Below are 55835 nucleotides of genomic sequence, written 5' to 3' on the forward strand. Positions count from 1 at the left end.
GGTGGACCGCCGCTACTGGAAGCTGGGGGTGCCCTTTGTGACGGAAGTGACGCAGGACAATCCCGCGATGGCTTTTGCGCGCCCCGTGATTGCGCAGGACACCGGGGGCGCGATCCGCGGCGTGATCCGCTTTGACTACTTCTGGGGCTTCGGGGATATTGCGGGCGCTCAGGCCGGGCGGCAAAAGAGCCGGGCGCATGCCTGGGTGCTCGTGCCCCGCGGCATGAAGCCTTCTGACATTATGACGGCCCGTTAAGGCGGAATAACCCGAAGGAAATGAGGGTTATGGCTCTTTATAATCTGCGCACCTGAAATTTTTCGGCCTGCCGGCATTGAAGTCCGCGGGCTCCGTGGAGACAAAACACTATGTCTGAAAACGCAACCCAGACCCAGGCGCAGACGGCCCCCGCAGCCCCCGAAGCGGCGCCTGATCCCATCAAGTTCACCGACGCCTGCGTCGCCAAGGTAAAGGAACTCCTCGCTGAAGACGGCAACGCCGGCATGATGCTGCGCGTCTTTGTGCAGGGCGGCGGCTGCCAGGGCTTTCAGTACGGTTTTCAGTTTGAGGAAAAGCCCGGTGAAGACGACACCGAGATCGTGCGTGACGGTGTGACGTTCCTCGTTGATTCCCTGTCTTTCCAGTACCTCGTGGGCGCTGAAATCGACTACAAGGACGACCTTGAAGGTTCTCAGTTTGTGATCCGCAATCCCAATGCCGTGACGACCTGCTCCTGCGGCTCGTCTTTCTCGGCCTAAAGAGCCTTTTTCGGGCGGGTTTTGTCCCGGCCCAGTGCAAACCCGTGCGGCTTTCCTGCGTCGGCGCAAGAAAGCAACACGGGTTTTTCTTTTTCGGATCGGCTCTGTAATAAAAAGTTTCAATCCGTGTAGAATGGTTCGCGTTGGATGTTTACCTTAGGTCTTATCCCGACATTTTCTGTGTCGACTTAGGGTAAACAACAGGCCGGGACCCGCGTGGATAAGCTTCCGTACGATTTTCGGCCGGCAGAAACAGGTGTTTCCCTCGCTTGTTTCTGACGCAAAAAATGAAAACACTATCGGAGGAACTATGACCTTAACCGCTTGGATTGCCATAGCAGTCATTCTGGTGACGGTTTGGGCGCTCATTAAGCGCTTTGAAACGCGACTTACGCTGATGGCCGCCGGCCTGTTTCTGTGCGTGATCAGCCTTGACCCGATGATGGGTCTGAATCAGTTCGCAAAGTCCATGACGAATAATTCCCTCGTGATGGCAATCTGCGGCTCGATGGGCTTTGCGTTTACCGCCAGTTACGCTCAGTGCGACCGCTCGCTCGTGCATTACCTCTCCGCCCCCGTGCGTGGCCTCGGTATCTTCCTGATTCCGGTCTGCACTGTGATCACGTTCTTCGTGAACATTGCCATTCCCTCGGCCGCAGGCTGTGCCGCTGCCGTCGGTTCCACGCTCATCCCCGTGATGTTGCGCGCCGGCATTAAACCGGCTGCTGCCGCTGCCGCTGTTTTGGCCGGTACCATCGGCTCCTACCTCTCGCCCGGTACGTCGCACAACCCGTACGTGGCGAAGATGGCCAACATGGACGTGATGGACTTCATCGGTTTCCATTCCTACTATTCTCTGATGTGCGGTGTGATCGTCGCCGTGGGTGTCCTGATTGTCTGCCTCGTGCTGCGTGACAACAAGGGCGACACCAACGCTCAGGTTGACGAATCCAAACTTCAGAAGGGCGACTTCAAACCGAACCCCCTCAAGGCTCTCGTCATGCTTGTTCCGATCACGATCCTCGTTGTCGGCAACATGTGGGTTCCCGCCATCAAGATGGGTGTGGCACAGGCTATGTTGATCGGCGCGATCGCCGCGCTTGTGGTTTCCCTGACCAATCCGCAGCAGTTCTCCAAGGAATTCTTCAACGGTATGGGTAAGGGCTACGCCGACGTGATGGGCATCATCATCGCGGCAGGCGTGTTTGCCGCCGGTCTGCGAGCTTCCGGTCTTATCGACGTGTGCGTTGACGCTCTGAAGCATTCCAACGAATTCGCCCGCTGGGGCGGCGCTCTCGGTCCGTGGATCATGGGCGTTCTCACCGGTTCCGGCGACGCTGCAACGCTTGCCTTTAACGAAGCCGTGACCCCGCATGCGCCTGAATTCGGTATGAGCATTCACGGTCTGGGCGCCCTGGCGTTCCTGACCGGTGCTCTCGGCCGCACGATGTCTCCGCTTGCCGGTGTGACGATTCTGGTTTCCGGTATCGCCATGGTAAGCCCCGTTGAAGTCATCAAACGTACGGCGATCCCCTGCACGATTGCAGTGCTCGCGTGCGCCATCCTGATGGTCTAAACGCAAAAGACATAACCGGGCCTTCACGGGCCCGGCATCAAAAAGCCGGACGCTCTCTTTGCGGGACGTCCGGTTTTTTAGTGCCTGCAAAAAAGCCCGAAGGCTTTTTGAAACCTTCGGGCTTAAGTCCTTAACGGATCTGTGTCTTAATGAAGCCGCATACCGGGCTTGGCGCCGGGGAAGGGCTCAATGAGGTAGACGCCGCTCTTTTTGTCAGAAGCGTCGCTTGCTGCAAGCACCATGCCTTCGCTCACGCCGAAACGCATCTTGCGGGGTGCGAGGTTGGCAATCATCACAACAAGCTTACCCACGAGGTCTTCTGGCTTATAAAAGGCCTTAATGCCGGAAAAGACCTGGCGCAGACGTCCTTCGCCCACGTCAAGTTTCAGACACAAAAGTTTGTCGCTGCCTTCAACCGTCGTGCATTCGACAACCTTGGCAACACGCAGATCGGTCTTCACAAAGTCATCAATCGAGCAGGTAGCGGCAATGGCTTCACCGCCCGGGAGCACGGCTTCGGCCTTTTCTTCAACTTTGGCTTCCCCCGGAACGAGGGCATCGAGGTGCTTTTTCATGTCAACGCGGCCCATGAGGTGCTCAAACTTCGAGATGGGATGCGCGGATGTGAGCGGCGTATCGACTGAGGCCCAGGTGAGTTCCCCGCAGTTAAGGAACTTCTCCACGCGCTCAGCGGTCGCGGGAAGAATGGGCTTGAGGTAGAGCGTGAGCAGCCGGAAGGCTTCCAGGGCAATGGAGGCGGTGCGCTGCAGGGCCGGGGCTTGGGCGGGATCCTTGGCCTGTTCCCAGGGCTTTTCGCTGTCCACAAATTCGTTGACGCGGTCGGCAAGTTCCATCACGCGGCGCACCGCAGCGGCGTATTCGCGGTTTTCAAAGTCTTCGCGGATTTCAGGGGCGGCGGCGCGGATTTTGACAAGCAAGTCGTCTGCCATCGCGGCGTCGGAGACTTTGCCTTCAAAGCGCGAGAAGATAAAGCCAGCGGCGCGGCTTGCGATATTGACGTACTTGCCGATCAGCTCGGAATTAACGCGCGTTGCAAAGTCAGCCTTCGTAAAGTCCACGTCTTCGACGCGGCTTGTGAGTTTGGCGGCGAGGTAGTAGCGCAGCCACTCGGCGTTCATGCCGAGACGAATGTATTCAAGGGGACTGATCCCCGTACCGCGGGACTTACTCATCTTGCGGCCGTCCACGGTCACAAAGCCGTGCACGTTGATGTGGTCCGGCACACGGTAGGGTTTGCCGGCAAAGTGCAGCATCGCCGGCCAAAAGAGCGTGTGAAAGTAAATGATGTCCTTGCCGATGAAGTGAATCTGTTCGGTCGCAGGGTTCTCAAGTTCCTGCGTGAAGTCAAGGCCGGCTTTCTTGCAGTAGGCCTTAAAGCTTGCAAGATACCCCACCGGAGCGTCAAGCCAGACGTAGAAGTACTTGCCCGGAGCGTCCGGAATTTCAATGCCGAAGTAAGGCGCGTCGCGGGAAATATCCCAGTCGGCAAGGCCTGATTCGGTACCGAGCCACTCTTCGTCCTTGGCAAGAACCTCAGCCTGCACACGGGGCTTGCCGTCAGCGCCGTTGCCGGTTGTCCACTCGCGCAGGAATTCAACGGCACGGGGGTCGGAGAGCTTAAAGAAGTAGTGCGTGGAGGACTTGATCACAGGGGTGGTGCCGGAAAGCGCACTTTTCGGATCCACAAGGTCCGTGGGCGAATAAACCGATCCGCAGACTTCGCAGCTGTCACCGTACTGGTCCTTGGCGCCGCACTTCGGACACGTGCCCTTGATGTAGCGGTCGGCGAGGAACATCCCTTTTTCGGTGTCGTAGAACTGTTCGATGTCCTTGGTGTAGATAAGGCCGGCGGCCTTGAGTCTGCGGTATATGTCCTGGCTTAATTCCGTGTTTTCGGGGCTGTCGGTACAGTGCCAGTGATCAAACTTAATGAAGAAGTTGTCGAGGTACTCTTTGCGGCCCGCGGCAATTTCCGCAACGAACTGCTGCGGCGTCACGCCTTTTTTCTGCGCGGCGATCATGATCGGAGCGCCGTGGGCGTCGTCCGCCCCCACAAAGTGCACCGTATTGCCGCACATTCGCTCATGACGCACCCAGATGTCGGCCTGGATGTACTCCATGATGTGGCCGATGTGGAAAGGGCCGTTTGCGTAGGGCAGAGCGGTCGTCACAAAAAGATGGCGTTTCTTGTCAGTCATGATCACTTAAGCTAATGAGACGAAAGTACGGCTGGTAGCTCTCCGCTGTATAAGCGGGGGCAGGCGTAAGCCGTTAAACTATGCATTTTAATGCCGCAGGCGCCGTAGCGTCTGCTCCTATTGTTTTCTCTGAAGCCGTGCCTTGGGGCGCGGTTTCTTCTGATCTGGTTTTTGGTATGCATCCCGACGAACTCCGTAAGATTCTTGAGGCGGTCGCCGACCCCGTGTGCGGCCGGCCCTTTTCTGAACTTAAGGCCGTAAAGGCTGTGGAAGAAAAAGACGGCCTTCTCTGTGTGACCGTCAATCCGGGCTACCCCGTGAAGTCAACGGCCGCCAAGATTGAAAAGCTCGTGAAGGACAATTTGGCCGCCGCAGGCGTTGCCGAAGACAAAATCCGCGTCACGGTGACCGGCAACATCATCGCGCACCGCGTGCAGCGCACGTTAAAGACGCTCGCCAACGTCAAAAACATCATTGCCGTGAGTTCCGGCAAGGGCGGTGTGGGTAAGTCCACGGTTGCCGCAAACCTCGCCCTTGCGCTTAAAGCCGAAGGCGCTAAGGTCGGCATGCTGGACGCCGACATTTACGGGCCCTCCCAGCCCACGATGCTTGCCGCAAGCGGGCAACCTGAAAGCCTTGACGGCGTCAATATGGAACCCATTGTGAGTTACGGTATTGAAATCAATTCCGTGGGCTTCATGATCGATCCGGGCGAACCCATGATCTGGCGCGGCCCCTTGGTTGCCCAGGCGCTCACGCAACTTTTGAACCAGACGGCCTGGCATGACCTCGATTACCTTGTGATTGACATGCCCCCGGGAACCGGTGACATTCAGCTGACGCTCTCCCAGTCGGTTCCTGTGACCGGTGCCGTCGTCGTTACGACGCCTCAGGACATTGCGCTTCTTGACGCCAAAAAGGGCCTGCGCATGTTTGAGAAGGTCAACGTCCCGGTGTTGGGGATTGTTGAAAACATGGCGCTTTACGTCTGCCCGGAATGCGGCCACATGGAACACATCTTCGGTAAGGGCGGCGCCGAACGCATGAGTAAGCAGTACAACGTGCCGGTTTTAGGGCAGCTGCCGCTTGAAGCCGATATCCGAGAGGACGCTGACCGCGGTATGCCCACGGTGGTCGCCAAGCCCGACAGTAAGACCGCGGAAATTTACCGCGAGATTGCGCTCAAGGCCGCTGCCTATGTGGCGCTGGCGGCCCGCGACACGAGCCGCATCATGCCGGGCGTGAAGGTCGTAAACGACTAAGCGTTTCTGTCGGTTAAGAAAAAGGCGGGCCTTGCGGTCCGCTTTTTTTCGCAAAAAACGGACGGAAAAATCTCTTTTAGATTCCCAGGACTCTGGCAGTCAGTTGCGGGCGGAGTATGGTTTAAAAAACCGACAAACTTTTCGAAAAGCGCTTTTTGTCGGTTGTATCCGACAAATTTTCAAAAATCGGAAGTTTGTCGGATAGAAAAGAGCTTACTTTTCAGCCGCCGCAAGCATTTCAGCTGCGGCACTGCGGGTGGCCTCGGTGATGACGGTGCCGCCTGCCATACGGGCGATCTCGTCGACGCGCTCTGCGGGCGTGAGGTCGGTAAGGTGCGAGACGGTCTCCCCGTGCTCGGTTTTCTTCATCACCTTCCACTGATTGTTGCCGCAGGCAGCGACCTGCGGCAGATGCGTGACGCAGAGCACCTGCCTTGAGGTTCCGAGGCGTCTTAAAAGGCGTCCCACCACTTCGGCAACGGCCCCGCCGATACCGCTGTCGACTTCGTCAAAAATCAGGGTCGGCACGGGCGTAATCTGTGCGGTAATGACGGCAATCGCAAGCGAGATGCGGGCAAGTTCGCCACCCGAAGCGACCTTGGTGAGCGCGCGGGGCGTGGCGCCCGCGTGGCCGCTTACCAAAAACTCACAGCGCTCAACGCCCCCGGCCCAGGGTTCGCACGCAGGCAGCGTGACCTCAAGTCGGCCGCCCGCCATCGAAAGCGTCTGCATTTCCGCGGTGACCGCCTTGGAAAGTTTGGCGGCGCCGGCTTTTCTCAGAGCCGTCAATTCCGCGGCTTTGGCGAGAAATACCTTTTTGTCGGCGGCTTCCTTAAGCCGCAGGCCGTCCAGGTCCGCGCTTTCTTCGATTTCCGAGAGCCTTTTTTTGGTTTCTTCCCAGAGCGTAAAGAGTTCGTCGGGTGCCCGGTGAAATTTTCGGGAGATCCGCCAGTAGGCGTTAAGCCGTTCGTCCACTTCTTCAAAGCGGCCTTCGTCTAAGTCACAGTGATCCAGATGCCGGCCGATATCGCGCGAGCAGTCATCAATGATGGTGCAGGCCTGCTGAATGCTTTCGGCATATTCAGCATAGGTTTCATCGTACTTTGAAGCACTCACAAGCTCATTGTGGGCGCGTGTCAGAAGGTTGGAGGCGCTGTCCGAGCCGTCCGTGAGGTTTTCAAGCGCACCCCGGACATTGGTGAGAATGTCGGCGGCGTTGGAGAGCATCGAGTGTTCGTCGCTTACCTTATCCCACTCGCCTTCCCGGGGATTGAGTTCTGCAAGGATCTCATTCATCCAGGACAGTTTTTCGCTTTCGGCCTGTAGCCGCTCGCGGTCTTCGGTGGCTTGTTTGAGTAGGAGCGCCGTCTTCTGCCAGGCGTCCCACGCGGCCTTGACGGCCAGAAGCTGCGGTTTGACGTTGGAAAAGCCGTCCACGAGCTGCAGCTGATGCGAGGGCTTTAAAAGCGACTGATGGGCGTGCTGCCCGTGAATGTCCACGAGCCGCTCGCCCAGTTCCTTCATCTGCGCCACAGTGACCGGCGTGCCGTTGATCCAGCAGCGCGAGCGGCCCTTGACGTCCACCGTGCGGCGCAGGAGCAGTACGCCGTCTTCGCTTGTGAGTTCTGCGGCTTCAAGCCAGGCGGAGGCTCGGGGCGTTGCGCTGAATTCCGCGGTCACTTCCGTGCGCTCAGCTCCTTCACGGATCACGCCCGTGTCGCTTCGCGCCCCGAGAACGAGTTCCAGGGCATCAATGAGAATCGATTTGCCCGCGCCCGTTTCACCGGTCAGGCAGGTAAGGCCCGCCTTGGCTTCAATCGTGAGCGTGCGGACGATCACAAAGTCTTTCAGTGACAGGAGTGTGAGCATGGTGTGTGTCTCGTCGGGCGGCGTTACGGCAGAAACGGATCGGCTTTGGGAGTGTCATCGTTCTCGGCGTCAGGCTCCCGGCCGGTGATTTCCTTCACGTGAATCGGTTTTTCCGCCTGCGGCAGGTAGTTCCATTTGAGTTTGCGGCGCAGAAGGTCAAAGTGGTTGTAGCCGATGGGATGCAGCATCGTGAAGGTGTTCGGAGACACCGACACGCGCACGATGTCGCCCACGGCGACGTCAAAGAGCACCTGGGCATCGAAACTGGCGACCGCACTGCGGGTTTCGTTGATTTCGATATCCACGACGGAGGTGGAGGAAAGCACCACGGGGCGGTTGGAAAGCGTATGCGGGGCAATCGGCACGAGAAGCATGGAAAGCACATGCGGGTGCATGATGGGGCCGCCCGCGGCCATCGCGTAGGCGGTGCTGCCCGTGGAAGAACTCACCAAAACGCCGTCGGCGCGCTGCACGGCCATCTGCTGGCCGTCAACGTAAACCGTGTATTCGACCATGCCGAGGGCTCGGCCGTGGCTGATGCCGATGTCGTTGACGGCAACGCTTGAAAAGATTTCTTCGCCGCCACGGAAAATGCGTCCGAAAAGAAGGTGCCGCCGGTCGGTCTGACAGTGGCCTGCGAGCATCATCGGAAGAATCCGGGGCATGTCCTCAAGCACAATGTCCGTGATAAAGCCGAGGCGCCCGGCATTAATCCCGATGATGGGAATGTCGTGGGGCCAGAGGCGCCGTGCCGCGCTTAACATCGTGCCGTCGCCGCCCAAAACCACGGCAACGTCAGCGCGTGAGGCGAGCTCCTCGTCAGAGAGTACCGGCCAGGGCGCCTCGCCCTCAGCAAAGTACGACCCCGTCTGCTTATCCAGAAGCGGCTCCAGGCCCGATTTCAAAATGAGCTTGATCAACGCTTCAATATAGGGCCTCATGGGCCCTGCGGGCTTGGAGAAAACGGCGGCGCGTGAAAAGTGAGGCATAGAGGAAAATTCCAGTGGCCAAAACCCAAAAAGACGCGAAACAACACAAATGGGCTGTTTCGCGTCCGTCGGATGATGCCGGTGTCAGAGTCCCGGATTAATCATCGAGATCCGGCGTTTCAACGCCCAGCACCTTATGCAGTTTCGGGCTTGTGGTCGTGTACTGCAGGAAAACCTTCTTTTCCGGGAAGACGTAGTGCGAGGCGCCGAAGGCGGCCAAAGCACACTCATGAAAGCCCGAAAGAATGAGCTTTTTCTTGCCGGGATAGGTGTTGATGTCACCCACGGCGAAAATGCCCGGAATTGAGCTTTCAAACTTCTCGGTGTCAACGACGATCTGCTTGCGCTCAAGCTGAAGTCCCCAGTCGGCAATCGGGCCGATCTTGGGCTGAAGACCGAAAAAGACCAGGAGGTGGTCAAGCGGCATGCGGCGCGTGACGCCGTCGGCGCCGGTGACGCGGATTTCAGTCATGCGGCCGTCTTTTTCTTCAAAACCGGTGACCTGGCCCACTTCAAACTGCATTTCCCAGTTTTCGCAGAGTTCCTTCATCTTGGCAACGGACGCAGTCTGTGCGCGGAACCCGTCGCGGCGGTGAATGAGAACGACGCTCTCGGCCTTGCCCACGAGGTTGAGGGTCCAGTCAAGGGCAGAGTCGCCCCCGCCGCAGATCACGATATTTTTGCCCTTAAAGAGTTCGGGGTCGCGCACACGGTAGTGAAGCTGCGTGCCTTCAAACTTTTCAATGCCGGGAACGCGCAAGGGCCGGGCCTGGAAGGAACCCACGCCCGCGGCGATAATGACGACCTTGCAGAGGAACCGTGTCCCCTTGTCGGTTTCAACGTCAAAACGCCCGTCTTCGCGTTTTTTAACGACCGTCACTTCTTCGCCGAGGTGAAACTGAGCGCCGAAGGGGTGAATCTGCTTTAAGAGGTTTTCGGTGAGTTCGTACGAGGAATACACCGGCACCGCGGGGATGTCGTAAATGGGCTTGGTGGGGTAGAGCTCCATGCACTGGCCGCCGACATTTTTCAGCGAGTCGACAACGTGGGCCTTGATTTCAAGAAGTCCCAGCTCAAAGACCTGGAAAAGCCCGACGGGACCGGCGCCCACAATAACGGCATCGGTTTCAATCACATCGTCGGTGTGCGGTGCAATGGTCAGATAATCTTCAATTGCCATGGTAACGGTAGGCCTGAAAAGGCCTTTCTGATCGAATTGAGTAAAGCCCGAAGGCGGGCGCGGGATCCTGCTTGTTCAAACACGCCGCAACGCCCGCTCGGAGTCGCAAAACTCCGTCGGGTGACAATCAAGGGCATTTTCGCATATTTCAGGGCGCGTGAAATCATCCGTTCGTGGGCTTTTTTGCACGCAAAATAAGGCGCACGGCTTACTTCTGCCGGTCTTTTTCTTCATCGAGCACAATACGGCGCTGCTCACGTAATTTCGCGTCGATTTCGCTCATCGTGTAGAAGTCGCCGTCGTTGGCCTGCTGCGCCTTGTCAAACTGATAGACCGCGGCGCGGGCGTTACCCATGAGGGCGTACATGTCCCCGGTGGCGGCAAACGCAAGAGAGCGCTGCCCTGTGGCCTCATAGCTTCTGGCAAGCATCGCAAAGTAATCCGGGTCTTCGTGCGAAAGTGCCGTCTGGTTTCGGAGAAACTTCAGCACTTCCGTGTTTTTGCCGGCCTGCCAAAGAAGTTCGGCATAACTTTGCGCGGCCATCGCTGAGTCCGGATAGCGCTCGTAGGTCTTTCGGGAGAGCTTTAAGGCGGCATCTTTTTCGGATGCGGTTTTTGCAAGCGCATAGCTCATCTCGGCAAGGTTTTTGTCAAGAATAATGCTGTCGTCCCTCACACTTTGCGCGGCAAGCCGGGCTTCCGAGAGGGCCTCGGCTTTCTTATTCATGCGCGAAAGGGCGATACTCAACCCGTAGTGCGCCGCCGCGAGTTCCTTCCCCTTAGCCTTTGCCAGGGCGTCCCGGAAGTAGCGGCTTACCTTGAGCCACCCGTCGTAGCCCGTTTCCTGCAGCACGCGGCAGCGCGCCTGAATGAGGTAAAAGTCAAGACTGCTCGGGTAAACCGCACGCTTGATTCCCTTGGAGCGGTTTTCCATGTCGCTTAAGCGTTCATTGGTAAGCGGATGGGTGGACAAAAAGGCCGTGGCGTCGTTTTCGTAGTAGCGGTTGCTTTTTTGCAGCCGGGCAAAGAAGTTTTCCATGCCGTGGGGGTCAAATCCGGCGTTGACGAGCGTCTGAAAGCCGATTCGGTCGGCTTCGCGTTCGGCGTCCCGGGAAAATTTAAGCTGATTCTGAATCAGAGCCCCTTGTGTTCCGAGGGCAATCGCCATGGCGGCGTCACCCCCGGAGGAGCCGCCCGCCTTGGCGGCCAAAAGCGCGAGAAGAATTGAACCGAGGGTAATCGCAAGCGAGTCTTTTCCGCCCGCAATCATGCGGGCAATGTGGCGCTGCGTGACGTGCCCGACTTCGTGCCCGATGACGCCCGCGAGTTCACTCTCGTTTTTGGCGGCGACGATGAGCCCCGTGTGCACCGCAACAAAGCCCCCGGGCATGGCAAAGGCGTTGAGGCTTGCGTCACGCAGCGGGAAAAAGACGAAACTGAAGGGTTGCGAGCGGCCGGCCGCAACAAGCCGCCAGCCGAGGCGGTTTAAGTAGTCCGCAATTTCTTCGTCGGGAAGATACGTTTTGTCGGCGCGCACCTGGCGCATGAGGGTTTCACCCAAGGCTCGTTCGTCCGCAAGCGACAGATCGGCCCCTGCCACCGTGCCGAGGCTCGGGAGGTTTAAGTCGGGTAGAGGCTGCCCGGCGGCAAAGGCGCCTGCCGCGGGCGTGAGCGCCAAAGAGGCGCAGACAGCGGCGATGACGGAGTGTTTGAAAAAAGCGGTTTTCACAATGCGGCCGGTATGAGTTGGTAATACTGCAGAAGACGGGCCTTTCCATAAAGTCCGCTGACAGTGTTCCCGCTATCATAGCGGCCCGATGCAGGCCCTTTTCAGGCAGGCAACAAATTTGTACGAACTCTTTTCGTGTGGTTACAGAAATGGCAGAACTGACGCATTTTGATGCCGCGGGCAACGCGCATATGGTGGATGTGGGTGCAAAGGCCGAAACAAAGCGCCTTGCGCGCGCCGTGGGAAAAATCCGCATGAAGCCCGAGACCTTTGCGCTCGTTGCTTCCGGTACTGCAAAAAAAGGTGACGTGATCGGCGTGGCGCGGATTGCCGCGATCATGGCAAGTAAAAAGACCTCAGAACTCATCCCCTTGTGCCATCCGATTGCGCTTACGCACGTCACGGTTGACTTTGAGCTTTGCCCCGAAACAAGTGAAGTCCTCTGCTCCGCCGTCTGCGAAACCAAGGGGCAGACGGGCGTTGAGATGGAAGCGCTCACGGCGGTGGAAGTGGGACTTCTCACGGTCTACGATATGTTGAAAGCCGTGGACCGCTTTATGGAAATCGGCGGCATTCACCTCGAAGAAAAGGCGGGCGGCAAGTCCGGCCACTGGGTGGCTGCCGACACCAAGGCAACGTTTGAGGACTGAGCGCGTCATGCCGGAAGTGAGAGAAGGCAGCGCATTTGCCGCTGCCTTTAAGGATTCTATCCCCGTTTTTATGGGGTACGTGCCCTTGGGGATCGTTTTCGGTTTTCTTTTTGTGCAGGCGGGCGGCAGCTGGGAGATGGCGGCCTTGGCAAGCCTCATCGTTTACGGCGGTGCCTCGCAGTACATGATGATTCCGATGCTTGTGGCCTCAATGCCCGTGGCGGCGATTGCCCTTGCGACACTCGTCATCAACCTGCGGCACGTCTTTTACGGGATTTCGCTTCTCACGAAAATCCCGCAGCACGGCTGGAAGCGCTGGTACATCGTTTTTGCTCTCACGGACGAAACCTTTTCGCTTTTGACGATTCTGCCGGAAGGTACGCACGCGGCTCGGGTGGTGTGGCTCGCGTTTTTAAACCATATGTGGTGGCTTTTGGGCACTGTGATCGGTGCCGCAATCGGCGCTCAGGCCCAGACTGACCTCGTCGGCATTGACTTCGTGCTCACCGCGCTTTTTGCAATGCTTGCTGCCGAGCAGTGGCGGGCGCGCGTTTCGGCCTGGCCCCTTGTGGCGGCGCTCGTTTCCTTTGCTTTGGCGCGCTGGCTCTGGCCTGACTATGCGCTTGCCGTTTCCATGGCCTTTTGCGTGGTAGCGGGCTTTGTCTGGGCCGTCAAGCGCCGCAAAGACGCCTGTGTGAGAGGTGATGCCGCGGGAGGCGCACAATGAACGATACGCTTTACGTCATCACGGTGTTTCTCGCGATGGGCGCCGTGACTTTTGCCGAAAGAGCGCTTCCCTTCGTCGCAAGCCACTGGCTTAAAAACCAGGCCTGGGTAAGAGATGTCGGCAGTTTCCTGCCGCTGGCCGTCATGGTGCTTTTGGTTTTAAGTTCCGGTGCCGGCTTTGCCGCGGGACACACGGGGCTGCCGTGGCAGGAAACCGTGAGTGTGCTTCTCACGGTTTTTGTGCAGTGGTTTTTCAGAAATTCGCTTGTGAGTATCTTCGCCGGAACGGCGCTTTACGTGGTGCTGCGCAATAATCTGCTTGCGGGAATTTTCTGAGTACGGAGTCTGCGATGCTAAACAACCCGCGCTTGAAAGCGCGGGGTTTGCTGACACGGTGCAGGCTTTCCCGTAACAACCAAGGTTTTTGAGGCCTTGTCTGCCCGGGCGTTCCCTGCGCCACAGGAACATTTAAAACGCAACCGCTCTACGGGTACGGGCTTCATCAGCTCGATCCGTCGGTTCCGGCGAAGGACTGCTTCGTCTTGCCGATTCGTTGGTTTGTACTGTTGCTGAAAGATGAGCTTCTTTCTGCCAGGCATCCGGGGCTTCAGCCTTTATCACCAGATCCAGAACCTCGAGCGTCCACGTCTTAGCCTTCCAACGCAACCCTGTTTTGTTTGATTTTCCCTCAACGCTGTGCAAGCCGCAGCCGGTCTGCGGCGTTAAAGATTCCCGGTTCTGAAGCGGGTTGGCGTCAAAGGACGAAACTCAAGGCATTTTTGCCGGGAAAACCGCTGTTTTGCTGTTTTGAAGCCGCGCCTTTTCCATTAAAATGAAAAAATTACGCCGCGCAAAAGGCGCTGCAGTCCTTTTGCCGGAAACAACACGCAATCATGACCATGACCGATACGGAAAAGAAAACCGAAGGTGCCGAAGGCGCCGTGAAAACGACCAATTTCCTGCGCAACATCATCGAGGCCGATCTTGCCGAGGGCAACAATCTGCCGCGTTTCTGGTGCGGACATCCCGCGCCCTACACGGAGCAACAGGAAAAGGGGGCGCCTGACGTTGCAAAAATCCGCACGCGTTTCCCGCCGGAACCCAACGGCTACCTCCACATCGGTCACGCCAAGAGTATCTGCCTGAACTTTGGGCTGGCGCGTGACTACGGCGGCTACTGCCACATGCGCTTTGACGACACCAATCCGGTGAAGGAAGACCAGGAGTACGTTGACGCGATCAAGGAAAGCGTCAACTGGCTCGGCTTTGACTGGAAGCACGGCAAAGAGGTCGATCTCTACTACGCATCCAACTACTTTGACTGGATGTATGAGTTTGCCGAGCACCTCATTAAGACCGGCTACGCCTACGTTGACGAACAAAGCGCCGACGAGATGCGCGAAAACCGCGGCACGCTCACCGAGCCCGGCAAGAATTCACCCTTCCGTGACAGAACGCCCGAGGAAAACCTCAGAATCTTCCGCGAAATGCGCGACGGCAAGCACGCCGAAGGCTCCATGGTTCTGAGAGCCAAGATTGATATGGCTTCGCCCAACATCAATCTGCGCGATCCCGCGATCTACCGTATCCGCTTTGCCGAACACCAGGCAACCGGCAACAAGTGGTGCATCTACCCGATGTACACCTTTGCGCATCCGATTGAAGATACGCTTGAAAACATCACGCACTCGATCTGCACGCTCGAATTTGAAGACCAGCGCGCCTTCTATGACTGGGCGCTGGAGCGTGTGGTGCCGGCACTGCGCGCACCGCAGTTTGCTGAAGCAAAGAAAATTTTGGCTGACATGGAAGCCGGGCGCGACGAGCGGGCGCTTGCCTTTGCGCGCGCTGCCTTTAATGCCCGCGAAAAGCTCGGGCAGAGTGCACCGGAAGCCGCTATGGCCGAACTCTTTGACCACTGGAGCGCGACGGGCGGCCCGGAGACTCTTACAAGCACCGAAGGAAAGACCTTCTTTGCGCTTTTGACGCAGCACGCGGAAAACTTCACGCCGCTCTTACAAGCCGCGCTCTCGGTGGTCCGGAAGAACTTCTTCCTTTTGTCGCATCAGTACGAATTTAACCGCCTCAACCTCACCTATGTCGTTTTGAGCAAACGTAAGCTCATCCGCATGGTCACCGAAAAGCTCGTGGACGGTTGGGATGATCCCCGCATGCCCACGATCGTCGGCCTGCGCCGCCGCGGCTATACGCCGCAGGCACTGCAGAACTTTGCGGAAAAGTGCGGTGTGAGCCGTGCCGCGGGCGGCTGGATTGATTACAGCGTGCTTGAGCAGAGCCTCAGAGAAGATCTTGAAGCCACGGCCGTGCGCCGCATCGGTGTGGTAAATCCCCTCAAACTTGTGATCGACAACTATCCGGACGATCTCACCGAGGAACTTGAAGCCCCGAACCATCCGCAAAAGCCCGAGATGGGAAGCCGCAAGCTCACGATGAGCAAGACCCTCTGGATTGAGGCCGATGACTTTGCGGAAGTGCCGCCGAAGGGCTACCGGCGTCTGACGATTCCCGCGGACGGTACGCCCGCCAAGCCCGTGCGCCTGCGCTACGGCTATGTGATCGTGCCCGTGTCCTTTGAAAAGGATGAAAACGGCAAGGTCACCTGCGTGCATGCCAACTATCTCCCGGAAACGAAGACCGGGACAGCGGGCGCCGATTCGGTGAAGACGAAGGCTGCCATTCACTGGCTTGACGCCAAGACCGCGCGTGCCGCTGAAATCCGGCTCTATGACCGGCTCTTTACCGAAGCTCATCCCGATTCCGCGGACGACTTCACGACCGTCATGAACCGCGACAGCAAGCGTACCGTCACGGGCTATGTGGAACCGGCGGTTGCAGAGGCTGCCAAGGACGAGCGCTTCCAGTTTGAACGTACGGGGTACTTTGTCACTGACCGCGTCGATCACACGAGCGACCATCCGGTGTTAAACCTTGCCGTCGGCCTGCGTGACAGCTGGGGCAAGGCCGCGAAGTAAGGTAATGTTGAATTAAACAGTAAAAGGCCGACGGCGGGAAGAATCCTCTCCGGACGGCCTTTTCGTTTTTGGTAAAGTTCGAAAAATGAAGAAGGTTTTCTTATCAGCTCTTACAACGGCTGCCGCAGCGGCCTTTCTTTCGGTCGGTACGGCTTACGCTGCCGGCAACACCACGATTGACTCCTTTAACGAAGCCAAGAAAACGCTGGAGCGAAAGGTCTACATGGATCACCGTGTGACTTTCTACTGCCGTGCGGTCTTTGACTCGCGCAAAAACATTACGCTGCCGGACGGTTTTACGACGCCCAAACACGAAAAGCGGGCGCGGCGCATTGAGTGGGAGCACGTCGTGCCGGCGGAAAACTTCGGGCGCTTTTTTAAAGAGTGGCGTGAGGGCGATGCCAAGTGCGTGGATAACCGTGGCAGGAACTTTAAGGGCCGCAAGTGCGCGGAAAAGGTGAACGAAGAGTACCGCTACATGCAAAGCGACATGTATAACCTTTATCCGGCAATCGGCGCTGTCAATGCGCTGCGCAGCAACTATAACTACGCGATGCTGCCCGCAGCCAAGGTGACGTTCGGCACGTGTCCAATGAAGATCGAAGACCGCCGCGCTGAGCCCCCGGAATACACCCGCGGCACGATCGGCCGCACGATGCTTTATATGGCGGACAGTTACCCCAAGATGCGGCTTTCAGATCAGCAGCGAAAGCTCGCCGAAGCCTGGGCCAAACAGTATGCGCCTGACGCTTGGGAGTGCACCCGCGCCAAGCGCATTGCGCGGCTTCAGGGTAATGAAAACAAGTTTGTTGCGGAAGCCTGCCGTAAAGCAGGGCTCTACTGATCTCTGTTGTTTCGTCTGTGAGCAGGGCGGCGTGCCCGACGCTGCCTGCTCACAATCATCCCCTGCGGCCATCGCAAGACTGTGGCTGACGCCGTCAACCTGCAGCACGGAGACGAGGTCATACCAAGGGGCGTCCGATAAGCCGTCTTTACCGACAAAGAAACTGAAATTCTTACCGTGCGCATCGGTGTTGCCGATGACGGTGTTAAAAAGCAGGCAGTCCAGAAGGGACGCAGCCGTCCGTGCCCGAAGTGCGGGATCAGCAAACCGCACGAGAGAAAAAAGCCGCACAAGACTCACGCCGGTACGGATGGCGGCAACATCGCGGCTGTCTCCGAATGGCCGCTCGTACTTGTAGGCAGAGGTAAGGCCCAAAGCCTGACAGGCGTCAATGACGTGCCGGCGCCACACGCGTTTCTTGCCGGCACGCAACTCCGTTTTTCTGTCAAAGCGAAAACCTTCTAGAACACGGTGCGGTGTTCTCCCATGCGGAAAAGCCGGGCTTGAGCAACAGGATGGCCGAGTGCACGGGCGAGCTCCAGTGACAGAAATTCGTTGATGGCGAGAAACGGAGAGCCCTTCGGCTCAAACTTCAGAATCCGGTCGGAGGCAATTGTTGAGCCTTCCGCAAGCACATAGCGGCCGTCAGTCATCAGGAGGTTGAGTTTGGGCTGGGCGCCGGCAACCGTCACGCGTGGCCGGTTGTCCCAGAGATCCATGGGATGCGTGTCAGGTGCTTCGATGCGGCTTGTAATTTCAACGGCCGTGACCGGGCGGATTGCCTCCCTGACTTCGCCAGAGGTATCGGCCGTGAGCCTCATGGCACCTGGAAGATCGTAGCCCAACTTAAGCGCCAGGCCGATTTTGTTGCCTGCCGAGATCTGTGTTGCCAAAACCAGGTTTTCAAAGGCCCGGCTTTCAGGCAGCATGTTTTCAAAAAAGGCAGTGACGGCGCGGGAGTCGGCGGGCCCGGGGAGAGGAAGCGCCGGGCTTAAGGCAAAGCCCGAGGCTTTCCAGTCATCCGTGTAGGTAAGGACCGGATCTTCGGGCGTGAGTTGTACACGGGCGGCGAGCCGGTTGCCCACCCAAATGCCGGCGGACTCAGAACCAGACAATCTCATCCGCCTTTTCCGGCTCCGGAGCAGTGATATTGAGCGTGCAGCCCAGAAGTCCGCAAACGGCAAGCACTGTGGACACCCGCACATCGCGGCCTTTTTCCAGCGCAATGAGTGTCTTTTTGGTAATGCCGGTCATGTCGGAAACCGCATCGAGCGTGAGTTTCAAGGCTCTGCGCCTTTTGTGTACCGCTTCGCCCAAAGTAGCGGCCGCCGTGTCGTCGGTAAAAAGCACGGGGGTTGTGCTTTTTTTGTTGGCTGTCAGTGAATTGAGCACTGAAAACGATAAATAGTGTAGTAAAGGATACTTTTATCGTGTCCAAAACAAAAAGTGTAGAAAAAGATACTTTCTGTTTTCCGGTCTGATTCGGACGGCTTCAGAGATCCGGGATGCAGGCAAAGACTGCAGCGGTGCCGTTTTTCTTTGTATGCAGCCGTTACCCGGCTACATGGCCTATGCAACGCGCTTTTATAATCTTTCCGCTTTTTCGGGCACGCCTTGGTGTGCTCTCAGTACTGACTATGACACTCTCAGGAAGAATTTCCCATGTTTGAATACAGCAAAACTGCCGCCGTCACCGACGCCGAAGTCTGGAAGTACATCGAAGACGAAATGCAGCGTCAGGAACAGCACATCGAAATGATTGCAAGCGAAAACTATGCTTCGCCTGCCGTGATGTCTGCCCAGGGCAGTCAGCTCACCAACAAGTACGCCGAAGGCTATCCCGGCAAGCGTTACTACGGCGGCTGCCAGTTCGTCGACGAAGTCGAGCGCATTGCCATTGCCCGCGCAAAGAAACTCTTCTGCGAACCCGCGGGCGTTGAGATGGCCGTAAACGTGCAGCCTCATTCGGGCGCTCAGGCCAATGCCGCGGTCTTTATGGCGGTTCTCAATGAGGGCGACACCTTCATGGGCATGAGTCTTGCCGACGGCGGCCACCTCTCTCACGGCATGCACCTTAATTTCTCCGGCAAGTTCTTCCACTGCGTGCCCTACGGCCTCGGAGAAGACGAAAAGATCGACTACGATGAAGTCGAGCGCCTTGCCAAGGAAGCCAAGCCCAAGCTCGTCGTGGCCGGGGCTTCGGCTTATTCCCTCAAGATTGATTTCAAGCGCTTTGCCGAGATTGCGCATAGCGTCGGCGCCCTTTTGATGGTTGATATGGCGCACTACGCCGGGCTTATCGCCGCAGGCGTCTACCCGAGCCCCTTCGGCTACGCCGACATTGTGACGACCACGACGCACAAGAGCTTGAGAGGTCCGCGCGGCGGCATCATTTTCTGCCGTCCGGAACTTGAAAAGAAGATCAATTCCGCGGTGTTCCCGGGCATGCAGGGCGGTCCCCTGATGCACGTGATTGCCGCCAAGGCTGTGGCGCTCGGTGAAGCGCTTACACCGGAATTTAAGGCCTACGGCGAGCAGGTTGCCAAAAACGCGAAGGTCCTGGCGGAAGAACTCACCAAGCGCGGTCTGCGGATCGTTTCCGGCGGTACCGAAAGCCACGTGATGCTCGTGGACCTCAGAGCCAAGCACTTAACCGGCAAGGCCGCTGAAGCGCTTCTCGGAGAAGCCCACATCACGGTGAACAAAAACGCCATCCATAACGATCCGGAAAAGCCCTTTGTCACCTCGGGCCTGCGCCTCGGGACCCCTGCGATGACCACGCGCGGCTTTAAGGAAGAAGAAACGCGCGAAACCGCGAACCTCATTGCGGATCTTTTGGACGCCCCCGAAGATCCCGCGGTGCTCGCCCGCGTGCGTGAAGCCGTGGACCGGCTCACCGCGAAGTTCCCGGTCTATCGCATGTAATCAGTCTGTCAGCGGGCTTATAAGCCCGCCTGACATGGACCGTCCGAAGCATCCGCTTGCAAAATCGGTGCGCTTCGGGCGGTTTTTTTGCGGTTTACGGTCTCATCCCGCATACAATTAAAGGATGCACACCCAAAAGACACCATATCCAGTGGTTGCCTGCGGCGTGCTTCGGCACAGATTGCGCCGTTTGTTTTGGGAGAGAAGGCATGCGCTGCCCCTACTGTAAGGCCAAGGATTCGGCTGTTATTGATTCACGTGCGAGTGAGGACGGATTCTCGATCCGCCGCCGACGGCAGTGCGAATCCTGCGGTAAACGCTTTACAACCTTTGAGCGTGCTGAGCTGAACCTCCCGACGGTCGTTAAGCGTGACGGCGGGCGCTGCGAGTTTGACCGCGAAAAACTCAAGGGCTCGATGCGCCTTGCGTTAAGAAAGCGTCCGGTAACGATGGAGGCGATTGAAGCCTCGATTGACGCGATTGAACTGGCGCTCATGACCATGGGCGAAAAGGAAGTTCCGAGCGCCAAAATAGGCGAACTCGTTTTAAAAGAGCTCAAAAAGCTCGACAGCGTTGCTTACATCCGCTTTGCAAGCGTTTACTTTAATGTCGACAAACCCGAGGGTTTCCGCAATCTGATGCGCGACCTCGAAGCCACGCAGCACAACAAATGACGGACGTTAAAGACATTAAGGCTGATCCGGCCGATGAATTCTGGATGCGGCAGGCGCTTGAAACCGCGAAAAACGCCGAACTCATTGCGCCTCCGAATCCGGCGGTGGGCTGTGTGATTGTGAAAGACGGCGTTGAGCTCGGAAGGGGCTCAACGCAGGCGCCGGGCTCAGCGCACGCTGAAATCAGTGCGATTAACGACGTATACGCCAAGGGCATGACGCCTGAAGGTGCCACGTTTTATGTGACGCTTGAACCCTGCTCGCACTACGGAAGAACCCCTCCCTGCGCACTGCGCCTGATTAAGGAAAAGGCGGCGCGCGTGGTGGTGGGAACCACTGATCCCAATCCCCTCGTGGCCGGCCGCGGCATCGCGATGCTCAAAGACGCTGGTATTGCCGTCACAACGGGCGTTTGTGAAACCGAAGCGATTGAATCCAACATCGGCTTTATCACCCGCATGAAGCGGGGCACCCCCTGGGTACGGATGAAGCTTGCGGCCAGTCTTGACGGGCGCACGGCGCTTGAAAACGGGATGAGCCGGTGGATTACGTCAGAAGATTCCCGCGAAGACGGGCGGCTCATGCGCGCGCACTCTCAGGGGATTTTGACGGGTGTGGGAACCGTACGGGCGGACAATCCCCAAATGAACGTGCGGCTGCCCGGCAACTGGAAGGATCCGCCGAAATTCGTGTGCGACGCCCGGGGCTCGATACCCTCGGAAAGCCGGATTCTGGAAGGCGCCCCCTGCACGGTCTTTGTCGCCGAAAGCGCGTCAGAAGAAGCCGTGGAGCGGATCACGGCCGCGGGCGCTCAGACCGTGCGCGTTGCCGAAACCGAGCTCGGTAAGCTCGATTTGGGTGAAGTGCTTCACGAAATCGGGAAAAGAGAAGTCAATGTGCTTCATGTGGAAGCCGGAGCGAGGCTTTCGGGGTCGCTGATGACCGCGGGCCTTGTGGACGAAATTGTTCTTTATGTGGCGCCCTGCTTTATGGGCAGCGGCAAGGTTCTCGCGAGCCTTCCTCACTTTGAGCGCATGCAGGATATCTACCGCTGGCGGTATCACGCCGTGGCAACGGCCGGCAGTGACCTTAAAATCGTGCTTCGCCCGCAGTCGTAAGACTGCTGGTGCGTAACGAAAACAGATTTTCAGACATCAGAAAGGAGTTTCTTGAATGTTTACCGGGATTATTCAGGCTGTGGGTAAGGTGCGCGAACCGGAAAAGCTCGGTGACGGCGTGCGCCTCACGATTAAGACTCCTGCGGAATTTCACCTCGAAGAGGTGCATGTCGGGGACTCGATTGCCGTTAACGGCGCCTGCATGACCGTGACCGGCATTGAAGGCGACTCCTTTACGATTGACGTAAGTGCCGAGAGCCTCTCCAAGACCGTTGGCCTTAACACCTTCGGGTTTGTGAACCTTGAAAAAGCCATGCGGCTCGGTGACCGTGTGGACGGCCATCTGGTGAGCGGACACGTCGACGGCGTCGGTCAGGTCGAAGTGATGGAACCCAAGGCCGAGAGCTGGCACCTGGTGATTCTTGCGCCCAAAAAGCTCTCTCCGTACCTTGCCTACAAGGGCTCTGTGACGGTTAACGGTGTGTCGCTCACGATTAACTCCGTGGAAGACACGCCGGTGGGCGCCCGTATTTCCATCAATCTCATCCCGCACACCGTGGAAGTGACGACCTTAAAGAGTCTGAAACCTCAGGACGGCGTGAATCTTGAGATCGACACGATTGCCCGTTACGTTGAGCGCATGATCAGCTTGCGCGACAACACGGACGATCTTTTCTAAACGAGAATTTTGCAGCGGAGGCCTTCATGACGCTCTTATTTTCACCGCTCACACTGGGAAAACTGAAGCTTGTGAACCGCCTCTGTGTGCCGCCGATGTGCCAGTACCGCGCCAAAGACGGGGTGCTTCAGGCCTGGCACCGGGTGCATTATGGAAAATTGGCGGGGTCGGGTGCCGGGCTCGTCGTTGTGGAAGCAACGGCCGTGACGCCTGAGGGCCGCATCACGCCTGCGTGTCTCGGGCTCTGGAACGATGAGCAGACCGAGGCCTTTAAGGCGCTCACCTCGGAATGCCGCGCCGTAAGCCCCGAGACCAAACTCATGATTCAGCTCTCGCACTCGGGCCGCAAGGGAAGCCGTACGGTTCCCTGGGAAGAAAGCCGCTTTCTGACGCTTCAAGAGGGCGGCTTTGCGATTGAAGCGCCGTCCGCCGTCACGTGCGGAGAACCCGAAAGCCTGCCGCGGGAAATGACAGAAGATGATATTCACCGCGTGATTGAAGCCTTCGCGGCGGCCGCAAAGCGCGCTCAGGCTGCAGGTTTTGACGGTATTCAGATTCACGCGGCGCACGGCTACCTCATTCATGAATTTTTATCGCCGGTGACAAACCGCAGAACGGACGGCTGGGGCGGAAGCCTCGAAAACCGGATGCGCTTTGGGCTTGCCGTCATTAAGGCCGTGCGTGAAGCCGTGCCCGATATGGCGCTCGCGGTGCGCGTTTCCGCCACCGATTGGATCGAGGGCGGCTGGACGGTGGAAGATACCGTGGCGTTTCTCAAGGCCGCAAAGGCGCTTGGGTGCGACGCGGCGGATGTGAGTGCCGGAGGGCTTGATAAGGCGCAGCAGATGCCGGAACTCAAACCCGGCTATCAGGTCGAATACGCTCGCGTTGTGAAAAAAGAAACGGGGCTGGTGACCTTTGCCGTGGGACTTATTAAGGAGCCCCTGCAGGCTGAAGCCATCCTTGCCGCGGGGGACGCCGACGGGATCTGCGTCGGCCGCGAGATGCTCAGAAACCCCAACTGGGGGTGGACCGCCGCACAGGCCTTGCACGCCATGGTGGCCTTTCCACCGCCTTACCTTCGGGCCTTCTGATTTGTCTGAGGTTTCTTAGTATTTCGGTCAAGGCGCAGTGCCCGTGGCACGGGTAAGATTCCGCCTCATCTGAATGTATGAATTAAACCGCGGCCTTGGTCCGCGGAAAAGTCTGATGGTACGACATTTTTCCTGCGCAGCCGCGCTCTGTCTCGGGGCCCTGTTTTTTCAGACGGCAGCCGCCGCTGACGCGCTTTCCTTTGACGAAGCCCGTGCGCTTTTTCACGAACGCTCCGATATCTTCCGCGCAGACGCCGCAGAAGTGGAGCGCGCCCGGTTAACGGCCGAAAGCGCCAAATGGCTCTCCGGTCCCAAGATCGACATGATGGCCATGCATATGGAAGGCCGCAAAGAGCTCGACCTTGATATTGACGTGCCAGCGAGCCTTCAGGCGATGGGGCCGATGCTGGGTGCTGCTTTGGGCGTTGGTCCCATTTCCATCCCTTCAACGATTAACGTCGGCCAGGAGCTTGACTTGGGTGGGCCGCGCGCAACCATTCAGGCGTATTGGCCGCTTTATACGGGCGGGCGGATTTCCGCCAAGCAAAACGCGCTTGAGCAAAAAGTCCGGGAAGCCGATGCCGCCAAGAGTGAACGCTTTGAGATGAAGGACGCGGAACTTGCGGGCCGCTACTGGGGCGTGCAGCTTGCGCGTTCCGTGGAAAAGCTCCGAAGCGACATGCTCGCCGATGAAGAGGCGCAGCTCTTGCGTGCCGAGCGCTTTGAAAAGAAAGGGATGATTTCCAAAATTGAGCGCATGAGCGTGGAAGTTTCGCGCGATACGGCCCGCCGGGAACTGGCCTCAGCGCAGACGGGCGCGAGGGTCGCGGAAGCTGAACTCATGAGTGCACTCAGAGAAAAAACGCTCCCGGAACTGTCAACGCCCCTTTTCGTTCTCACCGGGAACTTGGGCGTACTGTCCGAATGGCAGAAAAAGGCGCGGCTTAACGCGCCGCTTCTCAGAAAAATCGATGCGCAGCGAAATCAGGCCGAAGAAGGAGTGAAGGCCGCGGAAGGGAATTTTCATCCCCAAGTCTTTGCCTTCGGCATGAAAAACTTGGTGAAACACTACCTCACGCCGGTGGAGCCGGACTGGATGGCCGGAATCGGCGTGAAGTTCACGCTTTTCAGTAACAGCGACCGCATGTCCGACATTGCGGCGGCAAGGCAGCTCGTCACCAAAGCTGAAGCCGCGCGCGCTGAGGCCGATAATGCCCTGATGACCGCGGTTGAAGTGGCGTTTCTGCAGACCACGCAGGCCCGTGAGGAATATGACCTCACGGCCTCGACCGTGGCGCTCGCCGCGGAAAACCTGAAATTGCGGCAGATAAGTTTTAACGAAGGGCTTTCCACGGCCCTGGACGTACGGGAAGCCCGCACGCAGTTAATCGGCGCGCAGATCGCGCAGCGTGCCGCTGCCTTTAAGTTTGTCGTTGCCTGGGTGCGGCTTCATGCCGCCAGCGGCGTGATGCCGGAATTCATGCAGACGCTCACGCGTGCGGACCTTGTGCCTGTTAAGTAAACGGATTAAAAACAAAAATGCAGTCAGCCAATCAGAAATTTTCCAAGATTCCGGCCGTTATCGGGGGCGCTGTTCTTTTGGGCGCGGCCGCCTTTATCGGCTGGGGAATCTGGCAGGCGATGGCGCCGGTGGCGGTGCCTCTTCAGGGGATGATTGATGCCCGTACGGTTTCAGTGGCCGCAAAGGTCCCGGGGCGCCTTGCCAAGGTCCTTGTCAAAGAAGGAGACACGGTGACGGCGGGGATGCCCGTTGCGGAACTGGCGTTACCTGAAATCAATGCCCGTGTGGCGCAGGCCAAAGCCGTGGAGGCTGCGGCGCTTGCGAAGTCTGACCTTGCACAGGAGGGCGCGCGCACGCAGCAGATTGAAGCGGCGAAGGCTGACCTTCAGCGGGCGGCCGCAGCGGCGGCTCTTGCCAAAAACACCTTTGCCCGTATTGATGCGCTTTACAAGGAAGGCCTTGTGAGCGAACAGAAGTGGGATGAAGTCAGGACCCAGCTTTCGGGGGCCGATAAGGTCAGGAAAGCCGCGTTTGAAAAATTGTCTGCCTTAAAGGAAGGCGCCCGCACGCAGGAAAAGGCGGCCGCAAAGGCGCTTGCGGCGCAGGCTGCCGGGGGTGTGGCTGAAGCTGAGTCTTTGGCCGGTGAAGCTACGGTGCACGCCGTGACCGCGGGCGAAGTCACGCGCATCGTGATGCATGAAGGCGAAGTGGTTCCTGCGGGTTTTCCGTTGGTGCTTGTCACGGACCTCACCGACAGCTGGGCTGTTTTTAACGTCCGTGAAGATGAACTCCCCGGCATTGAAAAGGGAACGGTTTTAAACGCTTACCTGCCGGCCCTTAAAAAGACCGTCGCCTTTAAGGTCTACTGGATCAATCCCAGAGGCGAATACGCCGTGTGGCGCGCGACGCGACAGTCTTCCGGCTACGATATCCGCACTTTTGAAGTGCGGGCCCGCCCGGTTGAGCCCGTCGCAAACCTGAGGCCCGGCATGACGGTTGTGATTGAACGCAAGTAACCCGGGGGCACGATGCTCTGTTGGTTTAACCGTGTTGCGCGTGTGGCAGCCGCTGAAGTGCGGCAGGTTCTCGCGCACCGAGTGGAGTGGCTCACGGCCGTCGTTGTGCCGCTCATCTGGCTTGCGGTGTTAACGCTTGCGTTCGGGCCGGGGCTGATGACGCAGTTGCCCGTGGGGCTCGTTGACGCCGATAAGTCGGCTGCCTCGCGCGAAGTCGTTGAGGCCCTGTCCGCCATTCCCTCGGTGCAGTTCAAGTCCTTTGAGTCCACACTGGAAGCCGATAGGGCGCTGCGCGGCGCCAAAATCTACGCAGCGCTTACCATCCCTCCTGACTTTGAGCGGGAACGCCGCCGCGGGGTGGGTGCCCCTGTGGTGCTTGAAATCAACAAGACCTATTACGCGATCGGCACGATTCTGGAACTTGACGTCAAAACAGCGCTTGCCGCACAGAAGGTCGCCAATTTGGCCGTGCGCATGACGCAAAAAGGCGGAAACTTCACGGAAAACGCCAAAAATCTGCGCGTGACGATGCCCGAAGTCTATTTTCTCGGGAACACCGGTTTTAACTTCGTAGCCTACCTGCTCCCCACACTCATTCCGGGCGTGATGGCATTGGCTGCCCTTTTGGCGTTTGTCAGTACGCTCGTGCGTGAGTGGCGCACGGGGCGCGTGAGAGGACTTCTGAAAACCGCCGGGGGATCGGTGACCGCGGCGGTTGCGGGGAAACTTGCGCCGTGGCTTGCCTTCTGGCTTTTGATGTCCTGCATCTGGGTCGCGGGCTTTGCGGGCTGGGGCGGCTGGGGAACGGCCGGCCCCGTGATTCTCTGGTTTACGGCCGCGTGGCTTCTCATCCTTTCGATGGCCGCGCTTGCTGTTCTTGCGGTTGCCGTGTCGCCCACCTGGGTGATTGCGCTTTCCTGCTCGATCTGCCTCATTGCCCCGACCTTTCCCTTTACCGGGTTTTCGTTTCCGCTCGACTCAATGACGGCGGGCGCGCGCGTCTTCGGGATGCTTTTGCCTCTCACGCACTTTCTGGAAGCGCAGGGCCAGATTTGGGTGCTGGGGTCTCCGCTGGACGCCATAGCGAAAAAGGAACTATTAATGTGCCTTTTCCCTGCGGTCTTTTTCACCGCGGGCCTTTTGATTCTTTCGGTGCGGATGAAGTCCTGGAAGGCCAACGAACTCGCCGCACGTGATGTGCCGGCAGTAACGGCAAAGTACCGGGAGGAACTCACGGGGTTTTGGCGCACCTTTGCGCTTACCTTAAAAAAGATATTCATTTCCCGCGACACCATTGCGGTTTTCGGTGCGGCCGTTGCCTTTTACCTTCTCTTTTACGGCTGGCCCTACAGCACGCAGCAGATTGAAAACGTGCCGGTGGGGGTGGTGGACTTGGACAGAAGCCCGGCTTCAAGGTCGCTCATTTCTGAGCTTGACGCGGCAAGCACCTCCAAAATTGTGTTTGTGGTGCACGATGAAGCCGAAGGGCTTGACGCCTTTAAGCGCATGAAGGCCGATACCCTCATCACGATTCCGCACAATTACGCCGAGGAACTTGCGCGCGGCAGAAACGTCACCGTAAACGTTTTGGGTAACGGCGCGTACCCCGTTAAAACCCGTGCCGTGCAGGCAACGATTGCCCGCATTGTCGGGGACACGGAAGAGCGCATGAATCATGCCTCCTGGATGACGGCGGGGGTTTCTCCGGAACTTCTTGCGGCGGCGTCCCGCCAGGCACCCGACATCATTGTGAAGTACCGCTTCAACGAGATTTCCGGTTACGGCAACTACACCGTGCCGATGGTGGGGCCGCTCATTATTCAGGCGGTGCTGTTTTTCGGCGTGGGGCTGTCTTTCGGAGGGTGGCTCAATGAAAAGCCGCGCCAGCGCTTTATCCGTGATGCGGTCAGAAACCCTTTTTACGGGGCCGTGGCGGTGTTTCTTGCGTTTTGGTCGGTGGCGCTCGGGTGGTTTTTGTACATGCAGGGCTTTGACTTCTCGTTCGGGGAGTACGGGGCCATGCAAAATCCGTTTGCGGTGTTTTTGGTCGCCTTTTGCTTTACGGCGGCCGTGACCGCCTTTGCCATGGCAACGGCCACGCTGACCGGAAACGGGTGGACGGCGCCCGCGGTGGTCATCATGTCGGCGCCGGTGTTCTTTATTTCGGGGGCCGTGTGGCCCCTGGAAAACCTCAACCCCCTCGTGCAGGGCTTTGCGCAGCTTATTCCCACGACGCCCGGGATTGTGGCTTCTGCCGCTGCCGCGCAGGACGGTGCGGCGACGGCGGATATTCTGCCCGCGTGCCTGCAACTGGTGCTTCTGACGGCGCTTTACCTCACATTTCTCTTTTGGCGGCTGTTTGCGGTGCGCCGCAATGCTTTGTAAATACAGTAATTTTTCAATGTACTCAATGCGCACGGGTAATTTACTCAGTCGGCTGAGTAAATTTACTCAATCGACTGAGTAAACGGCAGAAAGGATGTTTGAACGCGAAGAGTTGCTGTTTTAAGAAGCCGTCTGGCTGAGCCGCGCCGCCGCATCCAGATCGTTTCCGGTCCGCACGGTGTCGGTAAGACAACAGCCGTGCAGCAGGCAACCGAGGGACTTCAGGTGCCCGTGCTCTTTGCGTCTTGTCCGCAGGACGCGCGACGAACTTGCAGGCCCAGAAGTCGACAAACGCATTGCGCACCCAGGCGCTGTCGGTCACCTTGTAGAAAAGGCGCGCAAGACTCATGTCGACGCCCTCGAGCGGCACAAGCGCGATGACAGCGAAAAGAAGCAGCGCAAGCCACACGCAAAACTGAAGAAAGTCAGCAGGGCGCGCAATGCGGGGTAAAGAAAAAGAGAAGGCTTTCATGGTGAGTGAAAGTCTTCTCTTTGGTGCGTCAAAAACGCGTCAAAGTCGCGTCAAAGTCGCGTTAAAGCCGCGTGAAATGCCGTAACAGAAGCAAAATCCGGAAAAACGCCCGAAGGCATTTTCCGGATTGTGAGAAAGGCTTAAATCAGTCCTTGTTCTTGCGGTTTCTGAAGAAGTTCGCTTTTTCGATGTCGTTGGTGCGCACCGTAAAGAGATCGTTCATGAGGCGTTCCACGAGCTCTTCGGTTTCGGCAAAAATCAGCAAGCTGAAGTTCTGCAGAAGATCATCGGCAGCCTTCTTGTCCGTGGCGGCAAGTTCCGTGTAAGCCGCTTCAAAAACCTGCATACGTGCGGCAATCTGGGTTTCATGATCGGCAAAGGCCTTTTTGACGATCGGCGCAAGCTTCGGGTAGTCCGTCATCGCAAGCGTCTGAAGCTTGCGGAACTTCCAGTAAAGCGACACCGAGTCGGCGTGATCGGTCCCCATGCCGAAGTGAAGCGGCACGGACTTGAGGCCCTGATAGAAGGGCATGAAGCAGGAGAGATCGGCCATACCGAAGGCGATGTAAATAACGCAGCCGATTTCCTTGGGCATGTTGGGTCGGACCTGCAGGATGTGCGCTTCATACGTTCTGAAAACGCTGATCGGACGCCAGGGTTCGTTGCCGTTTAAGCCGTTGGAATACGGATCGTGATCGGTGCCTTCGTAGTGGTTTCTGAGGCAGAACTTCAGATCATCCACCGTGATCTTCGCTTCGGGCTTGAGGTAAACCGCGAAGTTGCGGCCGTCGTCCACGGGCTGCTCGATCGAGGGGTTAAGGTGCTTCTGCATCACCCAGACGCGCGGATCGTTGTAGACACGGTCGCGGCTGTCGTCACGGGTGTAGGCCGCGGCAAAGTCAAAGTCGCCCTTTGCCGGATCGTAAAAGCCGTGTTCGGCGGCAAACTTCACGACGTTTTTGCTCGCCATCATCCCCGGGCATTCCGGAGAGTACTTCCTCAAACGGCCCTGGTTGCCGGTTGCCATGTACTTTTCCGGCGGGCAGCGGTGGGCAAGCCACTGATGCGCCGTGCCGGTTTCAAGGTACCAGACGTCCTTATCATCGATAAAGCCCACACCAAAGCCTTCAGCGGCACCGATCTCTTCGATGATGCTCCCCAAAAGTGCGCAGGCTTCTTTCGCAGACGACGCGCGCGGCAGAATCACGTCCGGAATATCGTCTTCGCTGATGCCGGTTTCTTTGTTCCAGGGATCAACCAAAAGGGCGTCATCGCGGGCAAAGATGGATTCGGTGCCGGTGAGACCGACGCCTAATTCATTAAAGCCCACGGCGCCGTGCAGCTGCGTTTTCCAGTTTGCAACCGTCGTAAAGCGCAGGCTGTGCGCAGGCAGCGGATACGTGAAGTTGTTGAGCCCGTGGTGTGCGGCGCAGCTGTAGACGCTGCCTACGGGGTTATCGCAGGATTCGTGAATGATGAAGTGCTGGGCCTTCATGGCGGAGCTGTCCGCGCTGCGGGCAATCATGAAGGAGCCGTCGGCGGTGGCTTTCTCTCCGACAACAACAGAAGTACACATGGGTGAAATTTCCTCTGTTTAAAAGTGGATTTTGAGAATAGGCAAAAAGCCTTAGATCCGGGGCATTGTAGAGGAAAGGAAGTGTTAGGTGGATTTCGAAAAAGGCCTTGTGTCAGGAGAGGAAAGCGAGTGAAGGGATTCTTGGAAAAAGAAGCTGACGGTCGGAGCCGTCAGCTTCCTCAATGCGTTAAAGGGCGTGAATTACTCAGAGGCCGGTTTCGCGCGTTTTCTGCCGGCCTTTTTAAATTCTTCCCAATCGAGCGGATCCCCGTCATAACGAACCGACCCCAGGCGAGTGAAGTCATTGTCGCCGGCTTTTTTGCGAAGAAGCGGCTGCAAAAGCTTCAGGATTCTGTCGCCCGTAACTTTCAGTGAATGCTGCTCGGCATTTTTCCTGCAGCCCTCCTGCCACTTTGACGTGTTGTCGTAAAGCTCATAGAGCGCATCGGCCCAGGGGCGACACTCTTCTTCGCTCGGCAGTACAAGCCAGTTTTCGTCTTTGCCCTGATTTGACTCTGGAACGGGAAGCGTAATGCCGCCCGTACCGACCGCTTCCGGAATGCCGCCGCTTTGCGAAGCAAGCACCGGAATACCGTTCATGGTGGCCTCCGTTGTCACGCGGCCCCAGCTCTCATACCAAAGGGAGGGCGCAACGAGCACCTTGGTGGTTGCGTAGATCTCGGAGACGTTAAACGTTGCATCGCGCAGCGCAATGTTTTTAAACGTCTGATTCTGAAAGGCCGAACCCACTTCGCCGCCCGGCTTTTTAAGTGCCCGCAGGGCATCGGCAAACTTCTTGCGGCTTTCCACCACCATAAAGGAGATGTCGGGCCGTTCTTTATTGGCCATGAGAATCAAGCGCGCAACAATCGCCACGCCCTTGGCAAAGGCCGGGTTAATGAATGTGACGGTCTGAGGATTGCGTGTTTTAGCGGTGACGAGATCCGCATTGATACAGATGCCGTACGGGTGAATGGTGAGTCCTTCGGTTTCTTTGTAGATTTTGGCTGTAGCTTCCGAGTCCGTGAGCACCATGTCGTGCAGCGGGAAGCGGTAATGATGATGGTTGCCGTTAAAGACGTGGTAGACGGTCGGGATACCGAAGGTGCGCGCTTCCATCCACAGGGACCGGCAAAGTGCATCACACCCGTAGCCCATCACGAGGTCGGGCTTAAAGGTTCTCAGCACCTCGGTGTACTTGTTGAGGAAGTTTGTTTCCTCTTCGTGCGTCATCTCGTTCCAGACGGTCGAATGAAAGCCCGTAAAGAACCAGTGCGTGATGGGATTTTCGGGATTGGCGGAACTGTCCTTGTTGATCAGCACGGCCTTACCTTCGTTTTGCTTGATCTGTTCGGCAAGGTTTGGGATGCGGGCGGCACCCGCGGGATCATCAAACACACCGCCGCAGAAGGTGGCGGTGTCAATCCCGCGGCGGGAGAACTCCTGCAGCAGCGAATAGATCTGCATGGAGGCGCCGTTACTGACGTCGAAAACGGTCTGCGGACAGGCAAAAAGAATGCGGTAAGGACGTTTTGTGGCCATGATGGACTAAAAAGAAAAACAAATAAAACGGGTACAGGACTTCAGGCTGCCAATGCAAAGGTTTTGGCGGCGGAGATGGTCACGGCAGCAGAGCCGGAGGAACCGACAGACGACACAAAGCCGGCGAAGCGTTGTGCTTCACCGGCTTTGGAAAGTGATGGGGTGAGAAGCAGTGCAGCGGGCAGAGTGTCCGCTGCGAAAGGCAGGAAGTTACTGTTCGGCTGACTTTTTACTGATGGTGCGTTTCCTGCGGGCAGGCTGCCTGAAGTTTTCCCAGTCGAGCGGATCCCCGTCGTAACGCACGGACCCCAGACGCGTAAAGTCGTTGTCTCCGGCCTGCTTTTTGAGAAGCGGCTTGAGAAGCTTGAGCAACCGGTCCCCCGTCTTTTTGAGCGAATTCTTCTCGGCGTTTTTGGCGCAGCCGCTGTGTCCCCCCCCCCCTTGCGTCCACTTCTCGGTGTGGTCGTAAAGATCATAGAGGGCATCAGCCCACGGGCGGCACTCTTCTTCGGACGGAAGCACCAGCCAGTTTTCATCGGGCCCCTGGTTTGATGCGGGCTTTTCAAGCGTAATGCCGCCGGTGCCTACGGCTTCCGGCAGGCCGCCGCTCTTACTGGCAAGCACAGGGATGCCGTTCATCGTGGCTTCGGTTGCAACGCGCCCCCAGCTTTCATAGCAAAGGGACGGCGCAAGGAGCACCTTTGTTGTCGCATAGATTTCGGAGACGTTGTACGTGGCATCACGCAGCGCAATGTTCTTAAACGTCTGGTTCTGAAAGGCCGAACCCACTTCGCTGCCCGGCTTTTTAAGTGCCCGCAGGGCGTCGGCAAACTTCTTGCGGGTTTCAACGACCATGAAGGAGATGTCGGGGCGCTCTTTGTTGGCCATGAGAATGAGACGTGCAACAACCGCCACGCCCTTGGCAAAGGCGGGATTAATGAAGGTCACCGTCTGGGGATTACGCTGTTTTGCAACCACGAGCTCGGGGTTGATGACGTTACCGAACGGATGCACCGTGAGGCCGTCTTCATCCTTATAAAGTTTGGCGGTGGCTTTGGAATCACACAGCACGATGTCGTGCAGCGGGAAGCGGTAGTGATGGTGGTTGCCGTTACAGATAATGTAGGCAGTCGGAATCCCGAAAGAGCGTGCTTCCATCCACATCGAGCGGCAGAGCGCATCACAGCCGTAGCCGATCACCAGATCGGGCTTGAAGGTGCGCAGCACCTCGGTGTATTTGTTGAGAAAGTTCGTTTCCTCTTCGTGCGTCATCTCGTTCCAGACAGTCGAGTGAAAGCCCGTGAAGAACCAGTGCGTGATGGGGTTTTCGGAATTGGCGGAACTGTCCTTGTTGATGAGCACGGCCTTGCCCTGATTCTCCTTAATCTGCTCAGCCAGATTCGGAATGCGCGCGGCACCTGCAGGATCGTCAAACACACCGCCGCAGAAACTGGCGGCTTCGATGCCGCGGCGGGAAAACTCCTGCAGCATCGAGTAGACCTGCATGGAGGCGCCGTTACTCACATCGAAAACGGTCTGGGGGCAGGCAAAGAGAATACGTGACGGACGGGCTGTCATGGCGGTAAAAACAAAGAGTCGGGACAGAAACTGCTTATTTTAAAGGCGGGGCCGAAATTTTGAATTCTTTCGGCAAGGGCGCACTAGCAGCGCTTTGCCCGGGCTTTTCGGAGCCTTTTCCTTTTCTGCCGACTTCCTGCCTTTTTCTCTCACGAGCGGATCAATTGCAGAATCGGACAGTAGCTTTGTATGCCAATAAATACGGGCCCTGGTGGTTTGTAAACACAATGTTCTGCTGATTTTTCGTCAGAAAATGTGACTTGCCTGAATCTCTCCGACTGAAGACAATATGCAGCAAAAGAGTTTTTTTCGGAGCAGAGAAATGACGGAATGCGCTTCCCCGATCATCGATGAGATCAGGCGCCTTGTGATGCAGTACGCGGCAGACAAAACCGGTCCGCAGATCGAATCCCCGATTGACGGGCTCTTTTTCTCCGTGCGCTACGGCAGCACGGGAACGTGCACGTGTTCGGTGTATGAGCCGTCGGTTGCACTGATGCTGCAGGGCCGCAAGATGACGACGGCCGGCACGCGCGTTTATACCTACGGCCGCGGAGACCTCCTCATCACCTCCATGGACGTGCCCACGACCTATCAGGTTTTGGAAGCCTCGCCCGACAAGCCCTTTGTCGGGATCGGCATCAGGATCGACGCGGTGGTGATGACGGACCTCATCCGGCAGTTGCCGTTGGAGGTCGATGCAGCTGACGACGCCTCCGTGCGCGCGATTACGCTTTGCCGCGCCGAAGCCGCGCTTGAAGAAGACTTTCTGCGTCTTGTGCAGATTCTAGATTCCCCGCGGGAATGCAAGTTCAGGGCGCCGCTTATTATCCGCGACATCTATTCCCTGCTTCTTTTGGGGGAACACGGGGAGAGCATCCGCAGAATCTTTACCAATAACTCGCGCTCAAGCCGCATTTCGCAGGCAGTGGGCTGGCTCAGAGACAACTACCGCGAGCCCTTAAGCGTGGAGGCGCTCGCAGACCGCGTGCACATGTCGGTGTCGTCCTTTCATCGGCATTTTAAGAGTGTGACAAGCGTCAGTCCCCTGCAGTTTCAAAAGCGCCTGCGCTTGAGCGAGGCCCAGCGGCTCATGCTCACCGAAGGCAAGGACGTTGCCACTGCGGCCTACGAAGTGGGCTACGCGAGTCCCACGCAGTTTTCCCGTGAATATAAGCACGCCTTTGGGGAAGCCCCGGGCAGAGACATTGAAGCGCGCCGCAGGCTTGTGGAGTGCCCCGTGTGCTGTCAGGCGCCGCAGGCGGCTTAAGCCTTCGTTTTTTCGCTGATGCGCTCTGCGATATAGGTAACGACAAGGAGCATTCGGTAGCGGGCCACGGCAGAAAGAATGAGACCGATTGCGACAAGCACCATGTCGCTGGCGTACGAGGCGGCTTCAGGCTTGTCGGTGTAACCGAAGGTCATCGCGAGCATAAAAATCACGGCAAAGGCGGTGACCGCGAGCGCTCTGCGGAAGGCCGAGCGGCAGATAATCCCGGGCTCATCCGTGATGTTGCCTTTGAGAAGCCCTCTGACGGCTGCGTCCACGGGCACGGCCCGCATCAGTTCTTTTTCGGAGAGAAAGACGCCCGCGGCGCGCATTCTTTCCTGCACTTCGCGGTATTTTCCTTCAAAGCGCAGCGCCCACTTGGGGTAAAAAAGGCGCAGACACTGAAACAGCAGGTAAAAAAGCGCCAGCGCAAAGCAGAAGGTGTTGATGAGCGTGTCGGTCTGATCGGTCATGGAAAAAGGAAAATGCGTTGCCGGGATTGCCCGCTATTGTGCCACCGCCGTCAGCGCGTACCGAAAAAAGACGGCCGGACGTACGCAAAACCGGCCGGCAGCCCGCTAAAATAGGTCTAACAGAGAAAATGGAGCATCTGTGGGCGGCAGGCCTTGAATTTAAGGCGCCGTGCCCTCACGTATGGGTGCGGATTTATTTTAGGAGCTCAGTCAGTTATGGCAGTCGACGTTATTGAAACCAATCTTGACGGTACCGGCCTTTCGATCGGTGTCGTTGTGTCCCGCTTTAATGAATATGCGGGCAAAGAGCTCTATGCCGCCTGTCTGGCTGAATTAAAGCGCCTGGGCGTCATGGAAGAAGACATCACCTACGTGACGGTGCCCGGGGCGCTCGAGATCCCGTTTGCGCTCTCGCGCCTTGCCGACACCGGTGACTACGATGCGCTGATTGCTCTCGGAGCCGTGATCCGTGGTGAAACGTATCACTTTGAAATCGTCTCTGACCGTTCTTCCGAAGGCATTGAACGCGTGAGCTACGACTTTGACATCCCCGTTGCCAACGGTGTTCTCACCTGCGAAAACGACGAGCAGTGCAAGGCCCGTACCGCGATGAAGGGTAAGGACTGCGCGCAGTGCGCCGTGGAAATGGCGCGGCTTGCGGAAAAGTTCCCGAGCGACTTCGCCGACTACGATGAAGATGACGACAATGATCGATAAACAGCATCTGCCGCTTGCAGGTCAGCGCCGCAAGGCCCGTGAGTTCGCCCTTCTCGGGGTGTATGAGTCCCTGATCAATAAGGATGCGGACTTTGCGGAAATCGATGCGGGGCTCCTTTCTGTGATCACCGACGCCGATGGCCCGATTGCGGGCTGTGACCTCACGCCCGAAGACTTTGATCACTGTGATCAGGCTTTCTGCCGCGAGATTCTGGCGGGCGTGATCGACAACCGTGCCAAGCTCGAAGAAGTGCTCTCACACCACGTTGACCGTGAGCTCACAAGGCTCTCCATGATCGAGCGTGCGTGCCTGACGATCGGGACGTGGGAACTCATGAACTGCCCGGAGACGCCCTACCGCGTGGTGATTAACGAAGCGGTGGAACTCTGCAAGCAGTTTGGGTCCGATAAGGGCTATAAGCTCGTGAACGGTGTTCTTGATAAGGTTGCCGGCGAAGTGCGTCCGCACGAGGCGGCAGCAAAGAAGTAAGCAATGCAAAACGGACGGATGCGGATTGTGCTCAGCAAAGCGCACCCGCAGACCGTCCGAAAGGCAATATTCGAAAGAGCGTGTTTCGGCTTCAAGATTCGGCCGGATCGCGCTCTTTTGCTTTGGTGCGTGCGCCAAGGCAAAAGTTAAAGGTGAAGAAAATGGCTCAAAACGGTGAATTTTCCATTATTGCGCAGTACTTCACGCACAACACGTTCGGTGCCTGGAAAAGTAAGGGCGTGGGAGACGACTGCGCCATCATCGATATGCCGGCAGGGCGTATCGCGGTCACGGCCGACATGATGGCGGTGGGAACGCACTTTTTGCCCGACACGCGCCCGGAAGACATCGGCTATAAGGCTCTCGCCGTCAATCTCTCGGACCTTGCGGCAGCGGGAGCTCAGCCGCGGGCCTTTTTCCTTTCGATTGCGTTGCCTGACCGTGACGACGCGTGGCTTGCGGGCTTTACGGCGGGGCTGATGGAACTCGCGCGTGAAACGCAGTGTCCGCTGTTGGGAGGCGATACAACCCGTACGGCAAGCGTGGGAGACGTCAGAGCCCCTGCCACCTTTTCCATTACCGCGATGGGAGATCTGCCGCCGCAGATGGGTTTGACGCGCGCCGGAGCGCACCCGGGGGACGACATTTGGGTTTCAGGCTGTGTGGGCGGGGCCTACGCCGCATTAAAGCACCGCTGGGGTGAGTGGACGCTGCCCGCGGAACTTTATCCGGCTGCAGCACAGCGCATGGACCGCCCGCAGGCGCGTCTCGCGCTCGGCCGCGCGCTTTTGAGTTCCGCTTCGGCCTGCGCGGACGTCAGCGACGGCCTGGCGCAGGACCTCGGGCACATTTTGGAAAGAAGCGGCGTGGCAGCCGACATCCTCTGGGACGCGGTGCCGCTGCATCCGGCAGTAAAAGCCCTCAGCGCCGACCGGCGCATTGAAGCGGCGATGAACGGCGGCGACGACTACGAACTCGTCTTTACGGCGCCGCATGAGAAAAAGGGCCTCATTGAACAGGCAAGCATCTCAGCGCTGACACCCGTGACCTGCATCGGCCGCATCCGTGAGGCGGACGACGCGACCGAGCGCCTCCTCATGCATGACGACAAGGGCAACACCGTTCTTTTGCCCGCGGGCGGCTATGATCACTTTGCGTAAGTCAAACCATCTGCTGTAGCTGCCATGGGTCTGAGAGAAAAATATTCGTCTGATAATCCCGCCAACCGCGTGCGCCCGGGCTGGGTCTTTACCTACCAGCATCCGGCGCATATGCTCGCGCTTTTTTTCGGGGCGGGGTGCCTGAGACCCGGGCCCGGCACCTGGGGAACGCTCGCAGGCGTCATTGTCTGGGCGTTTCTCGTGCAGTTTTTTGACTGGAAGGCGCTGCTTCCCATCATCATCGCGGGCTTTTTCTTAGGCGCCTGGGCAAGCCAAAAAACAAGTGACGACCTGGGTGTAGAGGACGCGGGCTGCATTGTGATTGATGAAGTGATCGCCGTCTGGGCCGTGTGCCTTTTTCTGCCGCAAAACTGGCTCGGGTGGCTTTCGGCCTTTGTGGCGTTCAGAATTTTCGATATCGTGAAGCTGCCGCCCGCTTCAATCATTGACGCGCGGCTTCACAACGGCTGGGGCGTGATGATTGACGATGTGCTTGCGGCCGTCTGGGCGCTTGCGGCGGTGCTTGCGCTTGACTGGGTCTGCACAACGCTCGGCCTTTCCTATCTCGGTATTTTCTGACGGGTGACAACGATGGATTTAACGGCCATTGACAGACTTTCTGAGGAGCTCGGGCGTGCGGCGCACAAAGCGGGCGCCGTTTTTGCCACGGCCGAAAGCTGCACCGGGGGCGGTATTGCGGCGGCGATTACCGACATTCCGGGGTCAAGCGCCTGGTTTGACCGCGGGTTTGTCACCTACAGTAATGCCGCCAAAACGGCCTTGATCGGCGTAAAGGAAGAAACACTGAAGGCGCACGGCGCGGTAAGCGAAGAAACAGCGCATGAAATGGCGGTGGGGGCGCTGACGCGCTCGCTTGCTACCGCCGCGGTTTCCGTGACCGGCATTGCAGGACCAACGGGCGCCGTGCCGGGTAAGCCTGTCGGAACCGTGTGCTTCGGGTTTGCAGAGCGCCGCAACGGCAAAGTCACGTGCCGCACGGAAACCATGCACTTTACCGGTGACAGGGCAGAGGTGCGGCAGCAGACGGTTGCGCATGCGCTCAAAGGGCTGCTAACCATTGTTAAGGCGGCATAACCGAAATAACTCAATTTGGAATTGACTTAATCGGACATTGACTCAATCTGAGATTGAGTAACTTCTTCAGCGACTTGCTCCGGTTTGGTCGGCTTGCCGATGAAATCTGAAAAACGCGCTCCTTTTTGAAGGGCGGCCGTCGGCAACCGGAGAAAAGCCCTATAACCCGATGGCGTCTACCGGTACCAACATGGCCCAGAGTAATCCGGACCTGCAAAAGGCCGTGAAGTACTGTCCCGCATGCAGCATAATTGTCTTTCCCGCAAAAAGACGCGGTGACTCAGTTGCGGTCACAGTGGCTGATAACGGTCCGGGGCTTCCTGACGGAAATCCCCAGCGGCTTTTTGATCCCTTCCGACGCGGCAAACGTGAAACGGCGGTTTCGGGGACCGGGCTGGGGCTGGCGATCTGCCGCACGATTGCGCGTGTGCACGGCGCGGAAATTTTTGCGACCGATTCGGTCTGGGGCGGGGCGGCCTTTACGCTGGTGCTCCCTCATGTGCCGATGGCCGAACTCGATGACGAAGATGCAATTGACGATGCAGGCGATGTGTCTGCAACTGAAGCCGGCGGCGGCCGTGGTTCCGCACTTCCGGCAGGAGGTGGAAAATGACCGCTGATATGCCGGCAGCCCGGATTCTCATTGTGGAAGCCGAAACGACGATTGCGCGTTTCGTGTCGGATGCCTTAAAGGAAGAGGGCTTTACCGTCTTTATCGAGGGGACGTTGAAGGAGGGGCTCACCGCCTGCTCAACGCGCCAGCCCGATCTCGTGGTGGTGGATCTGGGGCTTCCGGACGGCGACGGCCTGGATCTCATCGGGTCGTTCCGCACCTTTTCTACGGCCCCGGTGATTGTTCTGTCGGCCCGCACCGATGAGAAAAACAAGATTCAGGCCCTGGACCTCGGTGCGGACGATTACATCGCAAAGCCCTTCGGGATGGGTGAGTTGCTCGCGTGTGTGCGGGCGCAGCTGCGGCGCCGCGCGCTCATTAATCCGGAGACACCGGAACCGGCGGTGGATATCGGGGATGTGCATGTGGACCTCGGGGCCCGTACGGTGACGAAAAACGGGGAGCCCGTGCATCTCACAAAGCTCGAATACCGGTTGTTGCAGACCCTCATTGAGTCGCGCGGCAAGGTTCTGACGCAGCGGCAACTGTTGCAGCGTGTCTGGGGGCCTGCTTACGTCGAGCGCCCCCACTATCTGAGAATTTACATGTCGCGGCTTCGCGCCAAGCTCGAGGACGACCCCGCACGCCCGAAGTGGCTTTTAACCGAAGTGGGCGTGGGGTGCCGGCTCGCACTCTGAGGTATTAACCGCGTGCCGCGAGGGCTTTGGCCTTTGCGGCGTTAATGGCGTCGCGTGTGGCCTTGGCGGCAGCAGCGGAAGCCTGGGCAAACATTTCGTCCTTGCCCGCGTAAAGAATTGCGCGGCTTGAATTGACGGCAATGCCAAAGCCTGCGGCATCAAGCCCTGCAGCCACGGCGGCGTTCACGTCACCGCCCTGAGCGCCGATTCCGGGGATTAAAAGCGGCAGTGTCGGAGCAAGGCTTCGGATACGGGCAAGTTCCGAGGGCTGTGTGGCGCCCGCAACGAGCCCGAGCTCACCGTTCTTGTTCCATTCCTTCTGCGCTTTTTCCGCGACGATTTCAAACACCGTGCGACCGTCGGCAGTCTTGAGTTCCTCAATGTCGCGCCCGCCGGGGTTGGAGGTGCGGCACAAAAGGAAAATGCCTTTTTCCGGGAAGTTCTCCATGTAGGGCTCAACCGTGTCAAAACCCATGTAGGGCGAAAGCGTCACGGCATCGGCCTTGTAGCGCTCAAACGCTTCCCGGGCGTACTGTTTGGCGGTTGACCCGATGTCGCCCCGTTTCGCGTCCAAAATCACCGGAATGCCGGGATGGTTGGTGTGGATGTAATCGATGAGGGCTTCCAGAACGCTCTCAGCGCGCAGCGCGGCAAAGTAGGCAATCTGCGGCTTAAAGGCGCAGGCGTACTGAGCCGTTGCATCAATCACGGCGCGGCAGAAGGTGCCGACGGGATCGGGGCCGTTTTTGATGTGTTCAGGAAAGCGGCTGATGTCGGGGTCAAGTCCCACGCAGAGCAACGTCTCGGCGGAACGGGAGCGGGCGGAAAGCGACTCGGTAAAGGTCATGATTATTCTCTTGAGTCCGTGAGGTTGGGCGCGTCAGAGCGCCTGAAGTGACTGTAATTCTAAAGAGGTTGATATGACAGGCGGTCTTTTTACCTTCCTCAGCTGAGAAGAGGCAGACGCGTGACAGATGGCTTGGAAAAATTGTTGTAAAAGTTACGACAAAAACGAAATTGTCGTTTTATTTATGACGCCGTGGAGAACGACGTAAGTTTTGCGACAAAATTTTTCGTCTGAAAACATTGAATTAGGGCTGTTTTGCAGAAATAGGTATCCGGGCTCAAGGTCGAATCATGAGGAAAATACGGAGAAGTTAGTCTTCTTCTGCACGACATCAGTGCTTTTCATGGCGCGCACGCGTTTCTTTGCCGTTCCAAGAACAGCATTGAAGAGCTGGCGTGCATCGGAGAAGTAGGTTTGCAGTGCACTTTCCTGATCCTCTCCGGTTTTCAGGCCCAGCTCGATGACAAAGGACGGGGTGCGCGATTTCATAGCGGCTGAATATACCTTAAGCGAAAACTATGTGCATGGTTTGGCTGCGTTTGCTCCAAGATTAAAAAATTTCGAAAGCCCGCATTCCTCCCGGGGCTCAAGCCCCGGGAGGAATGCGGGAAATTCTGTGAAAGGCGCCGGTCACGCAGATGACCCCTGGTTTCAGCTCCAGGCGATTGCCCGTGTTGTAAACTGGCTCAAACTGAAACTCGGCGGCGAAAAAGCTCGCGAGAGCAAGTAAGCGCCGCACTCATCAAACCTTTGATTCTTTTCAATGGCTCAGTACAAACGTTCTGACTTTGAACTCATGGCGCCCGCAGGGAGCCGCGAGTCCCTCGCCGCTGCCATCGCCGGAGGCGCCGACAGCGTCTATTTCGGTGTGGGGCGGCTTAACATGCGGGCGCACGCCGCAGGAAACCTCATGGCCGAAGAAGTCCCCGAAATCATGGGGATCGTTCACGGGGCGGGGAAAAAAGGGTATCTCACCGTCAACACCGTTATTTACGATGAAGAAATCGGGGAGATGGAAAGCTTGGTCGACGCAGCCGTCACTGCGGGCGTTGATGCGGTCATAGCGTCCGATATGGCCGTCGTGCTTGCGTGCCGCAAACGCGGCATGCCCGTGCATCTTTCAACGCAGCTCAATATCTCCAACGCCGCAGCATTGGCCTTTTACGCGCAGTGGGCGGACGTGGCGGTGCTCGCGCGAGAGCTCACCCTCACGCAGACCGCGGCCATTGCCCGGGCTGTTCAAACGCAGCCCATTACGGGGCCCTCGGGCGCGCCCGTGCGGCTAGAGATGTTCTGCCACGGGGCGCTTTGTATGGCCGTGAGCGGCAAGTGCTACATGAGCCTTCACACACGCGGCAAAAGCGCAAACCGCGGGGAGTGTCTGCAAAACTGCCGCCGAACCTATGATCTCGTTGACCGTGAACGGGGCACGCAGTTAAGGCTTGAGAACGGCTACGTGATGAGCCCGCAGGACTTAAAGACGATCGGTTTTTTGGACAAGATGGTTGCCTCGGGCGTCAGAGTCTTCAAAATTGAGGGGCGCGCCAGGGGCGGCGACTATGTGCGTACGGCCTGTGAGTGCTATGACGAGGCTCTTAAAGCCATTGCCGACGGGACTTACACGGAAGCGTCACGCACAGCCTGGGACGATCGTCTTGCAACCGTTTTTAACCGCGGCTTTTGGTCTGGCTACTACCTGGGTGAAGAAACGGCAAAGCTTGTTTCCTCCTACGGGTCATGCGCCACGGAAAAGAAAGTTTTTGTCGGCCGCTGCATCAACTTTTTTGCGAAGAAATCAATCGGGCAGTTTGAGCTTTTAGCCGGCAGCATCCGCCCCGGCGAGAAGCTCCTTGTCACCGGTCCTACGACGGGCGCGGTGTATGTAACGCCCGCACTCATCATGGATGATGCGGGTGAAGTGAAGGAAGCCGGCAAGGGCGTGTCTGTGACATTTGCGGTCCCTGAGACCGTGCGGGCTAACGATAAGCTCTATCGGATTGACGCGACGCCGCACCGGGCTAAGGAACTGTAAGTCAACTACCCCTGACTGAAGTCAGAGGCTTGGCAACAGTCTTGGTTGACTAGCCTCAGTCCGTTTTCGGACGGACTCCGTTGGTTGGGAATCCGTTCCGTCGCAAGACGGGACGCAAACAGGCACCGCGGGATGTCGATCCTAGTCCCGCGCTCTGCGGTCTGCGGTTAAAAGCTCTGAGAGGTAGGAGCGGTGCTTCAGACAACAAACCCCTTCCAACATTGGCGAAGGATCACCACCGACCGCAAGGTCGAGCAGACGGAGCCCGTGAGGTATCCGTCAATGGAGAACAGTTTGAAAGTTTTTGTGTTGAATATGCGCGGGCAACCGCTCATGCCGTGCTCCCCGCCCAAGGCGCATAAGCTCCTTCGGGCCGGGAAGGCCGTGCCTGTGCGCCGAACGCCCTTTGTGATTCAACTGACGGTGCCGACGGGCGAAACCAAGCAGCCGATCACCTTGGGTGTGGATGCGGGCTACAAGCACGTCGGCCTGAGCGCAACGACCGCCAAGGAAGCGTTGTTGGCTTCCGAGGTNTACGGACTTGCTCTCGAATCGCTTGGCACTTCGCCGCGCCCGACGCAACCGCAAGACCCGCTGCCGTGCGCCGCGTTTTGATAATCGCATTCGATCAAAGCACAAGGGTTGGCTTGCGCCGTCCGTGGAGAACCGCATTCAGGCGCACATATCGCGCATTGAAGCGGTTTGCCGAGTGCTTCCGATCACCAAAATCGTGATTGAAACCGCATCCTTCGACATTCAGAAGATCAAGAATCCCGAAGTCGAAGGCACGGACTATCAGCAGGGCGAGCAGCTTGGCTTTTGGAACGTGCGCGAATATGTGCTGTTCCGCGACGGTCACGTTTGCCAAGCCTGCAAAGGCAGATCGAAAGATCTGATTCTCAACGTGCATCACATTGAGAGTCGGAAAACGGGAGGCGACGCGCCGGGCAATCTCATCACGCTGTGCGAGGCGTGCCACAAGGCGTATCACGCAGGCAAGTTGAAGCAGTTCAGTCCCCGGCGCGGCGCTTCTTTCAGGGCAGAGACTTTCATGGGCCTCATGCGTTGGACGGTGCTCAACCGCCTGCGCGAGCGCCATCCCGAATTGTCTGTCACGAATACCTACGGGTATCTGACAAAACACAAGCGCATCGTTGCGGGCTTGCCAAAGACGCATTGCGCGGACGCTTTCTGCATTGCCGGCGTTCTCGACGCAAAACGTCGGGGCGAATACCTGTTTCAGAAACAGACGCGCCGCCACAATCGCCAAATCCACAAGCTGACGATTCTCAAAGGCGGTGTGCGCAAGCGCCATCAGGCTCCGTACCTAGTGCACGGCTTCAGGCTCTTTGACAAGGTGCTGTGCAAAGGGGAAGTCGGCTTTATTTTTGGCAGACGCTCCTCGGGTGCATTCGATGTGCGCCGTCTGAACGGTACAAAGATTTCTGCCGGTATTTCGTACAAGAAACTTTCGCTTCTTGAGAAGCGAAAGACGTTTTTAACCGAACTGAGAAAGGAGGACCGCGATTCCTCCCGCGTCTGAAGACGCGGGTTTCCTCGCGGAATTTCTATGAAGAATATTCTCGTCATCGGCGCAGCCGGTCAGATCGGCAGCGAACTCGTGCCGGCCCTCAGAAAACTCGGCTTTATGACGGTCGCAGGCTTTTCCAGAACGCCATTGACGCCAGAGCTGGCCGCAGGCGGCCCTTCGGAGAGAATCGATATTCTCGACGGCACGGGGCTCGTTGACGTCATCCGCCGTCACCGCATCGACACGGTCTTTAACCTCGCGGCGATGCTCTCGGCAAAAGCCGAAGCCCAGCCTTTGTCAGCCTGGAACGTGGGTGTAAACGGCCTGTTAAACGTCCTTGAAGCTGCCCGTATCGAGCATTGTGCGGTCTTTACGCCGAGTTCAATCGGCGTCTTCGGGGACTCGACCCCGCACGCGAAAACGCCCCAGGACACGGTGTGCCGTCCCAAAACCGTCTACGGCATCACGAAAGTCACCGGAGAGCTTCTTTCTGACTACTATTTTCTGAAGTACGGTGTGGATACGCGCTCGGTGCGTTATCCCGGGCTTATCAGTTCCGTGACCCCGCCCGGGGGCGGCACCACGGACTACGCGGTCGACATTTTTTACAGCGCCGTGCGCGGTGAAACGTATGTGTGCCCGATTGCGGCGGGGACCTTCATGCCCATGATGTACATGGATGACGCCGTTGATGCGGCCGTCAACCTCATGACCGCGGATCCCGCCGGACTCATCCACCGCAACAGCTTTAACGTGACCGCGTATTCCTTTGATCCCGAGGGGATCGCGGCTGAAATCCGCCGCGTCATACCGGACTTTTCGATGCGCTATGAAGTCGATACGCTGAGACAGGGTATTGCCGAAAGTTGGCCGGATTCGCTCGATGACACCGCGGCCCGCAGCGAGTGGGGATGGGCGCCGAAGGTGACGCTCTCCGACATGACTGAACGGATGATTGCCGCTTTAAGGCAGCGCCTGTAAGACAGCAGAGAGGCGTTGGCCTCAGTTATTTTTGGTGGCACAAAAAAGCCGCGGATCCCGAAAGATCCGCGGCTTGGAACTACTTGGATTCGTCAGAGACGATGGGTGATTACATCATCCCCATGCCGTCCATGCCGCCCATGCCGGCCGGAGCCGCAGCGGGCTTATCTTCCGGATAGTCGGCGACCATGCAGTCGGTGGTGAGGATGAGGCCGGCGACGGAAGCCGCGTTCTGCAGCGCCGTGCGGGTCACCTTTGTGGGATCAAGCACGCCCATGGCGACCATGTCACCGTATTCGCCGGTCTGAGCATTGAAGCCGTAGTTGCCTTCGCCCTTGCTGACGTTGTTCACGACAACGCTGGGTTCGTCACCGGCGTTGGCAACGATCTGGCGCATCGGTTCTTCCATGGCGCGCAGCACGATCTTGATGCCGGCGGTCTGTTCGTCGTTGTCGCCCTTCATATCCTTGATGGCGAGCTTGGCGCGCACGAGAGCCGTGCCGCCCCCGGGGACGATGCCTTCTTCAACGGCAGCGCGGGTGGCGTGCAGAGCATCTTCAACGCGGGCCTTCTTTTCCTTCATTTCGACTTCGGTCGCGGCACCAACCTTCACAAGGGCCACGCCGCCGGCGAGCTTGGCAACGCGTTCCTGAAGCTTTTCACGGTCGTAATCGCTCGTGCTTGCTTCAATCTGCTGACGGATGTTGGCAACGCGGGCAGCGATGGCATCGGCCTTGCCGGCGCCGTCGATGATCGTGGTGTTTTCCTTCGTGACTTCGATGCGCTTGGCGGAACCCAACTGCTCAAGCGTCGTCTTATCGAGCGACAGGCCGAGGTCAGAGGTGATGACCGTAGCGCCCGTGAGCACTGCGATATCTTCGAGCATGGCCTTGCGGCGGTCGCCGAAGCCCGGGGCCTTCACAGCCACAACCTTCAGAATGCCGCGGATGGAGTTCACAACGAGCGTGGCAAGGGCTTCACCGTCAACGTCTTCAGCGATGATGAGAAGCGGGCGGCTCGCCTTGGCGACCTGTTCAAGAACCGGGAGCAGATCACGGATGTTGCTCACCTTCTTGTCGTGCAGCAGCACGAAGGGATTCTCGAGCACGGCGGCCTGACGTTCCGGCGTGTTGATGAAGTAGGGCGAGAGATAGCCGCGGTCAAACTGCATGCCTTCCACGACTTCGAGTTCGTTGTTGAGGCTCTTGCCGTCTTCGATCGTGATGACGCCTTCCTTGCCGACCTTTTCCATGGCCTTGGCAATGATGTCGCCGATTTCAGTATCGGAGTTCGCGCTGATGGCGCCGACCTGAGCCACTTCCTTGTTGGTTGTGGTGGGCTTGGAGAGCTTCTTGAGTTCAGCAATCGCGGCGGCCACGGCCTTGTCGATGCCGCGCTTTAAATCCATCGGATTCATGCCGGCGGCAACGTACTTCATGCCTTCGTCAACGATGGCCTGCGCGAGAACCGTGGCGGTCGTCGTGCCGTCACCGGCGTTGTCGTTGGTTTTGCTCGCAACTTCGCGGACCATCTGAGCGCCCATGCTCTCGTACTTGTCCTTGAGATCGATTTCCTTGGCAACGGTCACACCGTCCTTGGTAACGAGCGGACCGCCGAAGGCGCGTTCAAGCACCACGTTGCGGCCCTTGGGACCCAACGTAACCTTAACGGCGTTGGCAAGGGTATTGATGCCGCGGACCATGCGCACGCGGGCGTCATCACCGAAAAGAACCTGTTTTGCAGCCATTTTGACTACTTCTCCAAAAAATGATTTGTGTTCAGAAAATTCCGTGCGGTGTCAGAGGCAATCAGCCTTCCACAACACCCATGATGTCTTCTTCGCGCATCACGAGGAATTCCTCGCCGCCGACCTTCACGGTCTGGCCGGAATACTTGCCGAAGAGCACGCGGTCACCGACCTTCACATCCATCGGCAGAAGCTTGCCGGCTTCATCGCGCTTACCCGGACCCACGGCGACCACTTCACCCTGATCGGGCTTTTCACCGGCGTTGTCGGGAATAACGATGCCGCTGGCGGTGGTGCGCTCAACTTCCAGGCGCTTGACAATAACGCGATCGTGCAACGGACGAATCTGCATTTTTTGAACTCCAAACTGATATTGAAATCTTCATGCGGACGGGTTTTTGATTTCCGCCCGCAACTTTGATTGGTTGGGAGCCGGTACCCGTGAGGGCCCCCGGCTCAGGCTTTTGGCTATATGGGGACTGGGCCTGTTTTTTTCAAGGGGCGCACCCGCTAAACTGTTAAAAATCCTCTAACGGCCTTCGTCTTGTCCCGATGTTTTCTTCGAAATTTATTAAAAATCAGACCTGTGCGTTGGTTCTGTCTGCCGCAGCGGCCGCGGCCTGCGCAGCGCAGCTTCCGCCGGAACTTGCGGCCGCCGCCAAAAAAGAGGGGATTACGGAGACCTCTCTCGGGCTTTGGGTGTCGAAAGCCGGGGCGGATAAACCGGTATTGTCCGTCAACAGCCGGCGTCCGATGAATCCGGCAAGCGTGATGAAGGTCGTGACCACGTATGCGGCGCTTGACATTCTGGGCCCGGCGCACCGCGAAACCACCACGCTTTATTCCGCAGCCGGGATTGATGAAAAGGGCGTTCTGCGTGAAGCGTTTTTAAAGGGGACCGGGGACGCGCATTTTGTCGCTGAAGACGTCTGGCTTTTTGCCGAGCGCCTCGCGGGCCTGGGCGTAAAGTGCATCGCCGGCAACATCGTTGCCGACCGCACGGCCTTCGATGCGGCAAGCCGTGTGGAGGACCAGGGGAGTTTTGACGGGGCAGCCTCGCGGCCCTACAACGTGGGGCCCGACCCATTGGCTGCCAACTTTAAGACGGTGTCGCTCACCTTTACGCCGCAAACTCAGGGCCGCGTGCGGGTTTCGGCGCTGCCGCGCCTTTCCGGCATCACGGTTCCGGAAACTATCCGGGGAGTTAAAGGCTTCTGCGGGGACGTGAAAGCCAAGGTGGGTGTGACGCTAGAGGGCGGCACGATCCGCTTTTCCGGGTCGTATCCGGTTTCCTGCGGCGTAAAGACCGTGCACTATGCGCTTTTTGACGAAAACGTCTATCTCACGGGGATTTTGAGGGACGCTTTGGCGCGCGCGGGGATCACCTGGAGCGGCCGTATCGTCGACGGGGAGGTGCCCGCAAGCGCCAAAGCAGTTGCTTCGGCTGAGTCGGCGCCCCTTTCTCAGACCGTCACCTGGATCAATAAGTTTTCCAATAACGCGATGGCGCGGCAGCTTTTTATGACGCTTTCCTTTGCGGACGCGGACGGCATGACGCGCCCCGCAACTCTGGCAAGAAGCCGCGCGGTCGTTACCCAGTGGCTTCAAACGAAGGGCATCAACCCCAAGAGCGTTACGATCGATAACGGCTCGGGCCTTTCGCGCACCGCCCGGATTTCAGCTGAGACACTCGGGCGCGTGTTAAACCGCGCATGGGTGAGCCCCGTGATGCCTGAGATGATGGCGAGTCTTCCTGCCGCGGGCGTTGACGGCACGATGAAAAAGCGGGGCCTAAAGACGGGCTCAGCGCACATCAAAACGGGCTATCTGAAAGACTCGCGCTCGGTGGCGGGGTGGGTGACAACACCCGCGGGTGACCGCTACACCGTTGTGATGATGGTTAACAGTAAGCGCCCTGATGGCGCCAAGGCGTTTTCTGACGCCGTTCTTGCCTGGTGCGCCGGGCGCCGCTAAGCAGCGTGTAAAGAAAAGGCCCGGTTTGTTTTCCCGGACCTTGTCGCGACTACTTCGCGTTTTCTTCAAGCGCCTTAATGAACGCGTCTTCGGTTAAGAGTTCCGGCAGGATCGTGGCCTTCCCCTTCGTGTTGTAGAGAAGGTAAAGGGGAACGCCCGTGCGGCCGAAGCTGTTTAAGGTCTTTGTGATCGTTTCATCGCGGCTTGTCCAGTCGGCGGAAAACCGTTTGTAGCCCAAGCGCGACATCACGGCTTCGCTCTTGTCGGTCCGGATGGCGGTTGCCTTGTTGTACTGACAGGTCACGCACCAGGCGGCGGTGAAGTCAACCATCACGGGTGACCCGCTGTTTACCGCTTCACTTACCGCTTCCGGAGACCAGGGCTGCCAGCCGTCTTCTGCGTCCCCTGACGCTGTTGACCGGGCATCAAAAAGGCCCGCGGCAATCAGCCCCACGCACACGAGCGTGAGAATGCCGCCGAAGTACTTCAGAACCGTTGCTTCACCCCGGCCGTACTGCTCACGGCCCACGGCCCAGAGGCACGCGGCAAGTGCCCCTGCCGCAAGAAGCACGGCCACCAGGCCGTAGCCGTTCACCTGGCGCGACAAAACCCACACAAGCCAGAGGGCGGCCGCAGCCATGGGAATTGCCATGATCTGCTTAAAGCGCACCATCCAGGGGCCGGGCTTCGGAAGCCAGCGCGTCCACACGGGCACAAGCGTCAGAATGAGCCAGGGCAGAGCCATGCCAAGGCCCAGCGCAAGGAATACGGCCGAGGCCGTCACCGTGCTCTGCGTCACGGCGTACCCGAGTGCCGCACCCATAAAGGGCGCCGTGCAGGGCGACGCAACAACCACGGCAAGCACACCGGTCCAGAAACTTCCGGCCGGCCCCGTTTTAGGCAGTTCCCGCGCCGCGCGGCTGTCCGCGAGATGGCTTGCCGCCGTAAATTCAAAGGTGCCGATGAGGTTCATCGTAATTGCGGTGAAAAGGAGCGCCAAAACGGCAACTACCCACGGGCTTTGCAGCTGAAAGCCCCAGCCCACGGCGCTCCCCACTCCCCGAAGCACCATCAGGGCGCCGGACAGAAGGAGCATGCACACCAAAACGCCCGCGGTAAACATCGCTCCGTGCAGCGCCAGAGATCCTTTGCGGCGGCTGCCGTCCACAAGCTGCAGAATCTTGAGGCTTAAGACCGGAAAGACGCAGGGCATGAGGTTCAGAATGAGACCCCCTAAAAACGCAAAGGCAACGGCGGCTTTCACCGACATCGAAACAGAAGACGTACCCTCAGCCCCGGCCTGCACCGTGATGCGGGTGTCCGCAACAGGCGTAGAGGTGCCTGAGACAGCGGCGGGCGCAATGCCCGCGACTTCTCCGGCCGCAACCGGAAGCGTCGTCTGAATCGCCCAGCCGCCGGCTAACGGCCCGTCGTCCGCGACAATCACACCGGTGAGAGCCTTCGTTTCCTTACTTTCCACAAACTTTTTGTGGGCGGTGAGGTAAAGTGACGTGCTTCCGCCCGACTTTTCAATGCGCGTGGGCTCTTTGAGGTCAATGACGTTACGCTCAACGGGATAAAACGCGACCGTCTTATCGATCTTTCCGGCTAACTGCGTGAAGTCAATGCGGATGCGGTTTTCTTCCATCACCGCCTTAATGCGGTCTGTCTGCACCGTTTCCGGGGTGTTGCGTTTGGTTTTCTCAAAAAGGGGCGCTGCGTCAGAAGGTTCAGAGGCAACGCGCACCGGCACGGAGAATTTGAGCTCGGCTTCGCCCGGAATGCAGACGTCCTTGCAGGCAAGCCACTCGACCTTGGCGCTGATGCGGCCTGAGGTGCCGTAGGGCGTGCCCCAGGGGATATCAAGATTAAAAGGCAGAAGCGCTTCGCCCGAATACACAAAGCTTGTGAGGTGTCCTGTCTTCTGTACTGAGGGCAGCGGCCAGTCCAAGGGCGTTATCTGCCAGTTTCTCGGCAGTTTCCACTTTATTTCCGTGGGGTAGCCGGTGTCCCCGGGAAACTTCCAGTAGGTGTGCCACCCCGGTTCGTGCTTTAAGCGGATGCCGACGTGGTAGGCCGCCTTGGGGGTGCCTGCCGTGCGGTCGGCAACAATTTCCGCCGTGATCGTTTTGGGAGCGGCCGAGGGCCCGAAGGGCGAAGACTGAGCCAGAGCCGGAAGAGCGGCAAGGCCCAGTGCCGCAGCGCCAAAGGCGCAGGCGGCACTTTGAAGACGGGATAAAAACGTCATGCAGGTTTACAGCAGTTTGAAGGATTCACGGGCCGCGGCAATCGTGGCGTCAATGTCCGCATCAGTATGCGCCGCCGACACAAACCCGGCTTCGAAAATTGACGGAGCGAGGTAAACGCCTCTTTCAAGCATCGCGTGAAAGAACGTGCCGAAGACCTTGGCGTCGGCCTTCATCACATCGTTAAAGCCCTGCGGCAGCGCCGGGAGAAAAAAGAGCCCCATCATGCCGCCGATGCTTCTTGCGCAGAAGTCAACGCCCGCGTCTTTGGCGGCTGCCGTGAGCCCGTCGGTGAGTTTCTTCGTCTTGGCGCCGAGACTTTCATAGAACCCGGGCTTCTGGATTTCCTTAAGCGTTGCCAAACCGCAGGCGACCGCGACGGGGTTGCCGGAGAGGGTGCCTGCCTGATAAACGGGGCCCAAGGGAGCGATTTTGCTCATGATTTCGCGGCTTGCGCCGAAGGCTGCAACGGGCATGCCGCCGCCGATCACCTTACCCATCATCGTGATGTCGGGAACGACGTTGTAGATGGACTGCGCACCGTGCAGCGCCACGCGGAACCCCGTCATCACTTCGTCGACAATCAAAAGCGCACCGTACTGGGTGCAGAGTTCCCGCATCGTGTTGATGAATTCCTGCGTGGCAGGGACCATATTCATGTTGCCCGCGACGGCTTCAACGATTACGCAGGCAATGTCTTTGCCGTGAGCCTTAAAGCAGTCAACAAGCGCCTGCGGGTTGTTGTATTCGAGAACGAGCGTGTGTTCGGTAAAGCTGGCGGGCACACCGGCAGAAGAGGGGTTTCCGAACGTGAGCATGCCCGAACCCGCTTTCACGAGCAGGCTGTCGGAGTGACCGTGGTAGCACCCCTCAAACTTCACGATCTTGTTGCGGCCCGTGTAGCCGCGCGCAAGGCGAATCGCGCTCATGCCGGCTTCGGTGCCGGAACTCACCAGACGCACCTGCTCGATGTTGGGCATGATCTTGACGATTTCTTCCGCGAGCTCCGTTTCCCCTTCGGTGACGGCGCCGAAAGAAAGGCCTTTTTCAACGGCTTCCTCAACGGCCTTAATTACCGCGGGGTGATTGTGCCCGAGAATCATCGGGCCCCAGGAGCCGATGTAGTCGATGAACTGCTTGCCTTCAGCGTCCCACATATAGGCGCCCTTGGCCTTACGGATAAAGCGGGGAGCGCCGCCCACGCTTCTGAAAGCACGCACCGGGGAATTCACGCCGCCCGGAATCGTTTTCTGAGCGCGTTCAAACAGTTCTTCATTAATGCCCATTTTTGTTGCCTTTTTGTTCTGTACAGGATCGGCAGACTGTCCTTGCGGCAGGCTGCCTGCGCCAAAGCCTTGTCAAGAAGCCTTCGGCAGGAAAATGTTTGCTTTCGGACTGACTTTTCGGGGTCGCTCCGGCAGGCGGCAACAGTCTAGCAATCTGAGGGCGGGTTTTGCCTTAAGGAAAACGGTGCGGAAAGAGGATGTAAGGCTTTTTGTGTCCAGGCGATAATAGCGCTCCCGTAGGGCGCGAAAGGAATCACCGTGGCACACCGTACACCCAAAATAAACGACACCGTAAAAATTACCGACCAGCAGCAGGCAATTCTGAACGATGCCGTAGAGCAACTGATGGAAGCCGGCGGCTTAACGGCCTTAACGCAGGCTCATTTCAACGAAGCGATGAAGATCGTAGCTCAACGCTGAATTCCGTCCGACTGACGCTGCCCTCAGTATTGCCGGGTGCCAGAGAGTTGGAAGCGCTTTTCAAGGTATCGATACTCTGATGCCTGAGCGTCCCCGACTCACAGAGCGTGCCATGGGGGCATTGCACCCAAAATCGAACCCCGCGTGAATTTCGGCCATGCTGCCCCCCCCAAAAAAAATTTTCTCGATTTTTTGCCTCGAATTAGCCTGCCTTTCTGAAAAATCAGACTGGTGCTAAATTCAGGTTAGAACGCAAAGCCCGCGCCGAGGTAAAACTGAACGGGTGACGGACGGAAGGTGTTGTCATTGGCCGGCGCCACATCATGAAAGCGCGGGAAGTGCACGTTGATGCCGCCCAAAATACGGGTGTTCTGGGTCGGTGCCCAGGTAATGCCGCTCTGAATCGTCGGGTACACAGAGTCCGAAGACTGGTCCGTATCCTTGTTTTCGAGCTCCGAGTAACCGATACCAAGACCCGCATGCAGGCGGATGCTTTCAGCCATCCGGAAGTGGTACTGGAGGCTTGCGGTGTAGTTTGTCTGCTTCCAGGAGCCGGTCTTTACGCCGCTTTGCTTGGTGTCGTGATCCGCACGGCTTGCTTCAAAGTCAACGGCCCAGCGTTCCGACACAAAGTGGCGGATACCGACAAGGCCGCCCGCGTCCGAGGTAACCGTAAAGCCCTTTTCCGAGGCAGAGTCAGTCTTTTCCCAGAGACCCGCGCCGTAAATTTCGGTGCGTGCCGCAAAGCGGTCGCTGCTTGTGAGCGGGAAGAGACTCATTTCCTTATCGTCCGTGCTGATGCGGGAGAAGAAGAAAAAGACGTTCGTAAAGGGGATGTACGTCATGTAGACGTCAACGGGACCGGCACCCGCGCCGATCAAAGGCAGAGGCGCCGGAACCGGCAGCCACTTGTAGTCGTCGCGGAAGGTGAGACCCAGAAGGTAACCCGCACCCACATGAAAACTTTCCGTGAGGTTCCAGCGCGAGAGCCACGCATACCCCATGAAGGGTTCAAGCTTGTAGTGCGAATCTGAAAACGCGAGGAAATAGGTCATGCGCTCGTTGCCGCGCTCGTCAATGACGGAGCGCACCACGCCGCCCCCGTAGGGAAAAGCGTTTTCTTCATGGAGGTTATCGTAGTCCCAGGCCGGGTGAATCGTGTAAAGCGGCAGGATCAGGCCCGTGTTGCCTTCGCTCATGACGTTTTTAAAGCCCTCGACCTGCTTTTGGAAAAAGCCCTGTTCTTCGGAGGTGTTGTAGCCGCCCGGAAGGGTATCAACGGCAGCAGACCAAAAGCCCGCGTGAGCAGGCAAAGCGAGGGCCGCAGCGCACAAGGCAGCCGCAGCGGAAATACGGTGAAAAGCCACTTTTCGCAAAATTCTGAATAGATAAAGTCGGCCAAGAAGGGGCGGGCCGGCATTGTTATTGTTTTTGAGACCGCAAATATACCAGTCGAAACAAAGACCTGCCCATAAACGGGCGTAAAAAATCCGGCGATTGACAGGGATATAGGTCAAAGAAGCAGCCGGAGTATGCAAAACTGGGAGCCCAACCGGTCGCTGCGGTACAATGCCGGGCGCTGCAGCCGGACAGCTGATCGCGGGCAAGATTGTTTTGCATGAGGAAAGTCCGGACTCCGCAGGGCACCGTAGCAGGTAACGCCTGCCCGCCGCAAGGTGAGGATCAGAGCAACAGAGACGAGCCGGTTCAGTCCGGGTGAAACGGGCAATCTCTACGGGGAGCAACATCAAGTAAGCAGTCGTTTGATTTCGGCCCGAAAGAAGACTGCGGGTAGATGGCTTGAGGCGCCGCGTGAGCGGCGTCCTAGATGAATGATCGGCAACGCGCTTCCTTCGGGATCTGCGTCACTGAATCCGGCTTACAGTCCGGCTGCGGCTTTTCTCTTCCAAACTCAACCATATCCTTTGAGAATGCATCAGGCACAATGCGTGCTGCTGCAGGATTGAACCTGCGCGGAGTGTGCTGTGTATCTCAAACGAAAAATTGACGGGTGCCTTGAGGATTGAAGCGGTCCGCGACAGTGTCCGGTGTTTTCCGGCGGGCGCAGAGCAAAGGCGGTCTCTTGCCGTGATTGACGAAGTGCCGCGGCAACTTCAGAACCGCAACAAACAGTTTGCCGTGTCGGGAATCGGCCCGCACGCAAGGCGAAGGGATTACATGGGAGTCGTTGAACGGCTTACTGACGCCGGGACGCTGCTTATGGCAATGCCGCTACTCACACCGGAACTGCCGATCCGCGGCAACCGAGATCCCGAGCGGATGAATCTTTATTTCCACGATACCGGTCTTTTGGCGGCAGCAATGAAAGAGCACGCCCGAGAATCTTGTGCCGGCGGAGATTGCGGCAGGGGCTTCGCCTCACACGAAGATGCTGAAAACGCTGATTGAAAGCCCGGACTATCCCGACATCACCTGGGGACTGCGCTTGGCGGAGGCCAATATCAGCCGCAGCGGCAAGATCCTCTCATTTCCGCTTTTCTGCGTCTTTCTGATGCGAGGCATCCTCAGAGAACTCGATTTTCCCGCAATCGGATAGGAGGCGGGGCTAGGCCCCGCCGTCCTTCCACACCACCGCCCGTACCGATCTGGTAGGCACTGCTCACGCAGTGTTTTACGGCGGTTTTCATAGTTTTACCTTCCCATACCGTTAACTCGGTGCATACCGAGCCAACACCACCCATTCTTCTTCAGAATGGGTTTCGGTATAGATACCCGTTTCACGGGAGAAGGGCGGTATTTACCCGTCAGAATCGCACTCCTAAGCTCGCCCGGATGCGCAAAGATATACGCTCGAATTTCTTCAGTCGTCATCCCGTCGACACCGGGAGCACCTCTGTTGCTCTCGACGCGTTTGAGCGCC

At 57.9% G+C, this 55835-nt stretch carries 53 protein-coding genes, 1 other RNA gene and 2 pseudogenes (1 of these 56 running past the window's edge); 34 read left to right on the forward strand and 22 right to left on the reverse strand.

The genetic code is table 11. The annotated features are described in order from the left end of the window. The 3 genes from BQ7486_RS12065 to dcuC all read left to right on the forward strand — a co-directional run. Positions 1-256, forward strand: a 256-nt coding sequence (locus BQ7486_RS12065; protein ID WP_268874088.1) for a 3D domain-containing protein, incomplete at its 5' end; no start/stop codon positions are given. Positions 257-366: 110 nt separating this feature from the next. After that, positions 367-756, forward strand: a complete 390-nt coding sequence (gene erpA / locus BQ7486_RS08425; protein WP_022372885.1) for an iron-sulfur cluster insertion protein ErpA — start codon at positions 367-369, stop codon at positions 754-756. 310 nt (positions 757-1066) lie between these two features. Continuing rightward, a complete protein-coding gene (gene dcuC, locus BQ7486_RS08430; RefSeq protein ID WP_074010103.1) occupies positions 1067-2332 on the forward strand; it encodes a C4-dicarboxylate transporter DcuC in 1266 nt (421 codons plus the stop codon). 146 nt (positions 2333-2478) lie between these two features. Here dcuC and metG read toward each other — a convergent pair whose 3' ends face one another. Beyond that, the gene (gene metG / locus BQ7486_RS08435) at positions 2479-4551 is read right to left on the reverse strand and encodes a methionine--tRNA ligase (RefSeq protein WP_074009703.1); all 2073 of its coding nucleotides are present in this window, start codon (positions 4549-4551) and stop codon (positions 2479-2481) included. Positions 4552-4727: 176 nt separating this feature from the next. On the opposite strand from metG, the gene apbC reads away from it, so the two are divergent. Next, positions 4728-5813, forward strand: a complete 1086-nt coding sequence (apbC, locus tag BQ7486_RS08440; RefSeq protein WP_022372882.1) for an iron-sulfur cluster carrier protein ApbC — start codon at positions 4728-4730, stop codon at positions 5811-5813. Between the two features lie 213 nt (positions 5814-6026). Here apbC and recN read toward each other — a convergent pair whose 3' ends face one another. The 4 genes from recN to BQ7486_RS08460 form a co-directional block, all read right to left on the reverse strand. Beyond that, the gene (gene recN, locus BQ7486_RS08445) at positions 6027-7682 is read right to left on the reverse strand and encodes a DNA repair protein RecN (RefSeq protein WP_074009704.1); all 1656 of its coding nucleotides are present in this window, start codon (positions 7680-7682) and stop codon (positions 6027-6029) included. Positions 7683-7705: 23 nt separating this feature from the next. Next, on the reverse strand, positions 7706-8671 hold the full coding sequence (locus tag BQ7486_RS08450) for an NAD(+)/NADH kinase (RefSeq protein WP_022372880.1): 966 nt from the start codon (positions 8669-8671) through the stop codon (positions 7706-7708). A 97-nt stretch (positions 8672-8768) separates the two neighbouring features. Further along, complete coding sequence (locus tag BQ7486_RS08455) at positions 8769-9851, reverse strand: NAD(P)/FAD-dependent oxidoreductase (RefSeq protein WP_022372879.1); 1083 nt, start codon at positions 9849-9851, stop codon at positions 8769-8771. A 208-nt stretch (positions 9852-10059) separates the two neighbouring features. Then, positions 10060-11580, reverse strand: a complete 1521-nt coding sequence (locus BQ7486_RS08460) for a beta-barrel assembly-enhancing protease (protein WP_235836777.1) — start codon at positions 11578-11580, stop codon at positions 10060-10062. Positions 11581-11729: 149 nt separating this feature from the next. On the opposite strand from BQ7486_RS08460, the gene moaC reads away from it, so the two are divergent. Genes moaC through BQ7486_RS08475 form a run of 3 tightly spaced genes read left to right on the forward strand, consistent with a single transcriptional unit; the run spans position 11730 to position 13292 of the window. Further along, the gene (gene moaC / locus BQ7486_RS08465; protein WP_022372877.1) at positions 11730-12230 is read left to right on the forward strand and encodes a cyclic pyranopterin monophosphate synthase MoaC; all 501 of its coding nucleotides are present in this window, start codon (positions 11730-11732) and stop codon (positions 12228-12230) included. A gap of 7 nt (positions 12231-12237) precedes the next feature. Continuing rightward, positions 12238-12957, forward strand: coding sequence for an AzlC family ABC transporter permease (locus tag BQ7486_RS08470; protein WP_074009705.1), 720 nt, complete (start codon positions 12238-12240; stop codon positions 12955-12957). Continuing rightward, a complete protein-coding gene (locus BQ7486_RS08475) occupies positions 12954-13292 on the forward strand; it encodes a branched-chain amino acid transporter permease (RefSeq protein WP_074009706.1) in 339 nt (112 codons plus the stop codon). Before BQ7486_RS08470 ends, BQ7486_RS08475 begins: the two co-directional genes overlap by 4 nt. Before the next feature lie 132 nt (positions 13293-13424). On the opposite strand, the gene BQ7486_RS11760 is transcribed toward BQ7486_RS08475, so the two are convergent. Next, positions 13425-13658: a hypothetical protein gene (locus tag BQ7486_RS11760; RefSeq protein WP_143183122.1), complete on the reverse strand. Its 234-nt coding sequence runs from the start codon at positions 13656-13658 to the stop codon at positions 13425-13427. Between the two features lie 191 nt (positions 13659-13849). Here BQ7486_RS11760 and BQ7486_RS08480 point away from each other — a divergent pair, with 191 nt between their 5' ends. Together BQ7486_RS08480 and BQ7486_RS08485 are read left to right on the forward strand one after the other, a co-directional pair. Beyond that, positions 13850-15949 (forward strand): glutamine--tRNA ligase, encoded by a 2100-nt coding sequence (locus tag BQ7486_RS08480; protein WP_084765846.1) that lies wholly within the window; start codon positions 13850-13852, stop codon positions 15947-15949. Between the two features lie 85 nt (positions 15950-16034). Further along, a complete protein-coding gene (locus BQ7486_RS08485) occupies positions 16035-16793 on the forward strand; it encodes an endonuclease (protein WP_074009707.1) in 759 nt (252 codons plus the stop codon). Between the two features lie 66 nt (positions 16794-16859). Here the strand turns inward: BQ7486_RS08485 and BQ7486_RS12520 are convergent. From BQ7486_RS12520 to BQ7486_RS08500, 3 genes and pseudogenes are all read right to left on the reverse strand, one after another. After that, positions 16860-17345 (reverse strand): annotated as a pseudogene (locus BQ7486_RS12520) (HipA domain-containing protein); the annotation flags it as partial. Continuing rightward, positions 17255-17914: a HipA N-terminal domain-containing protein gene (locus BQ7486_RS08495; protein ID WP_162272256.1), complete on the reverse strand. Its 660-nt coding sequence runs from the start codon at positions 17912-17914 to the stop codon at positions 17255-17257. The gene BQ7486_RS08495 and the pseudogene BQ7486_RS12520, both read right to left, overlap by 91 nt. Further along, positions 17895-18143 (reverse strand): helix-turn-helix transcriptional regulator, encoded by a 249-nt coding sequence (locus BQ7486_RS08500; protein WP_074010106.1) that lies wholly within the window; start codon positions 18141-18143, stop codon positions 17895-17897. The genes BQ7486_RS08495 and BQ7486_RS08500 overlap by 20 nt, the downstream gene beginning before the upstream one ends. A gap of 312 nt (positions 18144-18455) precedes the next feature. On the opposite strand from BQ7486_RS08500, the gene glyA reads away from it, so the two are divergent. The 8 genes from glyA to BQ7486_RS08540 all read left to right on the forward strand — a co-directional run bounded on the left by glyA (position 18456) and on the right by BQ7486_RS08540 (position 28206). Continuing rightward, on the forward strand, positions 18456-19718 hold the full coding sequence (gene glyA, locus BQ7486_RS08505) for a serine hydroxymethyltransferase (RefSeq protein ID WP_074009710.1): 1263 nt from the start codon (positions 18456-18458) through the stop codon (positions 19716-19718). Between the two features lie 209 nt (positions 19719-19927). Then, positions 19928-20392, forward strand: coding sequence for a transcriptional regulator NrdR (gene nrdR, locus BQ7486_RS08510; RefSeq protein ID WP_022373921.1), 465 nt, complete (start codon positions 19928-19930; stop codon positions 20390-20392). Beyond that, positions 20389-21510, forward strand: coding sequence for a bifunctional diaminohydroxyphosphoribosylaminopyrimidine deaminase/5-amino-6-(5-phosphoribosylamino)uracil reductase RibD (gene ribD, locus BQ7486_RS08515; RefSeq protein ID WP_074009711.1), 1122 nt, complete (start codon positions 20389-20391; stop codon positions 21508-21510). The genes nrdR and ribD overlap by 4 nt, the downstream gene beginning before the upstream one ends. Positions 21511-21565: 55 nt before the next feature. Further along, on the forward strand, positions 21566-22189 hold the full coding sequence (locus BQ7486_RS08520) for a riboflavin synthase (RefSeq protein ID WP_022373919.1): 624 nt from the start codon (positions 21566-21568) through the stop codon (positions 22187-22189). Positions 22190-22215: 26 nt separating this feature from the next. Next, positions 22216-23283: an NADH:flavin oxidoreductase/NADH oxidase gene (locus tag BQ7486_RS08525; protein WP_074009712.1), complete on the forward strand. Its 1068-nt coding sequence runs from the start codon at positions 22216-22218 to the stop codon at positions 23281-23283. A gap of 115 nt (positions 23284-23398) precedes the next feature. Then, positions 23399-24805 (forward strand): TolC family protein, encoded by a 1407-nt coding sequence (locus BQ7486_RS08530; RefSeq protein ID WP_074010107.1) that lies wholly within the window; start codon positions 23399-23401, stop codon positions 24803-24805. Positions 24806-24822: 17 nt separating this feature from the next. Beyond that, a complete protein-coding gene (locus BQ7486_RS08535) occupies positions 24823-25821 on the forward strand; it encodes an HlyD family secretion protein (protein WP_074009713.1) in 999 nt (332 codons plus the stop codon). Positions 25822-25833: 12 nt separating this feature from the next. Continuing rightward, a complete protein-coding gene (locus tag BQ7486_RS08540) occupies positions 25834-28206 on the forward strand; it encodes an ABC transporter permease (RefSeq protein WP_074009714.1) in 2373 nt (790 codons plus the stop codon). 40 nt (positions 28207-28246) lie between these two features. Here the strand turns inward: BQ7486_RS08540 and BQ7486_RS08545 are convergent, their stop codons facing one another. The 4 genes from BQ7486_RS08545 to BQ7486_RS08560 form a co-directional block, all read right to left on the reverse strand. After that, entirely contained in the window at positions 28247-28678 is a 432-nt protein-coding gene (locus BQ7486_RS08545) for a hypothetical protein (protein WP_074009715.1), read from the reverse strand. Positions 28679-28823: 145 nt separating this feature from the next. Next, positions 28824-30254: a C69 family dipeptidase gene (locus tag BQ7486_RS08550; RefSeq protein ID WP_074009716.1), complete on the reverse strand. Its 1431-nt coding sequence runs from the start codon at positions 30252-30254 to the stop codon at positions 28824-28826. Between the two features lie 201 nt (positions 30255-30455). After that, positions 30456-31796 (reverse strand): glycosyltransferase, encoded by a 1341-nt coding sequence (locus tag BQ7486_RS08555; RefSeq protein ID WP_074009717.1) that lies wholly within the window; start codon positions 31794-31796, stop codon positions 30456-30458. 210 nt (positions 31797-32006) lie between these two features. Next, a complete protein-coding gene (locus BQ7486_RS08560; protein ID WP_074009718.1) occupies positions 32007-33374 on the reverse strand; it encodes a glycosyltransferase in 1368 nt (455 codons plus the stop codon). A 322-nt stretch (positions 33375-33696) separates the two neighbouring features. Here BQ7486_RS08560 and BQ7486_RS08565 point away from each other — a divergent pair, with 322 nt between their 5' ends. Further along, the gene (locus tag BQ7486_RS08565; RefSeq protein WP_074009719.1) at positions 33697-34644 is read left to right on the forward strand and encodes an AraC family transcriptional regulator; all 948 of its coding nucleotides are present in this window, start codon (positions 33697-33699) and stop codon (positions 34642-34644) included. Here BQ7486_RS08565 and BQ7486_RS08570 read toward each other — a convergent pair. Then, positions 34641-35117, reverse strand: coding sequence for a hypothetical protein (locus BQ7486_RS08570; RefSeq protein ID WP_074009720.1), 477 nt, complete (start codon positions 35115-35117; stop codon positions 34641-34643). The genes BQ7486_RS08565 and BQ7486_RS08570 overlap by 4 nt on opposite strands. Positions 35118-35333: 216 nt before the next feature. Between BQ7486_RS08570 and ribH the strand changes: the two genes are divergently transcribed. From ribH to BQ7486_RS08605, 7 genes are all read left to right on the forward strand, one after another. After that, on the forward strand, positions 35334-35834 hold the full coding sequence (gene ribH, locus BQ7486_RS08575) for a 6,7-dimethyl-8-ribityllumazine synthase (protein WP_022373908.1): 501 nt from the start codon (positions 35334-35336) through the stop codon (positions 35832-35834). After that, positions 35824-36324 carry a transcription antitermination factor NusB gene (gene nusB, locus BQ7486_RS08580; RefSeq protein WP_074009721.1) on the forward strand — a complete coding sequence of 167 codons (501 nt, stop codon included), beginning with the start codon at positions 35824-35826 and terminating at the stop codon, positions 36322-36324. Before ribH ends, nusB begins: the two co-directional genes overlap by 11 nt. A 161-nt stretch (positions 36325-36485) precedes the next feature. Further along, a complete protein-coding gene (gene thiL, locus BQ7486_RS08585) occupies positions 36486-37484 on the forward strand; it encodes a thiamine-phosphate kinase (RefSeq protein WP_022373906.1) in 999 nt (332 codons plus the stop codon). A 24-nt stretch (positions 37485-37508) separates the two neighbouring features. Beyond that, a complete protein-coding gene (locus BQ7486_RS08590) occupies positions 37509-38063 on the forward strand; it encodes a phosphatidylglycerophosphatase A family protein (RefSeq protein ID WP_235836778.1) in 555 nt (184 codons plus the stop codon). A gap of 12 nt (positions 38064-38075) precedes the next feature. Further along, a complete protein-coding gene (locus tag BQ7486_RS08595) occupies positions 38076-38579 on the forward strand; it encodes a CinA family protein (RefSeq protein WP_022373904.1) in 504 nt (167 codons plus the stop codon). 106 nt (positions 38580-38685) lie between these two features. Continuing rightward, positions 38686-39192, forward strand: coding sequence for an ATP-binding protein (locus tag BQ7486_RS08600; RefSeq protein ID WP_143183123.1), 507 nt, complete (start codon positions 38686-38688; stop codon positions 39190-39192). Next, positions 39189-39890, forward strand: coding sequence for a response regulator (locus BQ7486_RS08605; RefSeq protein ID WP_235836779.1), 702 nt, complete (start codon positions 39189-39191; stop codon positions 39888-39890). Before BQ7486_RS08600 ends, BQ7486_RS08605 begins: the two co-directional genes overlap by 4 nt. Positions 39891-39894: 4 nt before the next feature. Here BQ7486_RS08605 and pyrF read toward each other — a convergent pair whose 3' ends face one another. Together pyrF and BQ7486_RS08615 are read right to left on the reverse strand one after the other, a co-directional pair. Further along, positions 39895-40737: an orotidine-5'-phosphate decarboxylase gene (pyrF, locus tag BQ7486_RS08610; protein ID WP_022372423.1), complete on the reverse strand. Its 843-nt coding sequence runs from the start codon at positions 40735-40737 to the stop codon at positions 39895-39897. A 288-nt stretch (positions 40738-41025) separates the two neighbouring features. Then, positions 41026-41226: a hypothetical protein gene (locus tag BQ7486_RS08615; protein ID WP_074009723.1), complete on the reverse strand. Its 201-nt coding sequence runs from the start codon at positions 41224-41226 to the stop codon at positions 41026-41028. A 274-nt stretch (positions 41227-41500) separates the two neighbouring features. Between BQ7486_RS08615 and BQ7486_RS08620 the strand changes: the two genes are divergently transcribed. The 4 genes from BQ7486_RS08620 (at position 41501) to BQ7486_RS08630 (ending at position 45281) form a co-directional block, all read left to right on the forward strand. Beyond that, positions 41501-42769, forward strand: a complete 1269-nt coding sequence (locus BQ7486_RS08620) for a peptidase U32 family protein (RefSeq protein ID WP_074009724.1) — start codon at positions 41501-41503, stop codon at positions 42767-42769. Positions 42770-43051: 282 nt separating this feature from the next. Next, positions 43052-43384 (forward strand): RRXRR domain-containing protein, encoded by a 333-nt coding sequence (locus BQ7486_RS12395; protein ID WP_268874089.1) that lies wholly within the window; start codon positions 43052-43054, stop codon positions 43382-43384. Next, the gene (gene iscB / locus BQ7486_RS08625) at positions 43311-44312 is read left to right on the forward strand and encodes an RNA-guided endonuclease IscB (RefSeq protein ID WP_268874090.1); all 1002 of its coding nucleotides are present in this window, start codon (positions 43311-43313) and stop codon (positions 44310-44312) included. Before BQ7486_RS12395 ends, iscB begins: the two co-directional genes overlap by 74 nt. Positions 44313-44339: 27 nt before the next feature. Then, a complete protein-coding gene (locus BQ7486_RS08630) occupies positions 44340-45281 on the forward strand; it encodes an NAD-dependent epimerase/dehydratase family protein (RefSeq protein ID WP_022373525.1) in 942 nt (313 codons plus the stop codon). 109 nt (positions 45282-45390) lie between these two features. Here BQ7486_RS08630 and groL read toward each other — a convergent pair whose 3' ends face one another. Further along, the gene (gene groL, locus BQ7486_RS08635) at positions 45391-47028 is read right to left on the reverse strand and encodes a chaperonin GroEL (protein ID WP_022373526.1); all 1638 of its coding nucleotides are present in this window, start codon (positions 47026-47028) and stop codon (positions 45391-45393) included. 61 nt (positions 47029-47089) lie between these two features. Then, on the reverse strand, positions 47090-47380 hold the full coding sequence (locus tag BQ7486_RS08640; protein ID WP_022373527.1) for a co-chaperone GroES: 291 nt from the start codon (positions 47378-47380) through the stop codon (positions 47090-47092). Between the two features lie 200 nt (positions 47381-47580). On the opposite strand from BQ7486_RS08640, the gene dacB reads away from it, so the two are divergent. Next, positions 47581-49002 carry a D-alanyl-D-alanine carboxypeptidase/D-alanyl-D-alanine endopeptidase gene (gene dacB, locus BQ7486_RS08645; RefSeq protein WP_074009725.1) on the forward strand — a complete coding sequence of 474 codons (1422 nt, stop codon included), beginning with the start codon at positions 47581-47583 and terminating at the stop codon, positions 49000-49002. A gap of 49 nt (positions 49003-49051) precedes the next feature. On the opposite strand, the gene BQ7486_RS08650 is transcribed toward dacB, so the two are convergent. Beyond that, positions 49052-51250, reverse strand: a complete 2199-nt coding sequence (locus BQ7486_RS08650; RefSeq protein WP_084765853.1) for a protein-disulfide reductase DsbD family protein — start codon at positions 51248-51250, stop codon at positions 49052-49054. A 6-nt stretch (positions 51251-51256) separates the two neighbouring features. Continuing rightward, positions 51257-52534: a glutamate-1-semialdehyde 2,1-aminomutase gene (gene hemL, locus BQ7486_RS08655; protein WP_074009726.1), complete on the reverse strand. Its 1278-nt coding sequence runs from the start codon at positions 52532-52534 to the stop codon at positions 51257-51259. 279 nt (positions 52535-52813) lie between these two features. Here hemL and BQ7486_RS11955 point away from each other — a divergent pair. Further along, positions 52814-52951: pseudogene (locus tag BQ7486_RS11955) on the forward strand (IS256 family transposase); the annotation flags it as partial. Between the two features lie 248 nt (positions 52952-53199). Here the strand turns inward: BQ7486_RS11955 and BQ7486_RS08660 are convergent. Beyond that, positions 53200-54321, reverse strand: coding sequence for an outer membrane beta-barrel protein (locus BQ7486_RS08660; protein WP_084765855.1), 1122 nt, complete (start codon positions 54319-54321; stop codon positions 53200-53202). 214 nt (positions 54322-54535) lie between these two features. Here BQ7486_RS08660 and rnpB point away from each other — a divergent pair. The 3 genes from rnpB to BQ7486_RS11960 all read left to right on the forward strand — a co-directional run bounded on the left by rnpB (position 54536) and on the right by BQ7486_RS11960 (position 55511). Next, positions 54536-54852, forward strand: an RNA gene (gene rnpB / locus BQ7486_RS08665) — RNase P RNA component class A. Positions 54853-55042: 190 nt separating this feature from the next. Further along, positions 55043-55363 (forward strand): hypothetical protein, encoded by a 321-nt coding sequence (locus BQ7486_RS08670; RefSeq protein WP_143183124.1) that lies wholly within the window; start codon positions 55043-55045, stop codon positions 55361-55363. After that, a complete protein-coding gene (locus BQ7486_RS11960; protein ID WP_154666320.1) occupies positions 55344-55511 on the forward strand; it encodes a hypothetical protein in 168 nt (55 codons plus the stop codon). The genes BQ7486_RS08670 and BQ7486_RS11960 overlap by 20 nt, the downstream gene beginning before the upstream one ends. A 95-nt stretch (positions 55512-55606) precedes the next feature. On the opposite strand, the gene BQ7486_RS08675 is transcribed toward BQ7486_RS11960, so the two are convergent. Then, positions 55607-55835, reverse strand: partial view of a hypothetical protein gene (locus tag BQ7486_RS08675; RefSeq protein ID WP_074009728.1) — the 3' portion only. 122 nt of this gene lie beyond the right edge of the window; only the last 229 of its 351 coding nucleotides appear in the window; its start codon lies beyond the right edge, outside the window; it ends in the stop codon at positions 55607-55609.

The sequence above is a fragment of the Duodenibacillus massiliensis genome, assembly GCF_900128485.1.
GTDB classification, from domain to species: domain Bacteria; phylum Pseudomonadota; class Gammaproteobacteria; order Burkholderiales; family Burkholderiaceae_F; genus Duodenibacillus; species Duodenibacillus massiliensis.

Excerpts from the sequence above, each read along its gene's own strand:
- erpA (WP_022372885.1), top strand. The coding sequence starts at position 367 with ATGTCTGAAAACGCAACCCAGACCCAGGCGCAGACGGCCCCCGCAGCC.
- dcuC (WP_074010103.1), top strand. The coding sequence starts at position 1,067 with ATGACCTTAACCGCTTGGATTGCCATAGCAGTCATTCTGGTGACGGTT.
- metG (WP_074009703.1), bottom strand. The coding sequence starts at position 4,551 with ATGACTGACAAGAAACGCCATCTTTTTGTGACGACCGCTCTGCCCTAC.
- apbC (WP_022372882.1), top strand. The coding sequence starts at position 4,728 with ATGCATCCCGACGAACTCCGTAAGATTCTTGAGGCGGTCGCCGACCCC.
- recN (WP_074009704.1), bottom strand. The coding sequence starts at position 7,682 with ATGCTCACACTCCTGTCACTGAAAGACTTTGTGATCGTCCGCACGCTC.
- BQ7486_RS08450 (WP_022372880.1), bottom strand. The coding sequence starts at position 8,671 with ATGCCTCACTTTTCACGCGCCGCCGTTTTCTCCAAGCCCGCAGGGCCC.
- BQ7486_RS08455 (WP_022372879.1), bottom strand. The coding sequence starts at position 9,851 with ATGGCAATTGAAGATTATCTGACCATTGCACCGCACACCGACGATGTG.
- moaC (WP_022372877.1), top strand. The coding sequence starts at position 11,730 with ATGGCAGAACTGACGCATTTTGATGCCGCGGGCAACGCGCATATGGTG.
- BQ7486_RS08470 (WP_074009705.1), top strand. The coding sequence starts at position 12,238 with ATGCCGGAAGTGAGAGAAGGCAGCGCATTTGCCGCTGCCTTTAAGGAT.
- BQ7486_RS08475 (WP_074009706.1), top strand. The coding sequence starts at position 12,954 with ATGAACGATACGCTTTACGTCATCACGGTGTTTCTCGCGATGGGCGCC.
- BQ7486_RS08480 (WP_084765846.1), top strand. The coding sequence starts at position 13,850 with ATGACCATGACCGATACGGAAAAGAAAACCGAAGGTGCCGAAGGCGCC.
- BQ7486_RS08485 (WP_074009707.1), top strand. The coding sequence starts at position 16,035 with ATGAAGAAGGTTTTCTTATCAGCTCTTACAACGGCTGCCGCAGCGGCC.
- BQ7486_RS08495 (WP_162272256.1), bottom strand. The coding sequence starts at position 17,914 with ATGAGATTGTCTGGTTCTGAGTCCGCCGGCATTTGGGTGGGCAACCGG.
- glyA (WP_074009710.1), top strand. The coding sequence starts at position 18,456 with ATGTTTGAATACAGCAAAACTGCCGCCGTCACCGACGCCGAAGTCTGG.
- nrdR (WP_022373921.1), top strand. The coding sequence starts at position 19,928 with ATGCGCTGCCCCTACTGTAAGGCCAAGGATTCGGCTGTTATTGATTCA.
- ribD (WP_074009711.1), top strand. The coding sequence starts at position 20,389 with ATGACGGACGTTAAAGACATTAAGGCTGATCCGGCCGATGAATTCTGG.
- BQ7486_RS08520 (WP_022373919.1), top strand. The coding sequence starts at position 21,566 with ATGTTTACCGGGATTATTCAGGCTGTGGGTAAGGTGCGCGAACCGGAA.
- BQ7486_RS08525 (WP_074009712.1), top strand. The coding sequence starts at position 22,216 with ATGACGCTCTTATTTTCACCGCTCACACTGGGAAAACTGAAGCTTGTG.
- BQ7486_RS08530 (WP_074010107.1), top strand. The coding sequence starts at position 23,399 with ATGGTACGACATTTTTCCTGCGCAGCCGCGCTCTGTCTCGGGGCCCTG.
- BQ7486_RS08535 (WP_074009713.1), top strand. The coding sequence starts at position 24,823 with ATGCAGTCAGCCAATCAGAAATTTTCCAAGATTCCGGCCGTTATCGGG.
- BQ7486_RS08540 (WP_074009714.1), top strand. The coding sequence starts at position 25,834 with ATGCTCTGTTGGTTTAACCGTGTTGCGCGTGTGGCAGCCGCTGAAGTG.
- BQ7486_RS08545 (WP_074009715.1), bottom strand. The coding sequence starts at position 28,678 with ATGAAAGCCTTCTCTTTTTCTTTACCCCGCATTGCGCGCCCTGCTGAC.
- BQ7486_RS08550 (WP_074009716.1), bottom strand. The coding sequence starts at position 30,254 with ATGTGTACTTCTGTTGTTGTCGGAGAGAAAGCCACCGCCGACGGCTCC.
- BQ7486_RS08555 (WP_074009717.1), bottom strand. The coding sequence starts at position 31,796 with ATGGCCACAAAACGTCCTTACCGCATTCTTTTTGCCTGTCCGCAGACC.
- BQ7486_RS08560 (WP_074009718.1), bottom strand. The coding sequence starts at position 33,374 with ATGACAGCCCGTCCGTCACGTATTCTCTTTGCCTGCCCCCAGACCGTT.
- BQ7486_RS08565 (WP_074009719.1), top strand. The coding sequence starts at position 33,697 with ATGACGGAATGCGCTTCCCCGATCATCGATGAGATCAGGCGCCTTGTG.
- BQ7486_RS08570 (WP_074009720.1), bottom strand. The coding sequence starts at position 35,117 with ATGACCGATCAGACCGACACGCTCATCAACACCTTCTGCTTTGCGCTG.
- ribH (WP_022373908.1), top strand. The coding sequence starts at position 35,334 with ATGGCAGTCGACGTTATTGAAACCAATCTTGACGGTACCGGCCTTTCG.
- nusB (WP_074009721.1), top strand. The coding sequence starts at position 35,824 with ATGATCGATAAACAGCATCTGCCGCTTGCAGGTCAGCGCCGCAAGGCC.
- thiL (WP_022373906.1), top strand. The coding sequence starts at position 36,486 with ATGGCTCAAAACGGTGAATTTTCCATTATTGCGCAGTACTTCACGCAC.
- BQ7486_RS08590 (WP_235836778.1), top strand. The coding sequence starts at position 37,509 with ATGGGTCTGAGAGAAAAATATTCGTCTGATAATCCCGCCAACCGCGTG.
- BQ7486_RS08595 (WP_022373904.1), top strand. The coding sequence starts at position 38,076 with ATGGATTTAACGGCCATTGACAGACTTTCTGAGGAGCTCGGGCGTGCG.
- BQ7486_RS08605 (WP_235836779.1), top strand. The coding sequence starts at position 39,189 with ATGACCGCTGATATGCCGGCAGCCCGGATTCTCATTGTGGAAGCCGAA.
- pyrF (WP_022372423.1), bottom strand. The coding sequence starts at position 40,737 with ATGACCTTTACCGAGTCGCTTTCCGCCCGCTCCCGTTCCGCCGAGACG.
- BQ7486_RS08615 (WP_074009723.1), bottom strand. The coding sequence starts at position 41,226 with ATGAAATCGCGCACCCCGTCCTTTGTCATCGAGCTGGGCCTGAAAACC.
- BQ7486_RS08620 (WP_074009724.1), top strand. The coding sequence starts at position 41,501 with ATGGCTCAGTACAAACGTTCTGACTTTGAACTCATGGCGCCCGCAGGG.
- BQ7486_RS08630 (WP_022373525.1), top strand. The coding sequence starts at position 44,340 with ATGAAGAATATTCTCGTCATCGGCGCAGCCGGTCAGATCGGCAGCGAA.
- groL (WP_022373526.1), bottom strand. The coding sequence starts at position 47,028 with ATGGCTGCAAAACAGGTTCTTTTCGGTGATGACGCCCGCGTGCGCATG.
- BQ7486_RS08640 (WP_022373527.1), bottom strand. The coding sequence starts at position 47,380 with ATGCAGATTCGTCCGTTGCACGATCGCGTTATTGTCAAGCGCCTGGAA.
- dacB (WP_074009725.1), top strand. The coding sequence starts at position 47,581 with ATGTTTTCTTCGAAATTTATTAAAAATCAGACCTGTGCGTTGGTTCTG.
- BQ7486_RS08650 (WP_084765853.1), bottom strand. The coding sequence starts at position 51,250 with ATGACGTTTTTATCCCGTCTTCAAAGTGCCGCCTGCGCCTTTGGCGCT.
- hemL (WP_074009726.1), bottom strand. The coding sequence starts at position 52,534 with ATGGGCATTAATGAAGAACTGTTTGAACGCGCTCAGAAAACGATTCCG.
- BQ7486_RS11960 (WP_154666320.1), top strand. The coding sequence starts at position 55,344 with ATGCTGAAAACGCTGATTGAAAGCCCGGACTATCCCGACATCACCTGG.